At 58.7% G+C, this 57,105-nt stretch carries 57 protein-coding genes and 1 pseudogene (2 of these 58 cut by a window edge); 41 read left to right on the top strand and 17 right to left on the bottom strand.

All coding sequences use genetic code 11. From position 1 onward, the window contains the following. The 11 genes from RLW41_RS08140 to RLW41_RS08090 form a co-directional block, all read left to right on the top strand. Positions 1-104: the 3' end of a formate--tetrahydrofolate ligase gene (locus RLW41_RS08140; protein ID WP_414464164.1), read on the top strand. It extends 1,573 nt beyond the left edge of the window; only the last 104 of its 1,677 coding nucleotides appear in the window; its start codon lies beyond the left edge, outside the window; its stop codon occupies positions 102-104. A 138-nt stretch (positions 105-242) separates the two neighbouring features. Continuing rightward, the gene (locus RLW41_RS08135; protein ID WP_414464163.1) at positions 243-1,433 is read left to right on the top strand and encodes an MFS transporter; all 1,191 of its coding nucleotides are present in this window, start codon (positions 243-245) and stop codon (positions 1,431-1,433) included. A gap of 199 nt (positions 1,434-1,632) precedes the next feature. Further along, positions 1,633-3,027, top strand: coding sequence for a circularly permuted type 2 ATP-grasp protein (locus RLW41_RS08130; protein WP_414464579.1), 1,395 nt, complete (start codon positions 1,633-1,635; stop codon positions 3,025-3,027). Positions 3,028-3,034: 7 nt separating this feature from the next. Further along, positions 3,035-3,982: an alpha-E domain-containing protein gene (locus RLW41_RS08125; RefSeq protein WP_013949975.1), complete on the top strand. Its 948-nt coding sequence runs from the start codon at positions 3,035-3,037 to the stop codon at positions 3,980-3,982. 10 nt (positions 3,983-3,992) lie between these two features. Next, on the top strand, positions 3,993-4,805 hold the full coding sequence (locus RLW41_RS08120) for a transglutaminase family protein (protein ID WP_414464162.1): 813 nt from the start codon (positions 3,993-3,995) through the stop codon (positions 4,803-4,805). A gap of 28 nt (positions 4,806-4,833) precedes the next feature. Beyond that, a complete protein-coding gene (locus tag RLW41_RS08115) occupies positions 4,834-5,568 on the top strand; it encodes a proteasome-type protease (protein WP_013949973.1) in 735 nt (244 codons plus the stop codon). A gap of 212 nt (positions 5,569-5,780) precedes the next feature. Continuing rightward, complete coding sequence (locus tag RLW41_RS08110) at positions 5,781-6,824, top strand: class 1 fructose-bisphosphatase (protein WP_409561364.1); 1,044 nt, start codon at positions 5,781-5,783, stop codon at positions 6,822-6,824. Between the two features lie 32 nt (positions 6,825-6,856). Next, entirely contained in the window at positions 6,857-7,732 is an 876-nt protein-coding gene (locus tag RLW41_RS08105) for a phosphoribulokinase (RefSeq protein WP_409561363.1), read from the top strand. Positions 7,733-7,756: 24 nt separating this feature from the next. Further along, a complete protein-coding gene (gene rpe / locus RLW41_RS08100) occupies positions 7,757-8,431 on the top strand; it encodes a ribulose-phosphate 3-epimerase (RefSeq protein ID WP_409561362.1) in 675 nt (224 codons plus the stop codon). Positions 8,432-8,482: 51 nt separating this feature from the next. Further along, the gene (gene hrpB, locus RLW41_RS08095; RefSeq protein WP_414464161.1) at positions 8,483-10,951 is read left to right on the top strand and encodes an ATP-dependent helicase HrpB; all 2,469 of its coding nucleotides are present in this window, start codon (positions 8,483-8,485) and stop codon (positions 10,949-10,951) included. A 242-nt stretch (positions 10,952-11,193) separates the two neighbouring features. Then, on the top strand, positions 11,194-11,865 hold the full coding sequence (locus tag RLW41_RS08090) for a response regulator transcription factor (protein ID WP_414464160.1): 672 nt from the start codon (positions 11,194-11,196) through the stop codon (positions 11,863-11,865). Positions 11,866-11,887: 22 nt separating this feature from the next. On the opposite strand, the gene RLW41_RS08085 is transcribed toward RLW41_RS08090, so the two are convergent. From RLW41_RS08085 to RLW41_RS08035, 11 genes are all read right to left on the bottom strand, one after another. Next, positions 11,888-13,255: an ATP-binding protein gene (locus RLW41_RS08085; protein WP_414464159.1), complete on the bottom strand. Its 1,368-nt coding sequence runs from the start codon at positions 13,253-13,255 to the stop codon at positions 11,888-11,890. Then, a complete protein-coding gene (locus RLW41_RS08080) occupies positions 13,252-14,424 on the bottom strand; it encodes an FIST N-terminal domain-containing protein (RefSeq protein ID WP_414464158.1) in 1,173 nt (390 codons plus the stop codon). The genes RLW41_RS08085 and RLW41_RS08080 overlap by 4 nt, the downstream gene beginning before the upstream one ends. Before the next feature lie 199 nt (positions 14,425-14,623). Next, positions 14,624-15,931: a type III glutamate--ammonia ligase gene (gene glnT, locus RLW41_RS08075; protein WP_409561358.1), complete on the bottom strand. Its 1,308-nt coding sequence runs from the start codon at positions 15,929-15,931 to the stop codon at positions 14,624-14,626. A 69-nt stretch (positions 15,932-16,000) separates the two neighbouring features. After that, a complete protein-coding gene (locus RLW41_RS08070) occupies positions 16,001-17,338 on the bottom strand; it encodes an FMN-binding glutamate synthase family protein (RefSeq protein ID WP_409561357.1) in 1,338 nt (445 codons plus the stop codon). Further along, complete coding sequence (locus RLW41_RS08065; protein ID WP_013949963.1) at positions 17,338-18,024, bottom strand: GXGXG domain-containing protein; 687 nt, start codon at positions 18,022-18,024, stop codon at positions 17,338-17,340. Before RLW41_RS08065 ends, RLW41_RS08070 begins: the two co-directional genes overlap by 1 nt. A 23-nt stretch (positions 18,025-18,047) precedes the next feature. Beyond that, positions 18,048-18,944, bottom strand: a complete 897-nt coding sequence (locus tag RLW41_RS08060; RefSeq protein ID WP_409561356.1) for a class II glutamine amidotransferase — start codon at positions 18,942-18,944, stop codon at positions 18,048-18,050. 130 nt (positions 18,945-19,074) lie between these two features. Further along, complete coding sequence (locus RLW41_RS08055) at positions 19,075-19,728, bottom strand: helix-turn-helix domain-containing protein (RefSeq protein WP_409561355.1); 654 nt, start codon at positions 19,726-19,728, stop codon at positions 19,075-19,077. A 147-nt stretch (positions 19,729-19,875) separates the two neighbouring features. Then, positions 19,876-20,406, bottom strand: a complete 531-nt coding sequence (locus RLW41_RS08050; protein ID WP_414464157.1) for a sarcosine oxidase subunit gamma — start codon at positions 20,404-20,406, stop codon at positions 19,876-19,878. Continuing rightward, complete coding sequence (locus tag RLW41_RS08045; protein WP_414464156.1) at positions 20,399-23,383, bottom strand: sarcosine oxidase subunit alpha family protein; 2,985 nt, start codon at positions 23,381-23,383, stop codon at positions 20,399-20,401. Before RLW41_RS08045 ends, RLW41_RS08050 begins: the two co-directional genes overlap by 8 nt. After that, positions 23,380-23,676, bottom strand: coding sequence for a sarcosine oxidase subunit delta (locus tag RLW41_RS08040; protein WP_414464155.1), 297 nt, complete (start codon positions 23,674-23,676; stop codon positions 23,380-23,382). The genes RLW41_RS08045 and RLW41_RS08040 overlap by 4 nt, the downstream gene beginning before the upstream one ends. A gap of 12 nt (positions 23,677-23,688) precedes the next feature. Then, positions 23,689-24,951, bottom strand: coding sequence for a sarcosine oxidase subunit beta family protein (locus tag RLW41_RS08035; protein ID WP_414464154.1), 1,263 nt, complete (start codon positions 24,949-24,951; stop codon positions 23,689-23,691). 121 nt (positions 24,952-25,072) lie between these two features. Between RLW41_RS08035 and RLW41_RS08030 the strand changes: the two genes are divergently transcribed. From RLW41_RS08030 to RLW41_RS08020, 3 genes are all read left to right on the top strand, one after another. After that, positions 25,073-26,041, top strand: coding sequence for a LysR family transcriptional regulator (locus RLW41_RS08030; RefSeq protein ID WP_414464153.1), 969 nt, complete (start codon positions 25,073-25,075; stop codon positions 26,039-26,041). Between the two features lie 156 nt (positions 26,042-26,197). Beyond that, a complete protein-coding gene (locus RLW41_RS08025) occupies positions 26,198-27,430 on the top strand; it encodes a CBS domain-containing protein (protein ID WP_414464152.1) in 1,233 nt (410 codons plus the stop codon). A gap of 71 nt (positions 27,431-27,501) precedes the next feature. Next, complete coding sequence (locus RLW41_RS08020; RefSeq protein WP_409561348.1) at positions 27,502-28,236, top strand: lysozyme; 735 nt, start codon at positions 27,502-27,504, stop codon at positions 28,234-28,236. A gap of 20 nt (positions 28,237-28,256) precedes the next feature. Here RLW41_RS08020 and RLW41_RS08015 read toward each other — a convergent pair whose 3' ends face one another. From RLW41_RS08015 to flgF, 3 genes are all read right to left on the bottom strand, one after another. Beyond that, positions 28,257-28,859 carry a hypothetical protein gene (locus RLW41_RS08015; protein ID WP_414464151.1) on the bottom strand — a complete coding sequence of 201 codons (603 nt, stop codon included), beginning with the start codon at positions 28,857-28,859 and terminating at the stop codon, positions 28,257-28,259. 52 nt (positions 28,860-28,911) lie between these two features. Continuing rightward, positions 28,912-30,234, bottom strand: a complete 1,323-nt coding sequence (locus tag RLW41_RS08010) for a FliI/YscN family ATPase (protein WP_414464578.1) — start codon at positions 30,232-30,234, stop codon at positions 28,912-28,914. A gap of 67 nt (positions 30,235-30,301) precedes the next feature. Further along, on the bottom strand, positions 30,302-31,024 hold the full coding sequence (gene flgF / locus RLW41_RS08005) for a flagellar basal-body rod protein FlgF (RefSeq protein ID WP_414464150.1): 723 nt from the start codon (positions 31,022-31,024) through the stop codon (positions 30,302-30,304). Between the two features lie 165 nt (positions 31,025-31,189). Here flgF and motA point away from each other — a divergent pair, with 165 nt between their 5' ends. The 22 genes from motA (at position 31,190) to RLW41_RS07895 (ending at position 50,213) form a co-directional block, all read left to right on the top strand. Next, positions 31,190-32,074 carry a flagellar motor stator protein MotA gene (motA, locus tag RLW41_RS08000; protein WP_414464149.1) on the top strand — a complete coding sequence of 295 codons (885 nt, stop codon included), beginning with the start codon at positions 31,190-31,192 and terminating at the stop codon, positions 32,072-32,074. 75 nt (positions 32,075-32,149) lie between these two features. Continuing rightward, positions 32,150-33,130 (top strand): FliM/FliN family flagellar motor switch protein, encoded by a 981-nt coding sequence (locus RLW41_RS07995; protein ID WP_414464148.1) that lies wholly within the window; start codon positions 32,150-32,152, stop codon positions 33,128-33,130. An 81-nt stretch (positions 33,131-33,211) separates the two neighbouring features. Then, the gene (fliN, locus tag RLW41_RS07990) at positions 33,212-33,634 is read left to right on the top strand and encodes a flagellar motor switch protein FliN (protein ID WP_409561342.1); all 423 of its coding nucleotides are present in this window, start codon (positions 33,212-33,214) and stop codon (positions 33,632-33,634) included. Positions 33,635-33,668: 34 nt separating this feature from the next. Then, positions 33,669-34,655 (top strand): FliG C-terminal domain-containing protein, encoded by a 987-nt coding sequence (locus tag RLW41_RS07985; RefSeq protein WP_414464147.1) that lies wholly within the window; start codon positions 33,669-33,671, stop codon positions 34,653-34,655. A gap of 24 nt (positions 34,656-34,679) precedes the next feature. Continuing rightward, positions 34,680-35,765 (top strand): flagellar biosynthesis protein FlhB, encoded by a 1,086-nt coding sequence (locus tag RLW41_RS07980; protein ID WP_409561340.1) that lies wholly within the window; start codon positions 34,680-34,682, stop codon positions 35,763-35,765. 14 nt (positions 35,766-35,779) lie between these two features. Continuing rightward, positions 35,780-36,199, top strand: coding sequence for a hypothetical protein (locus RLW41_RS07975; protein ID WP_414464146.1), 420 nt, complete (start codon positions 35,780-35,782; stop codon positions 36,197-36,199). 95 nt (positions 36,200-36,294) lie between these two features. Then, positions 36,295-36,672: a flagellar basal body protein gene (locus RLW41_RS07970; protein WP_409561339.1), complete on the top strand. Its 378-nt coding sequence runs from the start codon at positions 36,295-36,297 to the stop codon at positions 36,670-36,672. A gap of 3 nt (positions 36,673-36,675) precedes the next feature. Next, positions 36,676-37,092 carry a flagellar basal body rod protein FlgC gene (flgC, locus tag RLW41_RS07965; protein WP_013949943.1) on the top strand — a complete coding sequence of 139 codons (417 nt, stop codon included), beginning with the start codon at positions 36,676-36,678 and terminating at the stop codon, positions 37,090-37,092. Beyond that, complete coding sequence (locus RLW41_RS07960) at positions 37,092-37,412, top strand: flagellar hook-basal body complex protein FliE (protein ID WP_414464145.1); 321 nt, start codon at positions 37,092-37,094, stop codon at positions 37,410-37,412. The genes flgC and RLW41_RS07960 overlap by 1 nt, the downstream gene beginning before the upstream one ends. Before the next feature lie 12 nt (positions 37,413-37,424). Next, a complete protein-coding gene (flgG, locus tag RLW41_RS07955; protein WP_409561337.1) occupies positions 37,425-38,207 on the top strand; it encodes a flagellar basal-body rod protein FlgG in 783 nt (260 codons plus the stop codon). Beyond that, complete coding sequence (gene flgA, locus RLW41_RS07950; RefSeq protein ID WP_414464144.1) at positions 38,207-38,692, top strand: flagellar basal body P-ring formation chaperone FlgA; 486 nt, start codon at positions 38,207-38,209, stop codon at positions 38,690-38,692. The genes flgG and flgA overlap by 1 nt, the downstream gene beginning before the upstream one ends. Beyond that, positions 38,689-39,795 carry a flagellar basal body P-ring protein FlgI gene (locus tag RLW41_RS07945; RefSeq protein WP_409561335.1) on the top strand — a complete coding sequence of 369 codons (1,107 nt, stop codon included), beginning with the start codon at positions 38,689-38,691 and terminating at the stop codon, positions 39,793-39,795. The genes flgA and RLW41_RS07945 overlap by 4 nt, the downstream gene beginning before the upstream one ends. Beyond that, on the top strand, positions 39,792-40,511 hold the full coding sequence (locus tag RLW41_RS07940; protein WP_414464143.1) for a MotE family protein: 720 nt from the start codon (positions 39,792-39,794) through the stop codon (positions 40,509-40,511). Before RLW41_RS07945 ends, RLW41_RS07940 begins: the two co-directional genes overlap by 4 nt. Then, on the top strand, positions 40,498-41,235 hold the full coding sequence (gene flgH, locus RLW41_RS07935) for a flagellar basal body L-ring protein FlgH (RefSeq protein WP_409561333.1): 738 nt from the start codon (positions 40,498-40,500) through the stop codon (positions 41,233-41,235). The genes RLW41_RS07940 and flgH overlap by 14 nt, the downstream gene beginning before the upstream one ends. 25 nt (positions 41,236-41,260) lie before the next feature. After that, positions 41,261-41,761 (top strand): flagellar basal body-associated FliL family protein, encoded by a 501-nt coding sequence (locus RLW41_RS07930; RefSeq protein WP_414464142.1) that lies wholly within the window; start codon positions 41,261-41,263, stop codon positions 41,759-41,761. Next, positions 41,758-42,498, top strand: coding sequence for a flagellar type III secretion system pore protein FliP (gene fliP, locus RLW41_RS07925; protein ID WP_409561331.1), 741 nt, complete (start codon positions 41,758-41,760; stop codon positions 42,496-42,498). The genes RLW41_RS07930 and fliP overlap by 4 nt, the downstream gene beginning before the upstream one ends. Positions 42,499-42,712: 214 nt before the next feature. Beyond that, positions 42,713-43,666 (top strand): flagellin, encoded by a 954-nt coding sequence (locus RLW41_RS07920; RefSeq protein ID WP_409561330.1) that lies wholly within the window; start codon positions 42,713-42,715, stop codon positions 43,664-43,666. A 176-nt stretch (positions 43,667-43,842) separates the two neighbouring features. Next, positions 43,843-45,528 (top strand): flagellar basal-body MS-ring/collar protein FliF, encoded by a 1,686-nt coding sequence (fliF, locus tag RLW41_RS07915; protein WP_409561329.1) that lies wholly within the window; start codon positions 43,843-43,845, stop codon positions 45,526-45,528. Next, entirely contained in the window at positions 45,525-46,115 is a 591-nt protein-coding gene (locus RLW41_RS07910) for a hypothetical protein (RefSeq protein ID WP_414464141.1), read from the top strand. The genes fliF and RLW41_RS07910 overlap by 4 nt, the downstream gene beginning before the upstream one ends. Further along, a complete protein-coding gene (locus RLW41_RS07905) occupies positions 46,112-47,410 on the top strand; it encodes a MotB family protein (protein WP_409561327.1) in 1,299 nt (432 codons plus the stop codon). Before RLW41_RS07910 ends, RLW41_RS07905 begins: the two co-directional genes overlap by 4 nt. Beyond that, a complete protein-coding gene (locus RLW41_RS07900) occupies positions 47,407-48,684 on the top strand; it encodes a hypothetical protein (protein ID WP_414464140.1) in 1,278 nt (425 codons plus the stop codon). Before RLW41_RS07905 ends, RLW41_RS07900 begins: the two co-directional genes overlap by 4 nt. Then, positions 48,681-50,213, top strand: a complete 1,533-nt coding sequence (locus RLW41_RS07895) for a flagellar hook-length control protein FliK (RefSeq protein ID WP_414464139.1) — start codon at positions 48,681-48,683, stop codon at positions 50,211-50,213. Before RLW41_RS07900 ends, RLW41_RS07895 begins: the two co-directional genes overlap by 4 nt. Positions 50,214-50,530: 317 nt before the next feature. Here the strand turns inward: RLW41_RS07895 and RLW41_RS07890 are convergent, their stop codons facing one another. The 3 genes from RLW41_RS07890 to RLW41_RS07880 all read right to left on the bottom strand — a co-directional run bounded on the left by RLW41_RS07890 (position 50,531) and on the right by RLW41_RS07880 (position 51,831). Then, a complete protein-coding gene (locus tag RLW41_RS07890) occupies positions 50,531-50,776 on the bottom strand; it encodes a hypothetical protein (RefSeq protein ID WP_414464138.1) in 246 nt (81 codons plus the stop codon). Positions 50,777-50,891: 115 nt separating this feature from the next. Then, complete coding sequence (locus RLW41_RS07885) at positions 50,892-51,329, bottom strand: molecular chaperone DnaJ (RefSeq protein ID WP_414464137.1); 438 nt, start codon at positions 51,327-51,329, stop codon at positions 50,892-50,894. Between the two features lie 85 nt (positions 51,330-51,414). Beyond that, the gene (locus tag RLW41_RS07880) at positions 51,415-51,831 is read right to left on the bottom strand and encodes a PilZ domain-containing protein (protein ID WP_414464136.1); all 417 of its coding nucleotides are present in this window, start codon (positions 51,829-51,831) and stop codon (positions 51,415-51,417) included. 378 nt (positions 51,832-52,209) lie between these two features. Between RLW41_RS07880 and RLW41_RS07875 the strand changes: the two are divergent. The 5 genes and pseudogenes from RLW41_RS07875 to flaF form a co-directional block, all read left to right on the top strand. Further along, positions 52,210-52,863, top strand: a pseudogene (locus RLW41_RS07875) (response regulator transcription factor); the annotation flags it as partial. 121 nt (positions 52,864-52,984) lie between these two features. Then, on the top strand, positions 52,985-54,256 hold the full coding sequence (locus RLW41_RS07870; RefSeq protein WP_409561321.1) for a flagellar hook protein FlgE: 1,272 nt from the start codon (positions 52,985-52,987) through the stop codon (positions 54,254-54,256). 30 nt (positions 54,257-54,286) lie between these two features. After that, a complete protein-coding gene (gene flgK / locus RLW41_RS07865; protein ID WP_409561320.1) occupies positions 54,287-55,747 on the top strand; it encodes a flagellar hook-associated protein FlgK in 1,461 nt (486 codons plus the stop codon). A 5-nt stretch (positions 55,748-55,752) separates the two neighbouring features. Further along, on the top strand, positions 55,753-56,811 hold the full coding sequence (locus tag RLW41_RS07860; protein WP_409561319.1) for a flagellar hook-associated family protein: 1,059 nt from the start codon (positions 55,753-55,755) through the stop codon (positions 56,809-56,811). A 36-nt stretch (positions 56,812-56,847) separates the two neighbouring features. Next, a protein-coding gene (flaF, locus tag RLW41_RS07855) for a flagellar biosynthesis regulator FlaF (protein ID WP_409561318.1) crosses the window boundary here: on the top strand, positions 56,848-57,105 show its 5' portion. 87 nt of this gene lie beyond the right edge of the window; only the first 258 of its 345 coding nucleotides appear in the window; the start codon lies at positions 56,848-56,850; its stop codon lies beyond the right edge, outside the window.

Below are 57,105 nucleotides of genomic sequence, written 5' to 3'. Positions count from 1 at the left end.
TCGTCGTTACCGGCGAGATCATGACAATGCCGGGTCTGCCGAAGGTGCCGGCAGCCGACTCGATCCGCCTCGACGACAAGGGCCAGATCCAGGGTCTGTTCTAATCCAAGAAATTCGGCAGGTTCCGCGCAGCGGAGTCGCCCATTTCTGATACATATCAGCCATACGGGGCAGGTCGTACCGCGATCTGCCCCGCTTCTGTTAGGAAGTCCGCACTTTTCGATCCATACAATCGATCCCGAATGCGCCTTCTCGCCATCCTGGCCACCAGTTGTTTCGTCAGCTCGATGTCGATGCGGATCATTGATCCCGTCGTGCCCGATATTGCCCGCGATCTCGCCATTGATACGGCGTCGGTGGCGATGCTGGCGTCTCTCTATGCCTTTCCCTATGCTCTAGCCCAGCCAGTCCTCGGCGCTTTTGGGGATGCCTTCGGCAAGGCTCGCATTATTAAGATCGCGCTTGCCGTGCTCGCCTTGTGCCTCGCGGCCTCGGCGCTCGCTCCGACATTCGCGTCGCTTTCCGTGGCCCGGCTCGTAGGCGGCGCGGCTGCTGGCGGCATTATTCCTTTGGCGTTTGCCATCGTCGGCGATCGCTTTCCGATGTCCGAACGCCAAATTGCGCTCTCGCGTGTTCTGACGGCGATCATAGCGGGACAGTTAACGGGCTCGATCGGCTCGGGCCTCATCGCTTCGATGTTTGGATGGCGTGTCGCCACCGCTGGCGCGACGTCGCTGGCGCTGATTGCGTTCGTCGTCACGCTTTGGCAATTGCGTCCGGCTCCCGGCGTTCAGCGCCAGGCCCCGAGCCTCAAGGAATTTATCGACGGCTATCGCGCTGTCTTTGCAAATCCACGCTCGGTTGTCTGCTTCGCTGCAGTCTTCGCCGAGGGCATCGTGATTTTCGGACTGTTTCCATACGTCGCAATTCTTCTCGAAGAGCGCGGCGCAGGCGGCCTGAAAGAAGCCGGCTTCGTGCTTGCTGGCTTCGGTTTTGGCGGTTTTGTCTACACCGCCCTCGTCCGCCTGATGCTCGGACGGCTTGGATTTTACAAGCTTATCCTCGCGGGTGGCATCGTTTCGGGGATTGGTCTAGCGCTTCTGTCTTTGGGAACGTCGTGGCCGCGCGAGATGGCGACGTTCCTGATCGTCGGCGTCGGCTTCTATATGATCCATAACTCGCTGCAGACGCAGGCGACGGAACTAGCCCCCCATAACAGGGGATCGGCCGTCGCCATGCATGCATTCTTCATGTTTTTGGGGCAAGCCTTCGGACCGGTCGTTTATGGCATCGGCTTGACGGGGTTGGGATCAACGTGGGTTTTGCTAATGGCCGGCGTATCGATGGGATTTCTTGGCGTCACCACTGCCTGGGGATTAAAGGCCCGCTCAGCGGTCGCCATTCCCGAGGTCGCTGGTCACGCAGGAACCTGATTGCTCTACGCCGGACCTCCCTGCCGCAATTTTATGCGGGACTTGGCCGAAGGTGCATATTTCGGAAGCAAATAGATGCTGATGTGAATAGACAGATGCAGCAATTCCGGGCTTCGCGTAAATTGGCCTGGGCTTTGCGATGCCGATCCGAAAAGACTCGTTAAACGGGAGGGTGGACTTGGGCGCGCCATTCGACGAAATGAACGGCTTCGGCGGCGAGGTGCGGCCACCGTATAAAGCATTCGCTGAATGGCTCGGTGTCCAACACCTCGATACACTCCGACAAAAATCCGCTGAAGCCGAGGTTTTGTTCCGGCGCTCGGGCATCACGTTTGCGGTCTACGGTGCAGAAGAAGCCGGCGAGCGTCTGATCCCCTTCGATATTCTGCCGCGCATCATTGCCGCCGACGAGTGGCGGCGCCTCGAACTTGGGATCGAACAGCGCGTTCGCGCGCTCAACGCCTTCCTGTACGATATCTATCACCGCCAGGAGATCCTGAAGGCCGGTAAGATCCCGGAGGAACTCGTCGTCCAGAATTCCGCCTTCCTGCCGGAGATGATCGGCGTAGATCCGCCGCGCGGAATCTATAGCCACATTATCGGCGTCGATCTCGTCCGCACCGGCGAAAACGAGTTCATGGTTCTCGAAGACAATACACGCACCCCGTCCGGCGTCTCGTACATGCTCGAGAACCGTGAGACGATGATGCATCTCTTTCCCGACCTCTTCAGCCGCAACCGCGTGCGACCCGTCGACAATTATGCCGATGCGCTCCTAAAGACGCTCGAAAGCGTTGCTCCGGGCAATCTCGACGCCGAGCCGACGATCGCCCTCTTGACGCCGGGCGTTTACAACAGCGCCTATTTCGAACACTCGTTCCTCGCCGATCAGATGGGCGTCGAGCTCGTCGAAAGCTCCGATCTCGTTGTCATTGACGGCCTCTTGCGCATGAAAACGACCGAGGGATTGAAGCGCGTCGACGTGCTCTATCGCCGTGTCGACGATGACTTCCTCGATCCGCTCGTTTTCGAACCGACGTCGCTTCTGGGCGTGCCGGGCATCTTCGATGTCTACCGGTCGGGCCGGGTGACGATTGTCAACGCGCCGGGCGCCGGCATCGCCGACGACAAGGCGATCTACAGCTACATTCCGGCGATCATCGAGTTTTATACGGGCAAGGCCCCGATCCTGCCCAACGTCGAGACGTATAGCTGCCGCGAGCCCGACAGCCTGAAATACGTTCTGGATCACCTCGCCGAACTCGTCGTCAAAGAAGTCCACGGTTCCGGCGGATACGGGATGCTCGTCGGTCCGAAATCGACGACCGAGCAGATCGAGGCATTTCGCGCTAAGCTTATTGCCAATCCCAAAAACTATATCGCCCAGCCGACGCTTTCGCTATCGACTTGCCCGACACTCGCCGATACCAGCGTGGCGCCTCGGCATCTCGATCTGCGCCCCTTTGTGCTCATCGGCGATCAGGTGCGCTTGATGCCCGGAGGGCTGACGCGCGTAGCCATGAAGAAAGGCTCGCTCGTCGTCAATTCAAGTCAGGGCGGCGGCACGAAGGACACTTGGGTGCTGCAGGAATAGCTTCGGAATGCTTGGACGTACCGCAAACGACCTTTATTGGCTGTCGCGCTATATCGAGCGCGCAGAAAACATGGCGCGCCTCCTTGAGGTTGGCTACCGCATCGTGCTGCTACCGCGCGAGGGTGAAGGCTTTCACGAGGAATGGCGATCGACGCTAGAGAGCGCCGGATGCCTGCAAGGCTATGTGCAGCGTCACGGTGAGCTGATCTCGCAGAACGTGATTGACTACATGCTCTTCGACACGTCGAATCCGTCGAGCATTGCGTCGTGTCTCGCCGCCGCGCGCCGCAACGGCCGCGCCCAACGCACGGCCCTGACGCGGGAAATGTGGGAAAGCCTGAACAGTGCGTGGCTGGAGTTTTCCGCCATTCGCCCGGTGGCGATCACATCGAATTCGCTTCCTGAACTTCTCGATTGGGTGCGTTCACGCTCCGCGCTCTATCGCGGCGCCATGTTGAACACGATTTTGCGCAACGACACATTCTATTTCAGTCAGGTCGGCACCTTCATCGAGCGCGCCGACAGCACCGCGCGCATTCTCGATGTGAAATACTATCATCTCCTGCCGTCGAGCGAGATGGTCGGCAGCGAAAAGGACAACTATCAGTGGGCGGCGCTTCTTCGCTCCGTCTCGGCGCATCGTAGCTATCGCTGGGTTTTCAAGGACCACTATCGGCCGCTCAAGATTGCCGATTTCATGATCCTCAATCGGCAGATGCCGCGGTCGCTGCGCTCGTGCTACGATGAGTTGACGTTGGCGCTCCGCGATCTCGCGGTGTTCTATGGCGCCCGTCACGATTGTCAGACGACGGCGGAATCCACCCGCGACCTTCTGTTGGAGGCCGACATTCGCAACATCTTCCAATCGGGCCTGCACGAGTTCGTGCAGGACTTCATTGCCCGCAACAATAAGCTCGGTAACGAGATCTCCGCCGCCTACCACTTCAGCGATTGAGGCTCCGACGATGCGTATTTCGATTGGGCATGTTTCGCGTTACGTCTACAGCGAGCCGACGAAGTATTCCGTTCTCGCGCTCCGTCTCACGCCTCCGTCGTTTCAAGGCCAGCGTGTCATCGAATGGCGCATCAGCGCTCCCGGCGTCGATGCGGTGAAGCCGTTCCGCGATGGCTTCGGCAATATGGTGCATCTCGCGAGTTGCACCGAAGAGCATTCCGAATCGCTGATTATCGCCAAGGGCGTCGTGGATACCGAAGACCGCGCCGGAATCGTGCGCGGACTGATGGACCCGGCCCCCCTCCGCGTCTACCGCCGCTTCACCCCCAAGACGATGGCGGCCGAGGATATCATAGCGCTCCAGCGGGATGCCGGAGCCAAGGCCGACATTCGCGGCATGCACAACCTGATGCATGGCGTCCGCGACGCCATCGACTACAAGATCGGTTCCACCGGTGCGCATACGACCGCTGCCGAAGCGCTGGCGGAAGGCAAAGGCGTTTGCCAGGACCACGCTCATATCTTCATCGCCGCGGCGCGGTCGATAGGCATTCCGGCCCGCTATGTCAGCGGCTACCTGCTGACGGGGGGTGATGAACCCGCCGATGCCAACCACGCCTGGGCCGAAGTCTGGCTTGAGGGCTTAGGCTGGGTCGGCTTCGACCCGGCGAATGGCGTCTGCCCGACCGAAAAATATGTACGCCTGGCAACCGGCCTCGATGCGACTTTTGCGGCTCCAATTCGTGGTTCTCGCCGAGGGGTTGCAAACGAAGAGCTTGACGTCATCGTCGAAGTTCAGCAGCAGAGCAGCCAGCAACAATAGCGGCCCTGCCGACTTCGGAGACGATTGCATGACATACGCGGTAGCATTCCGCCTGGAGCGCGGCCTCGTGTTTGCAGCCGACACGCGGACCAACGCTGGCGTCGACAACATCGCGCAGTACAAAAAGCTTCAGCTCTGGCGGCAGCCGGGCGAGCGCGTGTTCGTGCTTCTGAGCGCTGGCAATCTCGCGGCGACTCAGGCGGTTGTCAGCTTGATCAACGAACATCTCTCGCAAGAGACCGACGATGAGGTGACGACCCTCTTCACGGCGCCGAACATGTACCGCGCCGCCCGCGTGGTCGGAGACGCTGTGCGCGAGGCGCGCAGTATCGACGGAGCTGCGCTTGAAGCCAGCAAGCTTGGCTTCAACACCAATTTCATTTTCGGCGGCCAGATCAAGGGCGAGCGCCCGCGCCTGTTCCAGATCTATCCGGAAGGCAACTTCATCGAGGCGACCGATGACACGCCATTCTTCCAGATCGGTGAGCATAAGTACGGCAAGCCAATCCTCGACCGCGTCGCGCGCTCCGACATGCGCCTCGGTGAGGCGGCCAAGCTGATGCTGCTGTCGTTTGACTCGACCTTACGCTCCAACTTGTCGGTCGGCATGCCGATCGATCTTGTCATCTACGAACGAGATACCTTCGACGTGACGCGCGAAAAGCGGATCAGCGCCGACGACGAATATTTCCGCAATCTATCGAACGCCTGGTCGGACGCGTTGCGGCAAGCCTTTTCCAAGATCGAAGAGTTCGACGTCTGAACCAGCGGATAATTTGCGCATTTGATTAACAGTTGAGGGCGCCATCCGCGCCTACAACTCGGCGCGCCGAGAAATCTATGCTGCACCCCAGCAAAAGTGCGGCAGCGCGCGCCTATGCACGGGTTTGAAGAAAGTGCTGTCTCGATTCTCAATGCCACTTACGGTTAGATTAAGCGCTGGTCATCAGGGCAGGCGGGCGCTGGAAGGGCATAATGGGTCTCCCGACGCTTAGTGAATATCTTTCGAACTGGACGCTGGAAGGCCGTACGCGCGGCCAGGTTTCGGAAACCGTGCTCGCCATCGCCGATGCCAGCATCCGTCTTTCGGAACTGATTGGCCGCGGCGCGCTCGATCATCGGTTGGGTCGGGTCGTCGCGCGCGCTGGCGAGCGTGACGAGCAGAAAGAAATAGATATCCTCGCCAATGATCTGATGGTCCAAGCTTTGGGCGCGGTTCCTGTCGCGGCTTTAGCCTCCGAAGAAGCAGAACTTCCGATCACGCTGCAAAAGAATGCGCCGCTGCTCGTCGCGACCGATCCTCTCGACGGCTCATCAAACGTCGAAGCCAACGTCTCGGTCGGTACGATCTTCTCGATCCTGCCGCGCCATCCGTCGGCGGAGGGTGAGGCGGCGTTCTTGCGCCCCGGCTCGCACCAGCTGGCCGCCGGGTTCTTCGTGTATGGTCCCCAGACGGTGTTGGCGCTCACAGTCGGGCACGGCACGCAGATCTTCGCGCTCGATCGGGCGACACAGGTTTACCATCTGACAACGCGCAACGTTTCTATTCCTTCCGAGGCGCAGGAATATGCGATCAATGCTTCCAACGCGCGCCACTGGGACGATCCAATCCGCATTTACATCCACGACTGTGAAAATGGCGCCAATGGTCCGCGCGGCCGCGATTTCAACATGCGCTGGACGGGCTCGCCAGTTGCGGACGTTTTCCGTATCCTGACGCGCGGCGGCATTTACCTCTATCCGGGAGATCGCCGAAAAGGCTTCCATCAGGGCCGCATTCGCCTGATGTATGAAGCCAATCCGCTGGCATGGATCGTGGAGCAGGCGGGTGGGCGCGCGACGACGGGACGAGAACGCGTCCTTGACGTTATTCCGGCGGCTCTGCATCAAAAGACGCCGCTGATCTGCGGTTCACGAGATGAGGTGGACCGAGTGATGCGCATCTATAGTGGTCAGGAGTTCAAGGGAGATCATTCGCCGCTCTTCGGCCGCCGAGGCCTGTTCAGAGCTTCACCCTAATTCCATGAACAGAGGCGCATCGAGTCCCATCCATGTCCATTAAGCATCCGATCATATCCGTCACCGGTTCCTCCGGCGCCGGAACGACGTCGGTTAAGCAAACCTTCGACTACATTTTTCATCGTGAGAAGGTAAAGGCGGCGTTCGTCCAGGGGGACGCCTTTCATCGCTACGACCGTTGCGGCATGGAAAAAGCGATGAAGGCCGCAGCAAAGCGCGGCAATCATAATTTCAGCCACTTCGGCATCGAGGCAAACCTTATCGAAGACCTCGAGAAGTTGTTTCGCACTTATGCGGAAAGCGGAAAGGGGCTTTATCGCCACTATGTCCACGACGACGACGAGGCGAACACGTATGGGACACCGATTGGTACGTTCACGCGATGGGAAGATATCGAGCCTGGCACCGATCTTCTTTTGTATGAAGGACTACATGGCGCCGTCGTTACGCCCGAACATGATGTTGCGCGACACGCGGATCTCAAGATTGGCGTTGTCCCGGTCATAAATCTTGAATGGATTCAAAAAATTCGACGCGATCGGACTGAGCGCGGATACACGACTGAAGAAGTGACGCAATCCATTTTGCGGCGGATGCCCGACTACGTTCAATACATTTGCCCCCAGTTCGCAGAGACGGATATCAACTTCCAGCGCATACCGACCGTCGATACATCAAATCCCTTCGTCGCGCGCTGGATTCCGACCAACGATGAATCGATGGTCGTTATTCGTTTCAAGGAACCGCGTGGAATCGATTTCGCGTACCTGCTGTCCATGATCCACGATAGCTTCATGTCGCGCGCCAATTCCATCGTGATCCCCGGTAGTAAGCTTGATCTCGCGATGCAGTTGATCTTGACGCCGCTTATTCTTCAGCTCGTCGAGCGGCGCCGTCGCGTCATTTGAACGAACTCCTTCGAAAGGTAGCCTGTGTCACGCCCCCTCCTGATTGCCCCGTCCATTCTGTCGGCCGATTTCAGCAAGCTTGGCGACGAGATTCGGACCATAGATGCCGCCGGCGCCGATTGGATTCACTGCGATGTGATGGACGGTCATTTCGTGCCGAACATCACGTATGGCGCGCCTGTCATCAAAGCGGTGCGCGGAACATCGAAAAAGGTTTTCGACGTCCATCTGATGATCGCGCCGGTCGATCCGTATCTGGCTGATTTCGCAGCCGCTGGCGCCGACATCATCACCGTTCACGCCGAAGCCGGTCCGCATCTCGACCGGTCTCTCCAGGCCATTCGCGCGCTCGGCAAGAAGGCCGGTGTTTCGCTTAATCCGTCGACGCCCGAAAGCGTCATCGAATACGTCCTCGATCGCCTCGATCTGATTTTGCTGATGAGTGTCAATCCGGGCTTCGGTGGTCAGTCGTTCATTCCTGCCGTTGTCGAGAAGATCCGGCGCGTGAAAGCCCTCATCGGCGATCGTCCGATTGATATCGAGGTTGACGGTGGCGTTACGCCGGAAACCGCGCCGCTCGTCGCCAAAGCCGGTGCCAATGTGCTCGTCGCTGGCTCGGCTGTGTTCAAGGGCGGCACCGAAGCCAGCTATCGCGCCAACATTGAGGCGATCCGAAAAGCTGCTGCGTCGGCGGTTTAGCGACTGCCAACCGGCTTGATTTGTCGCCGCGCTGGCGTATGTCCACCGCCTATGACTGATCGCTCTTTCGCCGAACCCCTGCCGATTGATGCCGTGCTCGGTGACGTGCGCGCGGCGCTTCGCACGCATGGCGTAGCCGTGCTCGTTGCCGCACCCGGCGCGGGCAAGACGACGCGCGTACCGCTCGCATTGCTTGATGAGCCATGGCGCGCGGGCGGAAAGATCCTGGTGCTCGAACCTCGGCGGATCGCCGCGCGGGCCGCTGCTGAGCGCATGGCGGCGACAGTCGGCAGCCGTCTCGGTGAAGATGTCGGGCTACGTGCCCGCCTCAATTCCAGGACAGGTCCGCGTGTCGCTGTTGAAGTGATCACGGAAGGCGTCTTTACGCGCATGATCCTCGATGATCCAGAGCTGAAGGGCGTAGCCGCCGTCTTGTTCGATGAGTTTCACGAGCGCTCACTCGACGCCGACCTCGGGCTGGCGTTGGTACTAGACGCGCGTGCGGCGCTCAGGCCCGATCTCAAGATCGTTGTGATGTCGGCGACGCTTGAAACGCGATCTGTCGCGAAGCTGCTGGGCGAAGCGCCGATCATCGAAAGCGAAGGGCGTGCGTTCCCCGTCGAGACGCGATACCTCGGTCGAAGCCCCGCGCGACTTGAGGACGACGTCGTTGGTGCCGTGCGCCGCGCGGTTTCGAGCGAGCTGGGGTCGATATTGGTATTTCTTCCCGGACAAGGCGAAATCGCGCGCGTCGCGGAGCGTTTGGCGGATCAGGCGTTGCCGTCGAACATTGATGTCGTTCCGCTCTATGGCGGCTTGGACCCGGCGACGCAGGACCGCGCTATTTCTCCGGCGAAGCCTGGTCGTCGCAAGATCGTGTTGGCGACGTCGATCGCCGAAACGTCGATAACGATCGACGGTGTCCGCGTCGTCATCGACAGCGGTGTCGCCCGCGTTCCCCGCTACGAGCCGGACGTCGGCATAACGCGGCTTGAGACCGTTCGCGTCTCGCGCGCCTCAGCCGATCAGCGTCGCGGGCGGGCTGGACGAACGGAACCGGGCGTGTGCTATCGGCTGTGGGACGAACCTGAGACGCAAGGTCTTGTGCCCTTTGCCGATCCGGAAATTCGCGCCGCCGATCTTTCGAGTTTACTGCTCGATTGCGCCGAATGGGGTGCGAACGACCCGCGTACGCTCTCTTGGCTCGATCCTCCTGCCGAGGGTCCGCTCGCTGCGGCCCGCGCCGGTCTGGAAGCCATTGGCGCGCTTGATCCCGATGGACGCATCAGCAGCGAAGGCCGGCGGCTGCGCATGCTTCCTTTGCCGCCGCGCTTGGCGCGTATGATCATGAAAGGCGGTGAGCTTGGCAACGCGAGCCTCGCTGCCGAGATCGCCGCAATCCTTGTCGAACGCGGCATCGGCGGCAACGACATCGATCTTGCGCAGCGCCTTGAAAATTTCCGCCGCGACCGTTCGCAGCGAGCAGAAGGCATGCGTGCGCTCGCGCGTCAGTGGGCGCGCACGGCTTCAACAGACCTACTTGAAAGTCGCGTGCAATCGCCTGCCGCTCTGCTGGCGCTTGCTTATCCCGAACGTATCGCCAAAAGCCGCGGCAAACGCGGCAACTTTCTGCTTGCAAACGGCCGAGCCGGTCAGATCGACGAGCACCAGCACTTGGCGTCAGCGCAATATGTTGTCGTCGCCGAGATGCAGGGCCGTGCAGCCGCGACACGCATCATGCTGGCGCTTGCGACCGACGAGGCCGAAATCGAAGCGATCGCTTCGGATGCGATCGAATCTCGCGACGAGATCTATTTCGACAAAGACGCGCGTGCGGTTCGGGCTCGTCGGGCCCGGCGCCTTGGCGCTATCGTTCTGAAAAGCGAAACGCGTCCGGTCAAAGACGGCGATGACGTTATGGCCGTGCTTGCTCGCGGCCTTGCCGATATCGGTGTTGCGGCACTTCCCTGGACGAAAGCGCAGCTTCAGCTCCGCAATCGCGTCTCGTTTCTCCGCCGCAACGATGAAACCTGGCCGGACTTGTCTGATGCCGCTCTCGCGTCGACCATCGACGATTGGCTGTCGCCGTTCCTGCTCGGCAAAACGCGAACGACGGACGTTGACGCCGAGACGCTGGAGACGGCGCTCAATGCGCTGCTGCCGCGGCAAATGCGCGTCCGCCTCGATGATGAAGCGCCGACGCATTTCACCGCACCCACCGGCAACCGCCATCCGCTCGACTACGAATCGGATGATGCCCCGGCGCTGCACATTCGCGTGCAGGAGCTTTTCGGCCTCAAGGAGCATCCTGCCATCGCGCGTGGACGTTTGCCGCTCACGCTTCATTTGCTGTCGCCGGCACACCGTCCGATTCAGATTACACGCGACCTTCCGGGCTTCTGGGCGGGCTCATGGCGTGCGGTCAGGGCGGATATGCGCGGGCAATATCCCAAGCACGTCTGGCCCGAGGACCCTGCAACGGCTCTGGCGACGGCTCGCGCCAAGCCGCGTAAGGGATGACACTACAAGTTTACCTTCGCTGAAAACGACAGGTGCTGGCGCCGTGATTAGAGCGTAGTTAATCTGCGTCCTAACTATTGCTCGTGCCATGTCGGAGACGGGTACGACCAAAGTCCTGTTTGTTGCTCAATACCTTCAGGAGTTAAAGACAATTCTGCGTTCGTTTGCCGCAGGATAGCGGCTCTCGGACCCCAACATTGAACCTTCGCAAGAAGGCTTCGATGGCATTCTGGAGGTAAAACTTGTCTGTGCCGGCGCACATATTGATCGTTGACGATCATCCCCTCTTTGTCGAAGCCCTTCAAAGAGCGATCACGAGCGCATTTCCCGATACCACCACCAATTCTGCAATCTCGATTGAGGCGGCGAAAATCCAGCTCGACAGCGGCATCCCGTTCGACGTCGTGCTGCTTGATCTCGCCCTGCCCGGCATTCGTGGCTTCGATGGCCTGCTTGAACTCAGGACGCTGTATCCCCGTCTTCCGATTGTTGTCGTTTCTGCCCTTGAAGATCCTCGCATCGTCCAAGACGTGATGCGCTACGGCGCGGCAGGCTTCATTTCGAAGTCGGCAGACCGTGGAGAGATCGCAGCAGCCATCAAAGACGTTCTTGAGGGCTCGCTAACGCTGCCAAAAGGCTATCGGCCGCCGGAGATGCCGACGTCCGAAACGCGCGACGATGTCGTGCGGCGGTTGCGAACGCTCACCCCGAAGCAGCTGAGCGTTCTCAAGATGCTGCGCCAGGGGTTGCTGAACAAGCAGATCGCCCACGAGCTTCAAATCGAGGAAACGACGGTAAAGGCTCACGTCTCGGAAATCTTGCGCAAGCTCAATGTATCCTCGCGCACGCAGGCCGTGATCGAAGCCCAGAAAATCGATTTCAGCATCATTCTTGGCGATGCGAATGGCGGATAGCCTAGCGCATCCGGCAAATCGTCTAGCCGAGCAGGTGCTTCATCAACGCCCGTAATTCGCCCGGACGAACAGGCTTTAGAAGCAATTCGCAGCGCGAGCGTAACGCCGCCTCCGCTGCGTCCTGCGTGCGATCCGCTGTGATCAAAATAGCGGGAATGTCCACCGCGAGACGGTTGCGAATGCTGCGCACGATATCGATGCCAAAATGACCTTCCTTCAGGTGATAGTCCGCCAGCACGATAGCCGGAGAAAAATCCGGGTCGGAAAGAATTTCGCTAACATCCTCAAGATCTCTCGCCGGGCGCACATCGGCCCCCCAACGCGTCAGCAGCGACTGCATGGCCGTCAGCACGTCGAGATCGTCGTCGACGATGATGACCTGCCGCGAGACCAAGGAATCCGTTTCGTCCCTGACGGCATCGGTGAGGGGCAGCGGTCTCTTCGGGGTCGATGCGGATGGCGCATAGACCGAGAATCGCGAGCCATGACCTACGCGCGATTGTAATTCCAGGCGGTGCCCAAGGGCATCGACCATGCGCCGTACGATCGCAAGCCCCAACCCAAAGCCCGTGCCGCCCGAGCGCTCCGATGCGGTGCCGCGCTGGAATTCCTCGAAGATGCGATACTGCTCCTGCTGTGGTATGCCGGGACCAGTATCCCACACTTCGATCACGACCTCGTTGCCGCGCGGACGGGCCGCCAGAAGAACACTGCCATGTTCGGTGTAGTGTGCGGCGTTCGCGAGAAGATTCTGCACGATCCGGCGAAGCATGAGAGGATCGGAGCGGACGGCCAGATCCGTCGGCCGCCAGCGGAAACGCAGACCCTTGCGCCGCGTCACGGGCTCAAGGCTGTTGGCGACCTGTTCGAAGATCGCTTCGAGAACGACAGTCTGAATATTCGGCACGAAGACGCCAGCCTCGAGTTTCGAGATATCGAGGATACTGGTCAAAAGTTCCTCGATGCTGACGAGCGCGTGCGAGATGTTTTGAGCGAGGCGCTTGTTGTCCGCCTCGTGCTGCGCATCGGTCAGCTCAGAGAGCGTCAACCGCGCCGCGTGCAGCGGTTGCAGCAAGTCGTGCCCGACGGCTGTGAAAAAGCGGGTCTTGAAGGTATTGGCGCGCTCGGCCTCGTCGCGCGCTTGGCTCAGCTCGATGTTGGTGTGCGCCAGCTTCGTCAGTGCAAGGTTGAGTTCTTCGGTCCTGCGTCTGATCTGCGCTTCCTGATTGATCGCCGTCTGAAACAGCGAAAACGAACTCGCCTGCTGATCCATCGAATGCTCAACGCGCTTCATCAGCGCCGCATTAATCTTACGAAGCTTGTCGACGGCGCGACGAAGGTCGGATTGCCGCGTCGGCAACTTCTCTGCCGGATCCTCTTCGTCGTTCATGGCGGTTCAATTCTACCGTGCGGCTTTGAGAACGCTATGCCCGTCAAAGTTTGATTGAGGTGCATGGCGTTGAACTGCTCGCCATAAGTCTGGAAGCCAGCAAGTCCATATCGGTCATAAATCTCCTCGACTTTGTGGCGGAGTTGCCCGGTTTCGGCATCGATCCGTCTCAAGAAGCAGTCGAACCCGAGAACAAAATCGATGCCGCCTAACGCGGCATCAACTTGTTTGAACGTTTCCAACGTCGACTGAACCATATCACGCGGCCGCCCGACGGTGAAAACCAGACCTTCGTCGATTGCACAAAGGAACGATAAGCTGCCATCCGGGTTCATGTTCCGAATTGCGCGACCGTAATACTCTCCCCCCACTTTTACGACGAGCGGATAAGTCGCGAAACTCAATGGACCGAGATCGTCAAGTGATACGCCAATGGCAGATGCGTACTCACTGGCCGCAGGTTCGGCATTGAGATCGTAGACAATGCGGTGTTCGCTGTCCGCGGCCGTAACTACAAGCTTGATCGGAGTCGGTTCGAAGTTCTGCGTCTTGAAAACGCGAAATGGTGTGGATGTTTCGATCACGAATAGAATGGCGCCGCCCCGGATGAGCTTGCCGCGATGAATGAGGGCGGTACGCTGAAACGCCAATCCGTCGCCGGCAGAGCCGCCCAAGAGTTCCATGTCCTCGAGTGACCAGTGCAGCGCCGCCGTCAGCGGTTCTTCTCGATCGGACAATCCGTCGACGAGTACGAGCGCAAAGATGTTTTCTTTCGCCGCGCGCGAGACGCCGGTGATCATTTGCACCCGTAAGCGCCGCGCAATTTCAGAAGCGCGTTCCACGCCGCCTTTGTCGATGTCCGGGATAACTTCGCTCATCACTCGAAAGCCCTTCTCAGGGAACGCGATGAAGACGATCCCGCCTTGCGTCATGCCGAGCGGGCCGACTTCACCGGCCGTGCTGCAACCCGAAACGGTGACATCCGGGAAATTCTGCTGCAGCGCCTTGAGGAGAACCTCTGGGTCATGCTTGATCGAAAAGAAAACGATGATGTGTTGAAAGACACCATCTGCAAGTTCGGCGCGTGCGGCTGAAACGGCTTCCTCGGTGGAAAGTGTGCTCGCCACCACGCGAACACCACATGCGGCACGAGTGGTTTTTGTCGACATTTGACTCGGCTTCCTCGGTCGCATCGCGACGCGAGCCGCTTAACCAATGAATATGGGCCGGAATTTGCCACAGCCGCGCGGGTCGGACAATGTCCGTCTGGACAACGCCACTCTCGTGAAGCATGGCTTACGCCGAAAAAAAGCCCCGGCCGAAATAGCCGGGGCTTAGCTTTTGCGGCAAGACTTAAGAAACGCTGTTTTAGCAGTCCAGTGTATGTGCGCGTTCCCAATCCGTGAAGTGGGAGGCATAGGAATTCCAATTGTCGGTCTTGAGCTTGATGTAGGCCGCAGCAAACTCGTCGCCGAGAGCGCTCTTGAGCGACGTGTCCTTGTCGAACGCACGGATTGCGTCCAGTAGGTTCAACGGCAGACGCGGTGCATCCGTTACCGTATGGCCAAGCTGGTACATGTCGATGTCGAGGCGTTTGCCCGGATCCGCCTTGCTGCGGATGCCATCGAGACCTGCAGCGATGATGACGGCTTGAAGCAGATAGGGGTTTGCCGCGCCGTCCGGTAGCCGCAACTCGAAACGACCCTTACCCGGAACGCGAACCATGTGCGTGCGATTGTTGCCCGTCCAGGTCACCGAGTTCGGCGACCACGTTGCGCCCGAGAGCGTCCGCGGCGCGTTGATACGCTTGTACGAGTTGACCGTCGGGTTCGTGATCGCTGCGAGCGCTTCGGCGTGTTTCATGATGCCGCCAAGGAAGTGGTAGCCCTGCTGCGAGAGCCCCATTTCGTCGGCCGCGTCGTAAAACATGTTCGTCTTGCCGTCCTTGTCCCACACTGAGATGTGAGCGTGGCAGCCATTGCCGGTTAGGCCGGCAAAAGGCTTCGGCATGAAGGTTGCGCGCAGGCCGTGCTTTTCAGCGATCGAGCGCGTCATGAACTTGAAGAACGAGTGGCGATCGGCCGTCACCAGCGCATCGTCGAAGTTCCAGTTCATTTCGAACTGGCCATTGGCGTCTTCGTGGTCGTTCTGATAGGGACCCCAGCCCAGTTCGAGCATGCTATCACAGATCTCTGCGATGATGTCGTAGCGGCGCATCAGGGCCTGCTGATCGTAGCAGGGCTTCGAGGCGTTATCCTTGTCGTCGGAAATCTCAGTGCCTTCAGGCGAGATCAGGAAGAATTCGCATTCGACGCCGGTCTTGACGTAAAGCCCAAGCTCAGCCGCCTCTGCCATCAGCTTCTTCAGTACGACGCGCGGAGCCTGGGGAACGTGCTTGTCTTCCATCACGCAGTCTGCCGCAACCCAAGCTACGTCTTTGCGCCAAGGCAGCTGGATGACCGACGATGCATCCGGCATGCCGAACAGATCGGGATGAGCCGGCGTCATATCCAGCCAAGTCGCAAAGCCCGCGAAGCCCGCGCCGTCTTTTTGCATATCGGCGATCGCCGCAGCTGGAACCAGCTTTGCGCGCTGGGCTCCGAAAAGGTCCGTGTATGAAATCATGAAGTAACGGATGCCACGCTCTTTGGCGAGCTGGGCAAGATCCTGAGCCATACTGTCTGTCCTCAACGCTTGCGTTTCATTTTTATGAGTGCTTTCCCGACCGGCGAAAAAAGGGGCGGCTTAAAAGCCGCCCGCTCCGGTCACCCCGGGGATCCACGATGTTCCGGCAAGCGGCACACGTGCCATCGCCGCAGCTTCGATCGTCAAGGCGCAGAGATCTTCTGGCTCGAGATTGTGAATGTTGTTGTGGCCGGCGGCGCGCGCGATGGTTTGCACTTCGAGCGTCATGACCTTCAGATAGTTGGCGAGCCGACGGCCGGCACGAACCGGATCGAGACGCTTCGACAGTTCTGGATCCTGCGTCGTGATGCCGGCAGGGTCACGTCCTTCATGCCAGTCGTCGTAGCAGCCGGCGCGCGAGCCGAGCTTCTCGTATTCCGCTTCGAGCGCCGGATCGTTGTCGCCGAGAGCGGCCAACGCCGCGATACCGATCGAAACTGCGTCGGCACCCAAAGCAAGAGCTTTGGCGACGTCGGCGCCGTTGCGAATGCCACCGGAAACGATCAGCTGCACTTTGCGATGCATGCCGAGATCCTGCAGCGACTGCACCGCCGGACGGATGCAAGCCAGCGTCGGGAGGCCGACATGTTCGATGAACACTTCCTGCGTGGCCGCCGTGCCGCCCTGCATGCCGTCAAGAACGATAACGTCGGCGCCTGCTTTGACCGCGAGGGCCACGTCGTAATAGGGACGCGTGCCGCCGACCTTCACGTAAATTGGCTTTTCCCAGTTCGTGATCTCGCGCAGCTCAAGGATCTTGATTTCGAGATCGTCGGGACCAGTCCAGTCGGGATGACGGCAGGCCGAGCGCTGGTCGATGCCCTTCGGTAGATTGCGCATTTCTGCGACGCGATCCGAGATTTTCTGACCGAGCAGCATGCCGCCGCCGCCGGGCTTCGCGCCCTGGCCGACAACGATCTCGATCGCGTCTGCTTTGCGCAGATCATCTGGATTCATGCCGTAACGTGACGGCAAATACTGATAGACGAGCGTTTTCGACTGGCCGCGTTCTTCCGGCGTCATGCCGCCATCGCCGGTCGTCGTCGAAGTGCCAGCAATCGAAGCACCGCGTCCGAGCGCTTCTTTCGCATTCGCCGACAGCGCGCCGAAACTCATGCCTGCAATCGTGATCGGGATCTTAAGCTCGATCGGCTTTTTGGCGAACCGCGTGCCGAGCGTTACCGTCGTGGTGCACTTTTCACGATAGCCCTCAAGCGGGTATCGCGACATCGAAGCTCCTAGAAACAGGAGATCGTCGAAGTGCGGGACACGGCGTTTCGCACCACCACCGCGGATATCGTAAATACCCGTAGCTGAAGCGCGTCGGATTTCCGACAGCGTGTAATCGTCAAAGGTCGCCGAGGGGCGCGGCGTTGTAAGCGGGATCTTCGGCGACATCAGTAAGCATCCGCGTTGTCGATGTTGAAGTTATAGAGCTTGCGTGCGGAACCGTACCGCCGAAACTCGCTGGTCTTCGCGTCCGTGATTCCGGCCCCTTCGAGAAGCTTCGAGAGCGCTTCGTGATGCTCGGGCCGCATTTCCTTTTCAATGCAGTCTGCGCCGAGGCTCTTCACTTTTCCGCGCACGAACAGCTTCGCCTCGTAGATCGAATCGCCGAGCGCGTCGCCCGCGTCGCCGAGCACGACCAGATGCCCAGACTGCGCCATGAATGCCGACATATGACCGATATTGCCTTTAACGACGATATCGATGCCTTTCATCGAAATGCCGCACCGTGACGATGCATTGCCTTCGATGACGAGCAGGCCGCCATGGCCAGTCGCGCCCGCGTACTGGCTGGCATCGCCTTTAATGACGACTTTGCCCGACATCATGTTTTCGGCAACGCCAGGCCCGGCAGAGCCGTGCACCGTGACGGTCGCTTTCTTGTTCATGCCGGCGCAGTAATAACCGACGCTACCAAGCACATCGACTTTGATCGGCGCGTCGAGACCCACGGCGATCGCGTGACCGCCGCGCGGATTGAGCACTTCCCACTGGGCTTCGTTGGAGCCGTCTTTTTGCCGGTGCAGCTCTTCGTTAAGTTCGCGCAACGGACTCTTGGCGAGATCGAACGTACGCATGAGTTCCCCAATTAACTGCTGCATCAGCGTTGCCAGAAATAAACGGTTGCGGGTTCAGGCTCCCAGACTTTAGCCTTATCGATTCCAGGCAGACCAGCGAGCGCGCGATATTCCGAGCCGAACGCGACATAGTCGTCGGTTTCAGCCATGACGGCCGGCTTGCAGGCGATCGGATCACGAACGACGCCGAAGCCTTCCTTGGTGCCGACAACGAAATTGAAGAAACCGTCGAGATCGTCGAGGCTCTTTTCCAACGCCTCACCGAGGTTCATGCCCTGCTTCATGCGCCAAGTGAGATACGACGCAGCAACTTCGGTGTCGTTTTCGGTGTTGAACGTCATGCCGTCGCGGACGAGTTCGCGCCTAAGGCTCGCGTGGTTCGACAGCGAACCGTTGTGCACGAGGCATTCGTCGGCACCCGTCGAGAACGGATGCGCGCCAAGCGTCGTCACCGCCGACTCCGTCGCCATGCGCGTGTGGCCGATAGCATGCGTGCCGGACATATGCGCGAGATCGAAACGCTTCGCGACCTCCGTCGGATAGCCGACTTCCTTATAGATTTCGATGTTTTCGCCCGTCGCCATGGTCCGGATCGAAGGGAACTCGGCGGCGAGCAGGGCTTTGATGTCGTCAAGCTTGTCCGACGGAATGCTCAGGACAGCGTGGGTGTCCTTTACCGTGAGTTTGGCGTCTACCTTCTTGTCTTTCGCCAAAGCGGCCTGGAGCTTTGCGAAGTCGCTCTTGGCATTTGCCGATTGCAAGGTGACCTTCGTGCGACCGTCTTCAGCCGCCCCGTAAACTGCAAAACCTGCCGAATCCGGACCGCGCTCGCACATCGTCGAGAGCATCTTCGAGAGAAGCTCTCCGAGCTGCGGCTCCATTTCTGGTTTTTTCAAAAATAATCCGACGATGCCGCACATAGCTGCCTCCTGACTGGGCCGCGAAGGAATGGCTCAGACAGTAATCGTGCGGCGACAATCTGTCAACTCAGAAGAAAGAAGATTTCTTTAAAGGAATGTCGAAAATTTATGACCGTACCGGTCGTCGGCATTATGGCCGTGGATAGATGATGATCGACAGGTAGGTCATAGGCGACTCGATAAGGCGCGCAGGACCGTGAGGCGCCGCGCTGTCGAAGAGAATGGCATCGCCCGGAGCCAAGTGATAGCTGCGATCAGCATGCGCGTATTCGACTTCGCCGGAGAGCATAAAAATGAACTCGACCCCCTCATGCTGGAAGCCGGTATAGGCGGCCGCATCGTCCGAAAGCGTGATCAGATAGGGTTCGATGACGACCGGGCCGTCAAGCGAATGGCCAAGAAGCTGATACTGATGACCCACCTTTGTGCCGCGACGTCGAATGACGACACCTTCACCTGATTTGACGTAGGAACAGTCGCGGCGCTGTTCGAACGACGCGAACAGGACCGTCAACGGCACATTCAGCGCTGAGGCCAGCATCTGCAACGTGCTGAGCGACGGAGAGATCTGGCCGTTCTCGATTTTGGAAAGCATTCCCGGCGAGATTTGCGATGCTGCGGCAAGTTCGGCAACGGTCAGCCCTGCGTGCTTCCGATGGTGGCGAACCTGATGTCCGATGGCCTGCTCAAGCGTATGTTCGGCAGCGCCTGGTGCATTCGAACCCGTTGCCAGAGGCTCGGCTTCGGCGAGTTCGACAGAGTTTTTGCGTGACTTTTCTGACATGAAGACTTTCCGCCGACGACGGCGGCTGAAAATGACTTAATATCGAAACAGGTTCGCACGTCGCGAAAGATTATTCCACCACGGGAAAAAAAAATGTCCAATGCCTGAAGGACGCAGGCCACAGAGTTGCGGAAAATCTATGTCAGATCAAATCCGGTCAAGCCAGTTGCGGAAATCCTTTGCATAGGTCCGCGCGCAGGCGAATTCATATCCCCTGCCGTCCGGCAATCGCCACACGGTCACGCCGAGGTGCGAGACGTGGGTGATCGCAACGTCCCCTGGCTTAAACGAAGTATCTTCGAAGTCGATGCCCATGCTCTGAACGAGCGTGTCGGATGGACGGGCACTGTCCATCCCGAAGATCGTTCGGCTATCGCTGACATCAACGACCGACGCAAACCCATTGAATGTTTTCGCATGTTGGGCCGTCGGATCGCCACTTCCTGACAATTGCTCAATCAGCAGCCATTGCTCGGGACCGGCCCAGACAATCGTTATACCACGCGCTTCGAGCACTCGGGGCGTTGACGGAAACTCGACGCCAAAAGCGGCGCGGGCAGCATCGTTCAGCCCCGCCAGCATGCCGCGTCTGGCGGCGATGTGCGTGACGGCAATGTCCGAACGTTCAACGATCGAGGAATGCTGTTTCGCCCTAAGGCCGTTCGCAAGATCAGACACGCAAACGTGCTCCTTCTACATCGTAGAATGCGGCCGGAACCACCTGGACGAGGGTGCTTTCACCCCGCACCGGATCGACAGCCTTGAGAATTTCGCCCATGCGAGCTTCGGCACGCGCAAGAAGCCCCAACCCGACCCAATGCCCGAGCATCGGCGAATATGCGACAGAGGTCATATAACCCTGATCGTTTTGCGCAGTCGGCTGATCGTCTTTGCCGATGAAATGCGCGCCCCCCCGCAATCGCACGGCAGTGTCTACAGGCTTGAACCCGATCAGGCGCGGGCGATCCGGATCGACCAATCCTGGTCGCTGTGCCAAGACGCGGCCGATAAAGTCTTTCTTGGTTGACGCCATCTTGCCGAGGCCGAGATCCGCAGCCGTCGTTGTGCCGTTGAGTTCCGAGCCGCCGACGTGGCCCTTTTCGATGCGCATGACGCCAAGCGCTTCGGTGCCGTATGGAATGGCGCCGAATTCCTCGCCTTCCGACATGAGCTTGCGCATGAGAAGATCGCCGTGCCGCGCCGGAACTGCGATTTCGTAGGCAAGCTCGCCTGAGAACGAGAGACGATAGATGCGCGCCTTGATGCCGCCGAGCGCAGTAATTTCGGCACACGCCATATATGGGAAGGCCGCATTCGAAATGTCGAACGGTGCATCGACGATCTTGGCGAGCAGGTCACGGGCCCGTGGTCCAGCCACAGAATATTGCGCCCATTGATCGCTGACTGGGAACAGCTGCACGTCAAGGTGCGGCCAGTGCCACTGCCGGCAAAGTTCGAGATGCTGCAGAACCTTGATGGCGTTGGCCGTCGTTGTCGTGATGAAATAGCGATCATCGGCAAAGCGTGCAGCGGTGCCATCGTCCATCGCCACGCCGTCTTCGCGCAGCATCATGCCATAGCGCGCTTTGCCGACGGCCAGCGTGCTCATCATGTTGATGTAGACGCGGTCCAGAAATTTTCCGGCGTCGGTTCCGTGAACCTCGATTTTACCGAGCGTCGACACGTCGCACACGCCGACGCCGCCCCGGACCGTTTTTACTTCGCGATTGACCGTTTCAAGCCAGTCACGTTCGCTGGGCTTGGGAAAATACTGCGCGCGAAGCCACATGCCGGTTTCGACGAAAACCGCACCACGCTCCTTCGCCCAGTCGTGCGACGGCGTGAGCCGCGTGGGCTTGAAATGCTTGCCACGATGCTCGCCGGCAAAAACACCGAGTGAGACCGGCGAATACGGGGGGCGAGCAGATGTCGCTCCCGTTGCCGGGATCGATTTGTTCGTCAGCTCTGCCATCATGGCGAGGCCATTAACATTCGACGTCTTGCCCTGGTCGGTCGCCATGCCAAGCGTCGTGTAGCGCTTGAGGTGCTCAACTGAGCGGAAGCCTTCGCGCTCGGCAAGGCGGATATCCGCAGCCGTCACGTCATTCTGCTGATCGACGAACGCCTTTTGCTTGGCCGCTTCGACATGCCAGAAGGCCGAGACTTCCGTCAGTTCATCGTCCGTCCCGGGAACGGGAGCGACAGTGGCCGCGAAGCCGCACGCAGCGGCAGCGTCTGCGCCTGCCCGCGCACCGTCGTTAAGGCACGACGATGTCGAGAAAGAACCATTGGCCGCGCCGGCAACGGTCATCCATTTCGGCAGCGCTCCTGGAACGAAAGCAGCTAAATTCTCCTGCCATTGGGAGCGTCCGCCAAGGTGCGTCGTCACCTGAACATTGGGATTGAATCCGCCCGACGCCGCAATCAGATCGCAAGGGATCGTTTGCGACGTCCCGTAAGCTGCAACGATCCGTGCGCCGGTGACGCGCTGTCCGCCGGTAGCGTCAGCGACCGCGGCACCTTCGAAGATGCGGACACCATGCTTGCGCGCCTTCGACTTGATTTCAGGCGGCAATATGGGGCGCGTGTCGACAAGTGCTGCAACGGTGATGCCGGCGCGAATGAGATCGTCGATTGTGTTGGCCGCATCGTCGTTGTTCGAGAATACGACGGCCGTCTGGCCCGGCGCCACGCCGAAGCGATTGATGTAGCTTCGCACGGCGCTTGCGAGCATCACGCCCGGCCGATCGTTGTTGCCGAACACGATCGGCCGCTCGGTCGAGCCTTGCGCAACGATCGTCTGCTTGGCGACGATATGCCAAAGGCGCTGCCTCGGCTCGCCCGTTGCGGGAACGGCGACATGATCCGCCACCCGCTCGACAGCACCAAACGTGCCGGAATCGTAAGCACCGAAAATCGTCGTTCTCGGCATTAAGCGAACTCTGGACGAAGCCGCAAGCTCGGCGACGACGGCATTCACCCATTCGACACCGCTTTTGCCATCGATGCCTCGCACATCAGAGAGAAGGCGGCCGCCCAATGCAAAGTTTTCGTCGACGACGATGACCTTCGCTCCAGCGCGCGCCGCAGAAAGCGCGGCCATCAATCCCGCTGGACCCGAGCCGATGACGAGCACGTCGCAGAACGCGTTCGCCTTGTCGTAGATGTCGGGATCGGGCTCATTTGCGGCAGATCCCAGACCCGCCGCGCGCCGGATGATCGGCTCATAGAGCTTTTCCCAGAACGCTGCCGGCCACATGAAGGTCTTATAGTAGAAGCCCGCCGAGAAAACGGGCGACAGAAGCCCGTTGATCGAAAGCAAGTCGAACGACAGTGACGGAAAGCGGTTCTGGCTTTTCGCTTCGAGGCCATCGTAAAGCTCGGCAACGGTCGCGCGCGTATTCGGCTCGCGACGCGCACCGGAGCGTAGCTCGACAAGTGCATTGGGTTCTTCCGAGCCCGCAGTCAGGATACCGCGCGGGCGATGATATTTAAACGACCGTCCGACCAGCCGAATGCCATTGGCGAGCAACGCCGACGCCAGCGTATCGCCCGCATATCCCGTGTAGGGAACACCGTCGAAGGTGAAGTCAAGCGCCTTGGCCCGGTCGACGAGGCCTAGCCCCGACACACGGAATGTTTGCGATTGCGTCATGGTATGGTGCTCGCAGAATTCTGACGTTCGAGAGCGACGTCCTGAGCCGGCTTTACATCGGAAATTTCGTGTGTGCGCGTATCGCGCGTGACGACCAGCCACGCATGGCATCCGGCAGCGTGATACCAGAGTTCTTGCGTCGGTCCGGCAACGTTCCGGCGTTCGTAAGCGAAAGCATAAAATGCGTCGGCAGCATCGGGCGCTGCCGGATCTGGGCGGACGACGCTCGCGTCACCGAGATAGGAGAATTCATCGTTGCCGCGTTCGCCGCAAAAGGGACATTTGATGCGCATGGTGGCTCGCCTTCAGTGCAGGTTGGGCTGATTGCCCATGCCCTTCTCGTCGATCATGTGGCCGGTGCGGAAGCGATCGAGGCGATAGGCTTTCGCAACCTCATGCGGTTCGTCGCGTGCTAAGAGATGCGCGAAGCACAGTCCAGATGCCGGCGTCGCCTTGAAGCCGCCGTAGCACCATCCGCCATTGAAATAGAGGCCTTCGATGGGCGTCCGATCGATGATCGGCGAGCCGTCCATGCTCATGTCCATGATGCCGCCCCACGAACGCAGGAGACGTACGCGTCCGATCCGCGGCATCAGCGCCATCCCGCCTTCGAGCACATCCTCGACGACCGGAAGGTTACCCCGCTGCGCATAAGAATTATAACCGTCGATATCGCCGCCGAAGACCAGGCCGCCCTTGTCCGATTGGCTGATATAGAAATGCCCTGCGCCGAACGTAACGACGCCGTCGATGAACGGCTTGATGCCTTCCGAGACGAAGGCTTGCAGCACGTGGCTTTCGATCGGCAGCACCATTCCCGCAAGACCGGCTACGCGCGATGAATTGCCGGCCACTGCTAAGCCGACCTTGTTCGCGCCGATAAATCCGCGCGTCGTCTCGACGCCGCCGATCTTGCCGTTCTCGATCCTAAATCCCGTGACTTCCGCATTTTCGATGATGTCAACCCCGAGACGATCCGCACCCCGAGCGTATCCCCATGCGACCGCGTCATGGCGCACCGTGCCGCCGCGCCGCTGAATGAGACCGCCTTTAATCGGAAAGCGCGCGTTGTCGTAGTTGAGCCAGGGATACATCGCGCGAACGGCATCGAGATCCAAAAGTTCGGAGTCCACGCCGTGCAGGCGCATGGCATTGCCGCGCCGCGCATAAGCATCGCGCTGGGCATCCGAATGGTAGAGGTTGAGGACGCCACGCTGCGAAACCATGGCGTTATAATTGAGATCCTGCTCGAGCCCTTCCCAGAGCTTCATGCTGGTCTCGTAGAAGGGAATGTTGCCTGGCAGCAGATAGTTCGAGCGGACGATCGTCGTGTTGCGGCCGACGTTGCCGCCGCCGATCCAGCCCTTTTCGATGACGGCGACGTTGGCGTTGCCATACCTCTTCGCGAGGTAATATGCAGTGGCGAGGCCATGGCCGCCGCCGCCGACGATGACGATGTCATAGGAAGGCTTCGGGGTGGCCTTGCGCCATGCCGGCTTCCAGCCGGTCTGGCCGCGCAGCGCCTCCGCAAGGACGGAAAAAATCGAGTACCGATCTGAGCTGAACATGGCCGTATCTGCGGTTTGTCTCGACGATCCCGGCGCTAGGAAGATGCGCCGTATCAACTTGTTTTCTTATAAATCAGTCGCCGATTGACGTTAATATAAGAAAATCTTATTCTGCCGGGCCATGGCTACGCGCTCGAACAGACTGCCCTTTGATCTTCACGCTCTTGAAGCATTTCTGGGCGTTTGTGATGCCCGCTCGATGGCGCTTGCCGCAAAGAAGCTTTCGCTGACGCAGCCGGCCGTATCTCAGGCGGTCGCCGACCTTGAAGCGCGCATGGGCGTGAAGCTCTTCGACCGCAGCGTCCGGCCCTTAGCGCTGACGCCGGCCGGTGAGATCATGCGACAGCGGGCGTCGGCGCTGGTGTCGGAAGCACGTCAGCTCGCAACCGTTATTCGCCACACGGCGAAGGGCCGGCTGGCCCTCATTCGCGCCGGCCTCGTGGATAGTCTGTCGCGGGCGCTGACCGGCCCGATCGCCTCGTTTCTGGTCAACCACGCGGATCAGGTCTCGGTGCAGTCCGGCCTGACCGCCACGCATGCCGGTGCGCTGCTGACACGCAATCTCGACCTTTTCATTGGCGTGGATGACATGAGCGACATCGAGGGCTTCGATCGTCACGAACTCGTGACCGAGCCGTATATATTGGTGCTGCCGGCGCGGCATAAAATCCCGCGGACGGTCACAGATCTGGCGGCGCTCGCCGGCAAGCTCCCCTTTATTCGTTATAGCGCTCGGTCCAAGACCGGCATCGACATCGAGCGCTATCTCCGCCGTCTCAATATTGATTTTCCACAGGGGCTGGAATTCGATACGCCCTTCGGTGTGAGCGATATGGTAGCCCGCGGCAAGGGCTTCGCGATTTCGACGCCGATCTGTATCGCCGAAGCGGCCCTTGAAAATCGCGATATTCGAGCTGCCGCCCTGCCGGGCCCCCAGCTTAAGAGAACGTTAACGCTGGTCAGTCGCCGGCTGGAGCTCGGCACCTTGCCGCGCGATCTGACAAAGGCCTGTAAATCGTCGCTTGAAACATCGACGCTGTCGGCTCTGCGACGCTCGCTGCCGTGGCTTTCCAGTGAGCTTCTGACATAACGCTGTTGCGCTGCAACGTCAGCCGACCGCCCATGCCGCAGCGCAATTGCGCCAAGCTCAAGGCTGCATCTCAGACCTTACGTCGCGTTGGCGGCCATCGTGACTCGGGATACCTAGAAACGCATATTTGAATCGAGATTGGATCATAGTTGAACGATGACGCTGCAGGCGATCATCATCCGAGCAGACGGTGCTCTCGCTGAAACGGAAGACGTCCGCAGGAGGGCATTTGCACAGGTCTTTTCCGAGGCCGGATTTGATTGGTCGTGCGATCGTGAAGGGTTCGCGCTGACCGCAAAACTCGGCAGTGGTGAGGCCCGCATGGCTCATTACGTGCGCGCTTTCCTCCGCGGAAAGCCTGAGACCGAGGATTTCACCCTCCTCATTCAGGCGATGCATCGGCGCGCCTCCAAGGTCTTCGGAGAAATGCTGTCGTCGATGGTCGTCGAGCCGCGCCCAGGCATCCGTGATCTGATCATTGCTGCGCGCGGCGACGGTCTGCGCCTGGTTCTCGTCTCTCTTCTCGAGCCTCGCGATACCGAGCGGCTATTGAAGACTTTGTTCGGTGATCGTGGCCGACAGCTGTTCGACGTTGTTGTCTCAGGGGACAAGAGCGGCAAGGGCGAATGCGCCCGGCTTTACGCCGAGGTCCGCTCCAGTCTCGGCTGCGATCCCAAGCACAGTCTCGTGATCGAGGGCGGTCGTCGCGGCGCTCAGGCTGCAAAGGCCTCAGACTTTCCGGTCATCACGACGCGAAGCGCGTTTTGCCGTGAGAGCCCGGCCTTCAGCGAGGACTCGGTTCTCATTGACAATCTGACGAGCCTGCTGACGGGGCGCGATCGCAGCCCTCACGATCCGCTGACGTCTGAGGATCGGGCGGACCTTCTCGAGGCTATATATCGGTTGCACGCAAGCAATTGCAGCGGCCTTACAGGATTGGATTGGAGCGACGAGATGAAGGTCTCGGACATTCTGAAATCGAAGGGATCAGCGATCAAGACGATCGAGGCAAACGCCACGATGCGCGCGCTCGCCCACAGTTTCAGGAAAGAGCAAGTCGGTGCGATGTTGGTCCTGGACGACAAGGGCGGCTTGCAGGGCATCATCTCGGAACGAGATCTCGCCCGCGGCATCGACGAGTTCGGCATCGACCTGCCGCAAATGCGCGTAGCCAATTTGATGACCCGTTCGGTCGTAACCTGCGCGCCTGACGATCGCGTTGCTGCCGTTGCCAATGTCATGACGCAACGGCGCATTCGGCATTTGCCCGTCGTTGTTGATGGCAAGGTCGTCGGCCTAATCAGCATCGGTGACGTGCTGAAGCATCGTCTGGACGAAGTACAACTCGAAGCCAGCGTACTGCGAGACGTTGCGCGTTCGCGTCGCTAGCGAACGCTTGTTTTGCCCGCTCGCGTCGTGACACCAGCTTGCCGCAAGCTCGGCGTGGCAAGCATCCCCGTATGGTCGATCCCAGCTATCTTGATGCCATAAAGCAGTTCGAAGGCTATACCGCGGAAGCCCGGTGGGATTACGCGCAGAATTCGAATGGCTACGGCACACGCGCACGCTTTGCCGGCGAAGTCATCGACAAGGCTGAAGCCGATCGCCGCTTCTCGTCTGAAGTGCAAAAAGCCGCGGAATTCGTCGATAAGTTCGCGCCCAATCTCGACGAGGGCAGCAAGGCCGCTCTGACATCGCTGACATACAACGCCGGAACGGCTTGGTCGAAGAGCGGACTTGGAGAAGCCGTTGCCAGCGGCGATCTCGATAAAGCGCGGTCACTCTTCCTGCAATACAACAAGGCAGGCGGCAACGTCGTGGATGGTCTGGTGCAGCGGCGCCTCCAGGAGGTCGCATGGTTTGGCCAGGGAAATCCGGCCGCCCAAGGTGCGAGCGCCGGGATTGCCGCCATGGCCGCGGCCGCAAGCGCTTCGGCGATTGCAAGTTCATCAGCCGCCGTCCCATCGTCGGGATCAGTGACGGCAAGCAACCCCTCGCGGTCCATCTTGCGCATGGCTTCTACCGATGTCAGCGTACCGCAGCTGTCGCCCATCGGTAGCGATCAAGTGATGCTATCGCTTCTGTCCCACATGGCCGATCCGCCGTCCGGCCGCAATCACGATGATAACGACAAGCGGTCGAACAATTCGGACCGCAAATTTGTCGAGCCCGAACCCCAGTTGCGCACGGGTTGAGACCTTGAAGGCTGAAGCGGCTACCGCGCCAAACCGGCCGCAAGCAAAATTGCCAAGGCGAGACCGGCGACGCCTGCCAATCCGATCCGAATAAGAACGGTGCCATTTGTGCCTGTCTCAGGCCTACTCCGCCGCCCCTTGCGACGGGTGGTTTCTTCGGTTTCGGTTTGCGCGCGTACGGCCGCGGAAAAGAACGCGCTTTGCATCGCCATTCGCAATTCAGGCGAAGCCGCAGCCAGTAGCACCTGCTGATTAATCGCATCGGTCGGGAGGAGGCGTTGCTCGGTCGGCACGTCCGGCCTGAATACGACGTCAGCTTCGGCATATTGCGCCGCGACCCTCGCTCCTGCTGCCGTGTCGCCGGCAGGCTGCTGTGTCGGCGCCTGCGTTCGGAACCCGTCCGCTGAGGTCGCCAGCCGGGCGTCGAGCTGCTCGTCGAGTAATGTCAGCAGGACTGAAGAAACCGCCTTCTCGTTATGCGAAATTGGCACGGGAGTAGCGGTCGGCTGCTTGTCCGTTGGCTGCTGTCCGGATTTGTCGCGATTTTGAAGCAGCTGCCTCTCTGCCTGCAGAAGGACTTCGTTCGCGACCAAGCGGCCGATATTTTCAGTTGAACTTACCATTCTCGCCGCGCTCCGAGGTCAGAACGTTGTTTGGCCGGCAGCGAACAAAACTTTAGCGCGATGCGGTGTGCTGCCGTTGCCCGCCCTGGAGAACCTGAGAAAGATACGTATAGACGTCATCGACAGGATCTTCGTCGAGAGATTGTTTCATAGCATCGTAAACGCGCGGCACGATTTCCATGGCTTTGTCGAGGGTCAAATCGCTACCCGCCTTATAGCCGCCGATCGCGCGAAGATCTCTGGTGTCTTCGTAGCGCGAAATCACTTCGATCAATTGCGTCACAAATTGCGTCTGGTTCTTTGTCCTGATCTTCGGCGCGAGGCGCGAAAGTGAGGCGAGCGGATCGAGCGCGGGCAGCCTGCCCTGGCTCGCGATGCTGCGATCGAGGACGATGTGCCCGTCTAGGATGCCGCGCGTCGCGTCGGCGATCGGATCGTTATGGTCATCGCCGTCCACGAGAACGGACAAAATGGCTGTGATCGTTCCGGCGCCGGCTTCGCCCGGTCCGGCCCGTTCGAGTAACCTCGGCAGATTGCTGAAGACGCTCGGCGGGTAACCGCGCGCAACGGGCGGCTCATCGGCGGCCAGCGCCAGTTCACGCATGGCATGCGCGTATCGTGTCAGCGAGTCGATGATGAGCAGCACGGTCTTGCCGCGGTCGCGGTAGTATTCGGCGATGCACATGGCGGCGCTGGGCGCGAGGCGACGCATCATCGGGCTTTCGTCGGACGTCGCGACGACTGAGACCACCTGTGAGCGCGTCGTGCCGAGCGTATCGTCAAGAAAATCGCGGACTTCGCGGCTTCGTTCGCCGACGAGCGCTAGGACTGTGACGTCGCTCGAAGGTGCGCGGCTCAACATCGCAAGCAGTGTCGACTTGCCGACGCCAGAGCCTGCAAAGATGCCGATGCGCTGCCCGGCGCAGATGGGCGTGAAAAGGTCGATGGCTTTGACGCCCGTCGTCAGCGGCGTTCCTAACCTATTCCGACGCAACGGCGATGGTGGCGAACCTTGAACCGCATAAGCACGCTCCCCGCGAACGAGCGGACCGGCGTCATCGATGGGCTCGCCCAACGCATTGACCGTGCGGCCAAGCCAGGATTCATCCGGTGACAGCGACAGCTGCCCGGACATCGTCGTAACGCGCGCGCCGAGTTCGATTCGATGGTCGGCGATAAACGGCGTGACGTTGATTGTCTGGCTTTCGATCGTCGCAACTTCGGCGAGGATTGTGCCGCCGATGCCGGAAATCGATACGCAATCCCCGAGCGACACGAATTTCGAAAGGCCCGCAACGACGAGATACGTCGTGCTGATACGAACCACGCGGCCGGAAACGCGATGCGCAGGCGATCGCGCGGCAGCGGTTGCCATCAGAAGGTCCAAGCGATCGAATGCCGTTGCAGCGCTCGCGCTCACCGATGATGCTCCTGGCGCTTCATCACGAGCCCGCAATCGTCTTCAGGGCATCCGTCAGCGACGTTTCGGTATCGCTCAGCATGGTGCTGACACCCTGGAAATTCCGCTGCAGGGTGATGAGGTGCGTCATCTCGAGAATAGGATTGACGTTTGATTTCTCGACGTAGCCTTGCAACACGCCGTTATGCAGGAAATCGAGTTCAGCAACCGGCTGGATATCGGAAGTAACGGCGACACCTTCGGCGCGCGTCAGCCGGGCGCCCGGCGGCATCGTATAAAGGCCAAGCGCCCCAAGATTGTTGCCCGCCTGCTCAATCGTGCCGGCCTTGTTGATCGTCGGCGGCGGGTCATCAGGATTGAGCTGAACCGGAACACCACCCGCATCGAGGACTGGATAGCCCTCAAGTGTTGTCAAAACGCCTTCCTTATTCATCTGCATACGGCCGTCGCGCGTATAGACAACTCCGCTCGGTGTCTGGATGGCAAGCCACGAGTCGCCACGGATGGCGACGTCAAGGGGATTGCCGGTCTGCGTGATTTCGCCTGTCTTGGTCGATATGTGATTTTCGCCTTTCGAGACGAAGCTCACAGAGTCCTTGCCTGGCTGCGAGACAAGCTCCTCGAAAGAGACCTCTTCGCCGCGATAGCCGACGGTATTCACGTTGGCGACATTATTTGCCAGCGTGTCGAGGCGCCGCTGCAGCGACAACTGGGCAGAAAGAGCGACGTAGATATTGGATTGCATGCCGTGAATCGATTCTGTCAGGACCAGCTTTGGGGAAAGGCTAGCCTCAAGAACTTGTGGCGGGCTGACTCAAAGGACGTGCGCGCCCCGATACGGAGGGACAAGTCCCACGCAAGCCAAAGCGCCCCTTATGGCTACGGTTAGAATCCGCTCCGGGAAGCTCACGTGACCATTATCGTCGGCCTGTTTATCACTCTCGCCTGTATGCTAGGCGGCTTCGCGGCCATGGGCGGCCACGTGCTGGTCATCTGGCAGCCCTGGGAATACGTCATCATCATGGGTGCGGCGCTAGGCACGTTCGTGGTCGCCAATCCTATGAAAGTCATCAAGGATGCCGGGAAGGCGACGATTGAGGCCTTCAAGAGCAGCACGCCGACCAAAGACGAGAACATTGAGGTTCTCGCCCTGCTCTTCTTCATGATGCGCGAGCTGCGCGATAAATCGCGCGCCGAAATGGAAATGATTATCGATGCGCCGAACGAGTCTGAAGTTTTCAAACGTGCGCCGACGGTGCTTGCCAACGAAGAATTGACGACTTTCATCTGCGATTATTTTCGTCTCATCATCATGGGCAACGCGCGTACGCACGAAATCGAAGCCCTGATGGATGAAGAGATCGAGACGGTACGTCACGACAAGATGAAGGCCTATCACGCGCTCGTCGCAGTCGGCGATGGCTTGCCGGCGCTCGGCATCGTCGCGGCCGTCCTGGGTGTCGTGAAGGCGATGGGCGCAATCGACCAGTCTCCGGAAATTCTCGGACACCTCATTGCGTCCGCTCTGGTCGGCACGTTCGCCGGCATCTTCTTTTCGTATGCGGTCGTCGGACCGCTGGCGACGAAGGTGAAGATCATTCGCGATAAGAAGTTGCGGTCTTACGTCATCGTCAAGCAGTCGCTCCTAGCGTTCATGAACGGAGCCATGCCCCAGGTCGCGATCGAGCACGGTCGTAAGGCGATCTCCGCGTACGAACGTCCGACGATCAACGAGGTCGAGACCGCGACGATGGGCGGTGGCGCAACGTCAGGCCAGGACAGAAAGGCGGCGTAATGAACACGCGACTGCTCCGCATTCTGATCGGCCGGTCGCCTGTCTGCGTCGAAACGCAAATTTGGGGCGGCCATCATGTCGGATGACGCGCTGTTGGAAGCGACGCTATCGCTGCGGGAATCTGAAAAATCACTGGAACGGGCGCTTTCGGCCGGCCAAAACCGGCCGGATCGTCTTCCCGGCCTGCAAATGATTTTTGGCCAGTTGCCGCGCATCATGGCTGAGGAAGTCGGCAGTCTTTCGCACATTCCGTTGCGCGTTCGCCTCATCGAGCTTTTTGCTTCGACGATCGATGATACGTGCACGCTTCCGGCTGGCGCATTCGCGGGCGTGGTTCGAGCCGAGAGATGGCGGAGTTGGTTATATTTCATCGCCGATCCGGCCATCAGCCTGCTTTTCGTCGAGGCCGCGACGGGCAGCGAAAGCATCCCGCGCACCGGCCTCCCGAAGCGCAAGCCGACACGCACAGACGCCAACGTTTTGCGCGTTCTATTTCGTCGCGTCTCGCGGGCACTGACGAATGCCTTTTCCATTCTTGCCGACGTCGATTTCGATGTCGGCGACATCGTCGAAAAGATTGAGCTCGAACCCAACCTCGGCCCGTCATCGCCAGTCATCGCGGCGCGGCTTGCGCTGGAGTATGACGGCCACGAAGGTCAGGTGACAGTCGTCATCCCGCAGGCCGCACTCGAAACCATTCGCGATTTGCTCGTGACGGCTGTCCCCGGAGAAGTGGCCAGCCCGGCGTCGAGCCGACCGGACACGGACGACGATCCAGTGTGGTCGAGGCAACTTGCCGAAGAGATCGCCCGCGCCTTCATTGGGCTCAATGGCGTGCTCGAAGAGCGTACGATCGCGATCGGAGAAGTCGAAAAGTTCAAAGTCGGCTCCGTCATCGAGCTTCAACTCTCATCCATGTCTCGCGTCCGCCTCGACGCCGACGAAAGTCCGCTGTTCTGGTGCGAGCTTGGCAAGCGCGATAACGGCTTGATCCTCCGCGTCGATCAAGAATTCGATCATGAAAGAGAGGCGGTTGATGAATTCTATGGCCTCTGATCCGTCGACCCCTCAAGGCTCCGGCATGTTTCAACTCATAAAATCAGCTCCGGAAGTGCTAGCGCAAGGAAATCATCTGCCATGATGTCGAGTGATATCGACCAATCGGACAATGCACCCGACGGGGTAGAAGCCGCCTTCGAGCAGCCGATGTCCGGTGCTGCCGAATTCGGTGTCGGGCAAATCGCCGGTATCGCCGAGCCCGCGCAGGCGGAGGCAGATCCATCGACAGCGTCGGATTTTGGCAATAACAGCGCCATGATCATGGGGCTGCCGGTCATGATGAAGGTGGTGCTCGGTTCGGCGAAAATGCCGGTGGCGACCCTTGCGAAGCTCACAAAAGGATCCGTCGTCAAACTAGACAAGATGGTCGGCGACCCCGTCGATATTCTGGTCAATGGCCGGCTGATCGCGCGCGGCGAGGTGGTCGTTTTGAACGAAGGAACATCGCGGTTCGGCGTGGTGCTGACGCAGGTCGGCGCGATTCCAGGCGTAGCGAAATAATAGTATCTGATGCTCGATGCGAGACCCGTCATCAATGCAAACCGGAAACTCGCGAGCCCTGTCGGGACCTGAAAAGGTCGGCGTTCTTCTTCTTGCACTCGGCAAGCAGCGCGCCAGTGGTCTGCTGAAGAAGTTCAATCCCGAAGAGCTGAATATTCTCGTCCGCTCGGCTGAAATCATGCCGACCATCACCGCTGCCGAACTCGAAGGCATCGTTGAGGAATTCGAGAACCAGTTCGGGCAAGGTGCACCGTTTCTCGGACGCGCCGAGGATGTCCGACGCCTGGTCACGGATGTCATCTCCGAAAACAGGTCGTCCGGTGATGCAAGCGACCAGTTCATCGCACGACAAGACGTCTGGGCTCAGCTGGCGGCGCTCCCCGATGACATCATCGCTGGACACTTCCAGAATCAATCTCCGCAAGTTGCCGCCTACTATCTCGATCGCCTCGGCAGCGAACGCGCGTCTGCGCTTTTGAAATCGTTCCCCGTCGGCAAGCGCAATGACTTGCTGAACCGCATCCTGGGCATGGGCCAGATCTCGCCGCAAGTCGTCGAGGCGCTGGAGAGCGGCTTGCATGATGAGCTGTTCGACGTCGATCGCCGCTCGTCGGACAAATACGTCTCGCTGGCCGGCATCCTCAACAATATGGATAAAGAGGAGTCGATCCAAGCGCTTGAATATCTGGCAAGCGTCAAGCCCAAAGACGCGGAAGCCATCCGCAAGATGCTCTTCAAGTTCGAAGATCTGCTGCGGCTTCCTGCACGTGCGCTCACAGTTCTTATGGATGGCATTCCAGTCGAGCGGACGGTCCTTGCGCTACAGGGGACCGACGCAGAGCTGCAGACCAAAGTTCTCTCCGCCCTGGCGCCGCGCGCGCGCCGTATGGCGGAAGCGGAATTGCAAAGCCCGGCAAACGTACCTCCCCGCGATATCGTCGACGCGCGCCGGACGATTGTCGATTCGGTTCTGCGTCTCGCCGGCGATGGTTTGATCGATATCTCCGGAGCGGCCGCCTAGATCGGCCAATGAGGGAACGAGCCCGTGGCCGAAGAACAGGATAAAGACAGTCGTACAGAAGAAGCGACTGACAAACGGCTGAACGATGCGCGCGGCGACGGCAACGTTCCCATGTCGCGGGAAGCCACGAACTTTACCTACTTGCTTGGTGCGCTTCTCGTCATCGCCGTGCTCGGCCAGACGTTCATTATTCACTTCACTGATCTGTTGCGCGGGTTGCTTGCTAATGCCGGCTCGATTCGCATCGAGAACGGGGGCGATCTCGGTTTGCTTTTCGACGTCGTCGGAAAAACAGCCGCGACGATCACCGCTCCGATCATTTTGACATTCACGGCGGCAGGCGTGATCGCGTCCGTGGCTCAGAATACGCCGGCACTAATATTTAAGCGCGTGATGCCGGACATTTCCCGATTGTCGCCGGCAAAAGGCTTCAAGCGCCTGTTTAGCGCCTCCGGTTTTGTCGAGTTTCTGAAGCTCTCGCTGCGATTGTCCGTCGTCACGATCATAACCAGCGCCATCCTGATGTATCTGTGGCATGACTTCACGAATTCGATCTGGCACGATCCGGCGGCTATATTGGAATTATCGCAACAGAGCATCGTTATCCTCCTGATCGCTCTTGCGCTGATGTCGTTTGCGCTTCTGATCTTCGATTATCCCGTCGCTCAAATTCTTTGGCGGCGATCCCTGCGAATGGCGCCGCAACAGGTCAAAGACGAGCGCAAACAGGCGGAGGGTGATCCACATATCAAGGCAAAACGCCTGTCCATCGCTCGTTCACGCCTGCGACAGCGAATGATGTCGTCCGTCCCGCGCGCAACTCTTGTCATCGCGAATCCAACGCATTTCGCCGTCGCGCTTCGTTACGTGCGTTCAGAAGGCGGTGCGCCGCGAGTCGTTGCGAAGGGACAAGATCTTATTGCCTTGTCAATTCGTCGGATCGCTGAAGAAAATGACATTCCAGTCATAGAAGACAAGGCTCTCGCAAGGTCCCTGTATGCAAAAGTGGAAGTGGATCAAATGATCCCCGTCGAATTCTACAAAGCGGTTGCACAAATTCTTCTTCGCCTCCAGGCCAGGAAGAATGGAGCGGGCACCATTCGCGCCTAAGGGAAAAGCAGTCGATGATTCCAATACGCATCGATCATTCGCAGGTTCGTGAGAAGATTCTCGGTGACAGCATTCGGAGCGTGGCGACCGATCTCCGATTGATCGACCTGCCGGATCTCGTCAGTTATTTGAAGACTGGGCAGATCGCGAGCGTGGGTTCGCTCGTTCAATCGTCGATCGAGTTATCGTTCAAGCCTGAAACGCTGAGCTTCGGCCACGCTGGCGACGTCTATCTGGAATGGGGCGTCCTGCCGCGCGTCTGTCTCGATATGGAATTCCACCATCAGTCCGTTCACGTCTATTTTCGCCTGATGCTGGAGGCCAAAGAGGCCGCCGTCGAAATTACGTACATAGCGTTTGAAGGTGATACCGTCGGCCCGAGCCAAAATACAATCAGGCTTCATGAGGCCCTGGGCGAAGCCCGTCTCAATTGACGTTCGCATTTTGGCACGTCGCACGTTTCGAGCTCTGTCCAGTCTTACGCAAGCGAGCGCGTGCACAAAGATAACGAGCTATCCAGGATTTGATCATGCAGCCGATGCAACTCTTCAATCTCGCATTCCGTCAGAACGAGTGGCTTGCGCAGCGCCAATCGGTCATTTCATCGAACATCGCCAATGCCAATACGCCCGGCTACAAAGCCAAGGACGTCGAAAGCTTCGATGCCGCAATGCGCACCTCCGTGCCGATGGCCGCAACGAGCCCGCAGCATTTCTCCTCGCCCGAATTCGACGCCATCAGCAATCAGGACAACGGCGACGGTCAGGCGGAGGTTCTGGTTTCCGGCAATGACGTCAATATGGAACAGGAGTTCCTGAAATCTAACGACGTCATGCGCAGCTACTCGCTCAACACCCAGATCATGAAAACATTCGATCGCATGCTGCAATCTGTGACGAAAGGCTAAACGATGAATGATCCGCTCATAGCCGCAACGAGAGCCGCGTCGAACGGTCTCTTCGCGCAATCGACGCGCATGCGTGTCGTGTCGGAGAACATCGCCAACGCCGACTCGACCGGCAAGACGGCTGGCGCCGATCCCTATCAGCGCAAGACTGTTAACTTCGAATCGGTCGCCGACGAAGCGAGCGGTACCGACCTCGTACAGGTGGAAGATGTTTCGCGCGATCAGGCTCCGTTCCGTACCGAATATATGCCCGGCCATCCCGCAGCCGACGCCAAGGGCTACGTAAAGATGCCCAACGTCGACATGATGACCGAGCTCGCCGACATGCGCGAAGCCTCGCGCTCCTATACCGCCAACACTCAAGTCATCAAGCAGGTTCGCGAAATCGTCTCGATGACCATTGATCTTCTGAGGTCCTAATGAGCCTGAACGTTGCAATGCTGTCGCCCGATATCAGCCGCGTTACGGGCTCGAAGCCAATAGCAGGAACGACGCCGACAACGGCGACTCAGGCTGTTCCCGAAAACGACTTCGCCCAGACCATGGCGTCGATGGCCGCTGATGCGATTTCGACCGTCAAGACGGGTGAGACGACCGCGATTGCGGGCATGCAGGGCAAGGCACCGCTGCAGCAAGTGGTGCAAGCCGTAATGCAGGCAGACCAGGCGCTTCGGACCGTCGTTGCAGTTCGCGACAAGGTCGTTGCGGCATACCAAGAAATCAGCCGGATGCAGATCTGAGGGATATAAGCTATGCGAGCACTTTCGATTGCAGCGACCGGCATGTCTGCCCAGCAGACGAACGTTGAGGTGATCGCCAACAACGTCGCCAATATCAACACGACGGGCTTCAAACGCTCGCGTGCGGAGTTTGCGGATTTGCTTTACCAAAGCGACCGCCCCGCAGGCACGCTTGCCCGTGACGACGACACTATTATCCCGGAAGGCAACACGCTCGGATTGGGCGTCCGCACGGTCGCCATTCGCAATCTCTCTGCGCAGGGTCCGCTTGCGTCGACCAACAACCATTACGATCTCGCGTTGAGCGGTCGTGGCTACTTCCAGGTCCAAGGCGAGAACAACGAAATCCTGTATACGCGTGACGGCGCGTTCAACCGTAGCAACACCGGCCAGCTCATCACGCTCGACGGCAACCTGGTCATTCCAAATATCACCGTGCCGCAAAATGCGACCGACATCACCGTCAACGCGGTTGGCCAGGTGTATGCGACTGTCGGCGGAACGCAGCAGCTCCTCGGGCAATTCGCGATCGCCAATTTCGCGAACGAAACCGGCCTCGCGCCACTCGGCGGCAATCTCTTTCAGGAAACGGAAGCGTCCGGTGCGCCAGTTCTCGGCACCCCGGGTGACACGGGCTTCGGTACGATCCAGCAGGGTTACCTCGAAAGCTCGAACGTCGATCCCGTCAAAGAAATCACCGAGCTGATCACCGCGCAGCGCGCCTATGAAATGAATTCCAAAGTCATTTCGGCTGCCGACGATATGTATAACGTGATAACGAAGGACATTCGGTGATGTCCGTTTGGCGCAAAACACAAAAGACAGTTCAGCTCGGACTTACGCTGCTCGCCGCGTGCGCATTTGCGTCCAACGCGCGCGCGGAGGATCCCGGCCGAACCATATTTGTGCCGCGCGCCGTCATTTATCCCGGCGACCGGATAACGGATACGAATCTTATCGAGCGTCAGCTGATCGTCGACCCCGGCAATCCGCCTGTCTTTGGAGAGCGCGAAGAGGATCTGCTGGGCCGGATCGCACGGCGCACGTTGCTGCCAGGCGAACTCATCCCCGAGATGGCGATCCGCGCCGAAGATCTCGTGAAGCAAGGCCGCACCTACAAGCTCGTCTACAATTCGAAATACGTCTCGATCGTCGGCGTCGGTGTTCCGTTGCAGTCGGGTGCGGCCGGCGAAATTATCAATGTCCGCAATCCCGAGTCGGGCGTCATCATCAAGGCGCGTATCGAACCTGATCAGACCTTGGCGGTGAATGACCAATGAGATTGGTGATTGTCGCGCTGGTTTATTTTCTTGCCGCGACGGCCTGTGCCGGTGCTACGCGGATCAAGGATATCACTGATCTCAAAGGCATCCGCGCCAACCAGCTCGTCGGATATGGTCTGGTCGTCGGCTTGAATGGAACCGGCGATACGCTCCGTAACTCGCCCTTCACGCAGCAATCCGTGCAGGCCATGCTCGATCGCATGGGAGTGAATATTCGCGGCTCGCAATACGAACCGCGGACGAGGAACGTCGCGGCGGTTATGGTAACAGCTGAGCTTCCGCCGTTCGCCTCGAAGGGATCACGCTTCGACGTGACGGTCTCGTCGATTGGCGATGCCAAATCTCTGGCTGGCGGCGCACTGGTTCTAACCTCGCTTGCCGGCGCCGATCAAAAAATCTACGCTGCTGCGCAGGGCCCGATCACCATTTCGGGATATCTGGCGAAGGGCGCCGCGGAATCGATCACGTCCGGCATTCCGACGCGCGGCCGTATTCCCAACGGTGCGATTGTTGAGCAAGACGCCCCCGGCGCATTTGATGAAAGCATGCCGCTCGAGTTCGAGTTGCGCAATCCGGACTTCACGACTGCCGTGCGCGTCATGGACGTTATCAACGATTTCGCAAAAGAACGTTTCGGCATGCCGATCGCACGCGCCCGCGACTGGCAGAGCGTGATGATACGCAAACCGCGGAATATCCTGTCGTCGCGTCTGGTGGCCGAACTCGGTGAACTTGAAGTCGATCCCGATCAGACCGCGCGCGTCGTAATCGACGAACGAACCGGAACTATCGTAATCGGCAGCGAAGTGAAGATTTCGACCGTCGCCGTCGCGCACGGAAATATAACTGTTCGCGTCACCGAAACACCGCAAGTGTCCCAGCCGCTACCGTTCTCGCAAGGTGGACAGACCGTCGTCGTTCCCAATACGCAGGTTGACGTCAATGAAGCGGGCGGCACGGTCGCAACGCTCCAGGGGGCTAATCTGCGTGAGCTGGTAAGCGCACTGAATAAGATGGGGCTGAAGCCCATCGGGATCATCGCAATTCTGCAGGCCATGAAGACGGCAGGCGCATTGCAAGCTGAACTGGTGGTGCAATGAGATCTCTGATCGCTCGCAAACTTCTCGAACGCGGCGGCGTGGCGTGGTTGGCTGGCGGTTTGCTTGTCATAGCCACCGCAATCCCGGTAGTGGCCGAAAGCATCCACAATCCGCTGGTTGGTCCGCCCGTCGATCTCAGGGAGCGCGCATTCGAGCTTCGCCAGAATGCGGAGCAAACGCCTCCGATCGCTTATTCATTCCGCATCGCGGTAGACGACACCAAGCCGGAAGGCGCTCAGAAATCCGAAGCCGCAGATGTGGACGCACTGCCGCTCCCGCCGACGACCAAACAGCAGTTGAGCCCCGCGCAGCAGTATTGCTCGAATATTCTCGATGCGACGTCGGCCGCCCAAATCGCACAGCAGACGCGTGGTCTTCAAAAGGCGCAGAAGGAAATTAACGCCCGGATCGCGCTTCTCAATGCGAAGGCCGAGGTCCTGAAAAGCTGGATGAAGCTGCGCGAGGATTTCGTCGCGCACGCTACAGACGCGCTCGTTGAAATCTACAGCCGGATGAAACCGGACGCCGCCGCGGGACAGCTCGCGGCGATGGACGAGATGACATCCGCAGCAATCATTTCGAAGCTGGCACCGAAAGTTTCGAGCCCCATTCTAGCTGAGATGGAAGTCGCGAAGGCGGCGCGTCTCTCCGCTGTTATCGCCGGTGCCGGCGAACTCGCAATTCAGCCGGAGCACAAGGCCAATGCCCAGCAATAGATTTCGATGGGTGGCTCCAGCGACTGCGTCGCTGTCGTTACTGCTAGGCGCGTGTGCCATAGACCAATTGCGTGAGGTCTCGCAGGCACCTGCAATGTCCCCGATGGGAAGCGGCTTGGCTCCCGGTCAGGCGGCGCACGTCAATCTTCCCGTGACACCTGTTGCCTATCATTCGGGTAACTCCACCTGGCAGGATTCCGGCGCCGACCTCTTTCGCGATGCACGCGCCCTCAAGGTCGGCGACGTCGTCACTGTCAAAATCCAGATCAACGATAAGGCGTCGCTGGATAACAATTTGAATCGTTCACGTGATTCGAGCGTTGGGCTGAAATCATCGGCAGATTTCAATTTTGGCTTCGGCGCACCGGGACCGACCGGATCGGGCAGCCTCGATGGCAATCTCGATCGCACCACAGCGACGGACTCGAAAGGCTCCATCGACCGCTCTGAAAACATCAATCTTCTTGTCGGCGCCGTCGTCAGTCAGGTGTTGCCGAACGGCAATCTCGTCGTCAGCGGTTCGCAGGAAGTGCGGGTCAACTTCGAATTACGCGTCCTGAATGTGCAGGGCGTCATTCGGCCACGAGACATCGCGACCGACAATACGATCTCCTACGAGAAAATTGCTGAAGCGCGAATTTCATATGGCGGCCGCGGCCGTGTCATGGAAATTCAGCAGCCCGCCTACGGCCAGCAGATTCTCGATAATCTTTCGCCCTTCTAAGGCTCGGGTCGGCGGAGAGAGCCAGGTGGCAAAAGATAAGCGAAAAAAGGACGAGTCGAACGCGGGTGGTGGCATCGGCGGCTTCGTGATAGCGGCACTTATCGCGATCGTTCTCGGCGCCGGCGGCGGCGGCGCTTACGGCTACCTTCTAATGCCCGACGTTGCGCCTCAGAATTCTGGGCCAACCGATAGAGCGCCGCCGCCGGCCGGACCAACCGCTGGGCGGTTCCCGGGCGACGCCATAGAGCTGGCCATACCGTCGGTCATTACGGATTTGAATTCGGAGCCTGCTGTCCGCGCCAGGCTCGATGTCTCCATTATCGTCGTCCACGGCACGCCCCAAACGACGACGTTGCTCGGCGAGGTCCGCGAAGACGTGATCGCCTACCTGAAGGGCCTTTCACTTGCCGACATCCAGGGCGTGCGTGGCTTCCAGAACTTGCGAGAGCAACTTGATGATCGCGCACGTGTCCGCGGCCGAGGCGCCATTCTGGGCCTTCTGATAGGTGGATTGGTGCTCGAATGATCAAGAAAATTCTGTGCGCGCTGATCCTTTTGGCAGCGTCTTCGAGCGTGGCTGCCGCGCAGGCAATCGATCTCCAGACGCTTTTTCCCGCGGGAGACGCCAGCGTTTCCGGCCGCATCGTTCAGCTTCTTGTCGTGATGACCGTCCTGTCGGTCGCGCCCGGCTTGCTGATGATGGTGACATCGTTCGCGAGATTCCTGATTGCCTTCTCATTCCTCCGCGCCGGTCTTGGGCTGCAAACGACGCCGAACAATATGATTCTCGTCAGCCTCGCACTCTTCATGACGCTGTTCGTCATGGCCCCGACCTTCCAGGACGCCTGGGATAATGGCGTCAAACCAATGGTCGAGAACAAGATCAGCCAGCAGGATGGCTACGTGCGAACGACGGCGCCCTTCCGGACGTTCATGAAGGCGAATGTGCGCGACAAGGATCTCGCGCTGTTCGAACAGATGTCTGCAGAACGCTTCGGGGAGCAGAACAAGGCGGGTCCCGATGACCTGCGCGTGCTCATACCTGCGTTCATGGTCTCCGAGTTGCGCCGAGGGTTTGAGATCGGCTTTTTGGTGACGCTGCCGTTTCTCGTCATAGATCTGGTAGTGGCTACGATCATGACCGCAATGGGTATGATGATGATGCCGCCGACCGTCGTCGCGTTGCCGCTGAAGGTGCTGTTCTTCGTGCTGGTCGACGGATGGAGCTTGCTCGTCGGAGCACTTGTGAAATCATTCACTTAGCTCGATGACGTGCGTCATTAAGAATCCGCCTCCGAGCAAAATAATTAACATTCTAACCGTCAAAATTAACCATTAGGAAACGACTCTCGTCTATCAATCTTGCCGATGACAGGGTGGCAGCGAACACGCGCCATAGGCATGACGCCGATCTGTCAAGCCGGTAGATCCGGTATGTCCCCAGTAGCGTTTTGTGCTGAGTAAAAGGACAAGGGACATGGGCATGAGCAGTATCAATACCAACATTTCCGCAATGACTGCATTGCAGTCGCTGCGGCAGACTTCCAAAGATTTGCTGACGACGCAGAACGCGATTTCGACCGGCCTGAAGGTCGCGAGCGCTTCGGATAACGCAGCATATTGGTCGATTGCGACCACGATGAAGTCGGACAACTCGGCACTCTCGACCGTGCAGGACGCGCTCGGCCTTGGCAAGGGCACTGTTGACGTCGCCTACAACGCGATCAACCAGTCGATCGATCTCGTCGGCCAGATCAAAGACAAACTCGTTGCGGCCGCATCGCCGGGCGTTGACCGCACGAAGATTCAATCGGAAATCACGCAGCTCCAGGATCAGCTGAAGGGCATCGCTTCCTCAGCAAGCTTCTCGGGCGAGAACTGGGTTTCGGTCGATTCGTCGAGCTCTGGCTACAGCGCGACAAAGACGATCGTTTCGTCGTTCTCTCGTGCCTCGGACGGCAGTGTTTCTATCGGAACAATCAGCGTCGATACTTCGACGTCAATCCTGTTCGATAGCTCGACCGCTTCTGGCGCGGGCGGCATCCTCGACTCGCAGCGTTCGTCTACGGGCGCCGTTGTGACGACGGGTGGTACGTCGGTTATGAACATCGACATTAGCTCGCTGACCGACAGCCCGACCGATCAGGCGACCTTGAACGGCTACATCGCCGGCGTCGACGCTGCCTATCAGTCCATGACGACGGCAGCTACGAACCTTGGCTCGGCGCAGAAGCGTATCGATCTGCAGACCGACTTCGTATCGTCGCTGATGGACTCGATCACCACCGGTATCTCTCAGTTGGTGGACGCTGACATGAATCAGGAATCGACAAAGTTGCAGGCATTGCAGGTCAAGCAGCAGCTCGGTGTTCAGGCACTGAGCATCGCTAACCAGTCGAGCCAGAACATCCTGTCGCTCTTCCGCGGCTAATAAATAACGCCTGACGCCGAGCGGCGTCAGGCACCCATACAATCCGATCTGTTAGACGGGCCGCCACCCCTGACCTCTTCCGCCAGCGCGGATCAGGCCACGGAGGGCGGCCCGTCACCTTTGCACAAGGTTCCGTCCCTACCGTTGACCGGAAACTTTGCCGGCAAGGTCGAGAGATGGATTGGCGTCAATTAGAGAACCTTTATCGCAGTCTGCTGGGTCTCGGCCGCAGGCGCCTTATGGCGCTTGGCATCGCCGGCGCGCTCGTCTTCGGACTGATTACCATAGGCAGTTACTTCGCGTCGCGCTCAAGCTACGAGACGCTTTATGTCGGCCTGACGCCTCCTGACATCAGCCGCATGGGCACGGAGCTGACCGAGGCCGGCATCCCATTTGAAAGCAGCATGGACGGGACGAAATTGAGCGTTCCGGTCGGACAGACGGCACAAGCTCGCGCTTTGCTCGCGGAAAAGGGGCTGCCCGGCAGCCAAACAGCGGGTTATGAGCTGTTTGATAAGCTCGGTGCCCTCGGACTCACGTCGTTCATGCAAGAAGTCACGCGCGTGCGCGCCCTTGAGGGCGAGCTGTCGCGAACGATCCAATACTTGAAGGGTGTGAGAGCTGCGCGTGTTCACATCTTCATGCCGAATCAGAATGCGCTTCAGGTCAAGAAAGAAGCGCCGTCGGCGTCTGTCGTCATTCGCACGGATGTTGCGGGAGATGCCACTGCAGCGCCGGCCATCAAGCATCTGGTTGCCTCGGCGATCCCGGAAATGACGCCGAACGAAGTCCAGGTTATCGGCACCGATGGCTCGATTCTTGGAGGCTCTGGGAATGGTCTCGCCAGCGGCGACGCGCCGGTACAGATGCTCGAACTCGAGCACACGGTCTCAAAACAGATTCAGGATAGCGTTCGCCGCACGTTGTCGCCCTATCTCGGTCTGGACAACTTCGAAGTCAGTGCCATCGCCCGCTTGAATATCGATAAGCTGCAGACGAACGAGACGAAGTTCGATCCCGACAGCAAGGTCGAGCGATCAACGCGATACATCAAGGAAGCTCAGAGTTCGCAGGACAGCGCCGGCAAGAACAACGTCAGCGTCCAGGAAAACATTCCGAACGAACAAACGAGCCACAAAGACCAGAACAAACGCAATCAGGATCGCAAGGAGGAAACGACCAACTACGAGATCAGTTCGTCGACGGCCTCCTCGACGAGCGAAGGCTACAAGATCGCGAACATCTCGGTTGCCGTCGTCGTCAACAAAAAGCGACTGATGGATGCGATGGGTAAAGACGCAAAGCCCGAAGACGTCGATAAGCAGGTCGCTGAAATTGAGAAGATCGCCCTTTCCGCAGCCGGCATAGACACCAAGCGCGGTGATCGCATCAGTGTCGCTGCCGTCGATTTCGCGCCGTCTCCGTTTGAAGGAGACGGATCGTCGGGAACGGCATGGGCTTCGCTGTTGATGGGCCTGGCGGGAACCGGCATCCGATCGCTGACGATCCTGCTGGTTGCGGCAATTGTCGTGATGGCTGGCTTCCGGCCCGTGATGCGGACCCTGCTCTCAAGCGATAGGCCCGCGATTGAAAGCGCCGATAACGTTGCAATCGAGGCGCCGCTCGCTTCGATTACGGGCACGGGCGCAGCTCCCATCGACATGCCCGAAATGGCGTCGCCGTTGCTTGAACCGGGCGCCAATCCATTCGATGGCATGGGCGGCGGCTCGGGAGACTTTGGCAGCGGACTGGCGTTCGGACGCTCGCTGGCACTCGGTCCGGTCGAGAAGCTCAGCGCGATTATTGATCGCGATGAAGAGCAAGCGACTGCGATCATGAAGCATTGGGTTAAGAACGGATGACGGCTCGGCCTCACAGTTCGGCGTTCTCCCTGCTCAGGGATTTCGGTCGCGTCACCCCTGACGTCGAAGAGCCGGACCATGAAGCGCAGCTGAAAGCCGCGTTCGAGGATGGCCATCGGCAGGGCTACGCAGAAGGCCGTGCGGAAGCCGAGGCCGATGCAGAGCATCGTCTCGCCGAAGCCAAGATTCATCACGCGAACGAGCTCGCGCAGGAAAAAGACCGCTGGCAGCGCGATTTCGCTGAGCAGCTTGTTGCGCGTTTGGAAAGTGCGTCGGGTCTGATTGAGAAAAACATCGCTGAGCGGGTCGCGACGCTGCTGCGGCCCTGGCTCATCGGGCGTCTACAGGATCGCGCGTTGCAGGATCTCGAAAGGGCGATTTTGCGTGGCTTGGTGGAAGGCGCAAAGATCCACATTGAAGGCCCGGCCGAAATTATCCAGCATCTTAACGAACGGCTGCCGACGGCCGGATTTCAGATCGGATATTCGGAAAGTCCGAGTGCAGATGTTCGCGCTCACATAGAAAACACCGAAATCGAAGTCAACATTGCGGCGTGGATCGCCGAGCTTGAGGCGCTAGTACCATGAGCGACGGCCGCGAAGACGTATCATCGCAACCTCTCGTCATTGTTCGTCGCCGGCGCAATACGGAAGAACCGCATCACGGCGGCGTCTGGAAGATCGCATATGCCGATTTCATGACGGCCATGATGGCGTTTTTTCTCGTCATGTGGTTGATCAATGCAGCCGACAAAAAAACCATCGTGCAGGTCGCCGCCTACTTCAATCCGATGCGTTTGACCGATCGTTATGCGGCGCCGAAAGGCATTGAAGATCTCGTCGAGACGCAGTCGAAACACTCGGACGAGAAAAGTAAGCGCGGATTCGAAAAGCAGGTCGTCGACGACGCCTCGAAACGGCAGGCCGATCGCGACAGCAAAGAAAACAGCGGTGACGCCAAAGACGACGCCTCGCACGAATCGAGTGTCGGATCGGGGGGCAAGAGCGCAGAAGAGCTTCGCGAGATGGCGCTCTTCGACAATCCTGGCAACTTGCTTGAAAAACTCGCGGACGAGGCACGCGCAAGTCAGTCTACGACGGCGGCTAGCCCATCAGACGGCAATATTGACGATCCGTTCGATCGCATCAATCGTAAGGCCGGAAAGTCAGATGTCAGGTTGAAGCCTGCGCCCCAAGCCGCGCCGATCGTGCCGGAGCACCCGTCCAACGTGGCGCGCGCCCTGCCCGCAGAAAACGTAAAACCGGTTACGCAGGACCCAAAGCAGCAGCTCTCCGCGCGCGCATCGATGGATGATGTCGGCGATAAGCCGAAGCAGCAGGACACAATCACAAAGCAAACTCCTGCAACGTTGGATCAGGCAAAGAAAGAAGATAAGACGCACGACAAGGATCACGACAAAGATCAGGACGCGAAAGCCCTGCGGGATCAGATTGGCAAAGCCGTCGCGGACATTTCCCGCGAACTGCCGATGATCGACGTGAAAGCGACGCCCGAAGGATTACTCATCAGTCTGACGGACGATGCCAACTTCGGCATGTTTGAGGTCGGTTCGGCAAAGCCGCGCTCGGAACTAGTCCTTGTCATGGAGCAAATCGGTCGTGTCTTGAGCAGCAAGAAGGGGGATATCATCCTTCGCGGCCATACGGATTCGCGTCCGTACAAGAGCCGGGTCTATGACAACTGGCGCCTTTCCGCTGCTCGCGCCCAAATGGCCTATTACATGCTTCTGCGTGGCGGCGTCGACGAATCTCGCGTCGTCGCCATCGAAGGCCGTGCGGATCGCGACCCGAAAGTGCCGGACGACACTCTCGCGGCCGCCAACCGCCGCATCGATATCCTCATTAAAGAGAATAAGAAATGAAGCGGATCGCGCTGATTGCTGCAGCGTCGTTCGTTGTGCTCGCGGGCCTCGCCGCGGGCTCGTTGGCGTATTTCAAGCCCGCATTTTTTTTCGGTCAAAACGACGAGGTTATCGCGGCCGAGCACGGCGTTCCAATCTATTCAGAGGATGCGAGCGAAAAAGCTCAGGTTCGTCGCCATACGCTGCGTCTTCTGGAAGAGTTGGGCGCGGTTCAGGACAAGATCATTCGCGGCGATCGTGCTGCGCTTGCGGAGCAACAGCGTCTGCTGATCGACATCGCGCGCGAAGTAAAGAGTTTCAGCCCAGAGGCGTGGGACGATTACGTCAACGTCCGTACGAGTCTGCTCTATGTTCTGAGTGGTGGTGATGCGCGCGTCTTGCAACCACTGATCAAGCAGAATTCTTTGAGCGTCGCGGATCAGAATTTGGCTGCGGGCATCATGAGCTTTGCCGAGGGTCAGCCTAAAAAGGCGCGCGATCTTTTTGAAGATATAGATCCCCGTTCACTCGACGTCAGCCTCGTTGGGCCGTTCGCGCTGGCCAAGGCGTCGCTCTATCTTGAAGATGATCACGCAACCGCGATCCGCCTGCTCGATGATGCGCGTCTGGCGTGTCCCCATACCGCGATCGACGAGGCGTCGGCGCGGCGCGAAATTCCTGTATTACTCGATGCTGGCGATACGATCCGGGCGCTGATGCTGACGACAAGCTATGTGCAGGAATTCGGCAAGTCGATTTATGCCTGGAAGCTCTTTCGAGAATTTGCGGAAGCAGCCGCCAAGCACGGGGAATTCGATAATCAGGAAAGCATCGATCGCCTCGCTGCAACCTTCGATGACGACGACATGCAGCCAGCGTCCGAGCTGTTCATCGATCTTGCCGGTGAGGGTTTGCTACAGGGACGGCTAAAGCTTGCGAAGGCCGCTGCTGCTAAAGTTCTCGCAACACCGAACGCATCACCAGAGAATAAGGAACGTGCGCGCCTCTACATGGCCGCAGCCGAAGCGCCTTCGAACGATGCGGTAAATGCTATGAAGGCGCTGGATCAGATCACTGTCGATCGGCTTTCGGAGGACGACGCTGAGATCCGGGAAGTGGCGGGATTTATCGCCAAAACAGTAACCGGAACAGACGTCGCGCCGACTGCTGTCAGAAAGACCGCTCCGCAAGCTGTGGCGCAGGCTCCGGGTGAAAAGAATGCAATGACGGCGCTGAGTAAAGCCGACGAGATTTTAAAAGAAGCAGATTCAATGATTACTAGGAGTGGGAAATGACGGCAGCAGTTGGAAGCGCCGCATCTGGCGGAGCCGAAGCTCTCCTGCAATCCGTATCGGGAAAAGCATCGAACGGATATCGCGGTCACCTCAAGCAGACGGATGAGAACGATCCCAAGTCGGAAGGCGCGACCCAGAGCGCGCCGCACGATGATGGCGATGCTGCGACCCATGTCGATAAAACGCGAAAGACGTCGCAGCGAAAGCACGGCAAGGGAAAATCGGATGACGACGATAGCTCGTTCGAGGATGCTTTCGACAGCGTCGGCCAGGATCAAGCGAAAGACGCCGTCTCGAAATCAACCAACGGAGCAGGAACATCTCCGGATCTCATGTCGGCACACCTGACACCGGATCAAACGCCAGCGACGAATACCGATTCCGTGACAACCAACACCGATGCGTCTCAGGCTCCGGTCCGGTCAGCAGCGTTGATGCAGCAGAGAAGCATTCTCGCTCTCATGGATGCAAAAAACAGAATCTTCGGAAATTCCGGCGACCTAAAAACCGACGATGGGACTGTTAATGTCGCCGTCGACCACGACGCCATTCCGCAAGATACGAACGAGCTTGTGCCGGTTGCGATCAATCGACGGGAGACGCATTGGAACTTTAATTCCGACGCCATGACGAGCGTCGCGTCGCAGCTCTCGGCTATGAACACGGATAAGGCTGCTCCATCCGCGGCCGCCGTTCTGGCTCAGACAGTTGCTTCGGTCACCACGGCAAAGGAACAGAAGCCGGACGTCAACTTATCGGGCGACGCGTCGCAGTCCGTAGCGCAGCCGACAATCGCAGCGGCAAATACCGATCAGAATGCAAATGCATCGCTTAACAACGACAGCGGAAATAAGAGCGATACGCAATCGCAGTCGCATACGGAAATAGCTTCAGAGGCGGCCAAGAAGACGGAAAAGCCGGATGCTGCGTCGTCCCTCGACCAGATTTTTGCAACCAGCAAAACGTCCAACGCCAACGCGGCTAACGTCAGCAATCAGGTTCGCGACGGCGTAATCACGAGCTTGGCATCGACTGCGACCGACGCCAGCGCAGCAACATCATCCGTCGACGTGCCGACGCGGGCAACCACAACGCCCGTTCTGCGCACGCTCGATCTAACGTTGTCGCCGGCGGATCTTGGTTCGGTCAGGCTCCGTCTGAGTCTCAGTTCGAATTCATTGTCGATCGAAGCAGAAGCATCGAAGGCGTCGACAGCCAAGCTTCTCAACGACGATCGGCCAAATCTCGAACGCGGCTTAAAAGATGCAGGCTACGACATCTCAAGCATGAAGATTACGGATACTTCCGCCAGCAGCACCATGAATTCGAACGGATGGCAGACGAACGGCTCCCCGTCCCGTGATGGAGATCCATCGCGTTCGGGCTTCATGGGCCGGCAAGATGGCGAGATGCAAAGACGTGATGGATCGCCGTCCGATCAGGCCCAACGCCGCCCCAGAGAATCCACTCAGCAGCCGGCGCCGGCTGAAGTTGCCGGTGTCAGGTCCGGCAACGCAGTCTATATCTAGGACTCATTAAATGATGCAGCAGCAGGAATTGGCAGGAACTGGGCTACGTGGTCCATTTCCACTCGCGTCTGATGCCATCGAGGAAGAACTGGTCGATCGTTGTCCGGGTACGTATGCGCTTGGCTTCGTCGATCATCTTGGACGCTTCGCGATTACATACGTCGGAAGCGCCGGCGAGGACCTCAAATCAAAATTGAAAACCCATATCGGAACCGCAACACAATTCAAGTTCCGCCATTTCGCGGATGAGCGTCAGGCCTTCGAAAAAGAATGCGAGATATTTCACAAGTTCATGCCGAACGGAAACATCCTGCACCCTAGCCGACCGCGCGGAACAGATTGGATGTGTCCGAAATGTCGTCGTTAGCCTGGCTCGCCGATAGCAGACTGATGACGTCCGCAAGCGCCTGATGATAGCCGGCATGCCAGTAGGCGCATTCGTCGGTGTCGCGATCGAGATGGCGTTGCGTTTCGAGTATTTTTGACCAATTCCCGTCGAGCTGTGCACCCATGCCGGCCATACGCAACTGCAACATCTTAAGGTCGGCGCTCACGTCGTCCATCTTTAACCCCATCGCATTCTCTGCCGGTCGAGGGCCGGCTACGATGAGACATTACCCGACATTCGTGGGAACATCGCGAAAGAACAATCTCGCATTTTAGATAAGTTCGCGAGGCTCAGCGTTCACTCTTTTTCAACCGGGCAACGTAGCGATCCATGAGATCATTGGCGATCATCATGCGCTGTGTCGCAAGCTCCCTGAGCTCGGACTGCACACGATCCGGATGATTTCTAAGTGCAAATTCTCGCCGCAGTGTCGCGATGTCAGCTTCGGAAAAATTAGCGTCGAGTCCAAGCTCAATTAAAATTTTATTCGGATCGAGCAACGGATCTGCGCTGATGCTGCTTTGCTCATCGAAGGCGTAGGGGTGTTTCGGAGGGACTTGAGAATTTCCCACACCGCCGCGAGAAGCAGCAGCCAAGGCCCACGCGGCCTCTAAACCATCGATGGAAAGACGATTGGGGCGTGATATACCGGCTGGCCGATCGTCACGACCGAACAAGCTGTCAATGATCGATTCAAAATCGGACGGAAGGGGTTCCCGTGATGTCATCGGACCGCGGTTCGGAGCGAAATGCCGGATCGCGGAACGTTACGAAACGCAGCTTGCAGTACGCTGACGGGTCACGTCCCGCCAATCACGGCCGTCGAGTCGACTTTTGCAGCGTTACGGCTCTGCCGAAAAATTCCCGACCGAGATTTTCAAAGTCGAGTCGTTCATCGACGTTAGGAATCGGATAGAGAAACTCTAAGCCAAGGTGTTTGTCGCGTAGCCAAGTCACTGTGCCATCGAGCATCGTGCCATCGAAGAGCGTCAGCGCGATTCTGTCACCGACGTTCGGGACGATTCCGTCCCCGACGCTAATTTTTGCTCCGGATTCCGATAAGTCGACGAGGTCGCAGATGAGCCGGATACCGCGAAAGTTTAAAGCGACGTGCTGGCGAGCTATGTGCCGGATGCCGTCGCGCCGCTCGTCGTCGGCCTCGATGCTTTCCGGAACCAGGACCTCGGTCTGAAAGCTGCTCATGAACTTTTCAAACGTGGTCTTATTCATTTACGCACCCAAACTTTAAATCCGCGCGTCAGGACGCGCAAACACGCAGCATATAGCCATTAATTCGCAAGCGGATCTTTCTATTCCGGAGAAACGCCTGAATTAAGAAGTCTTTGGTTTACGCAATCGTTTGGAAATAAATTCAAATTTATCGATTTCCCAACGATCGGCAAAAAGGCGAGCGCGTTCCATCTTCCACCTTCGCAGCCTCAGTCACAGCGACGACTAGAAGAACAGATGCAGACGCAAGGAGCGGGCGCGGACTTATGATTTGGCGTGGCATTTCCGACCCACGCAATAATGAAATAATTGTTAATAAGTCACGTGAATCACTGTATTTCCTTCTGTGCCAATGATTTGCGGGGCTTGGGGGGCATCATGTTCGTTGTGCTTGACGACCGTTTGACGGTCGCGGGGGGATACGTTGCGTGCTTTGAACGCGAAGGAGTAGCGGCAACTTCAGTTGATCCAAACGAGTTCTCGGAGTGGTTCGAACTCATCAATGATGCCGATATCGCGGTTATCGAGGGCTTTTTGATTGGTGCCGTGGCAAACCGGCGCCAGATATCCGCAAGGATCAGAGCACGCAGCCGCGCGCCGCTCATGGGGCTGATCGAAGCGCGAGCGCTGAGTGAAACGCTCGAGCTTTTCTCGCTCGGGTTTGATGATGTCCTCGCGAAGCCCTTTCACGTCCGCGAAGTCTTGGCACGCAGCGGCGCCATTCGTCGCCGGATGCAGATCGTCGACGAATGTGTAGATGTTGGTGGCATCCGGATTTTCTTCGACGGTCGCGATCCGATCGTGAACGGAGAAGTGCTGCCCCTGCCGCGTCGTGAGCGGCGGATCCTCGAGTGTCTCGTGCTGAGCCGCAACACCCGCATTACGAAGACCCAGATCTTCAATCGCGTGTACGGCATCTTCAATGACGAAATTCATGAGAACGTCATCGAAAGCCACATTAGCCGCCTGCGCAAGCGGCTGAAGCAGAGACTTGGTCACGATCCGATCGATTCCCAGCGTTTCCTTGGCTACCGCTTGAAAGACCTTGCCAGCGATGATGCTGCACAGCCCGCGGAAGCAGCGCAAACCAGTCTCACGCAAGGCCCAGATGCTTCAATTGCGCCGAGCATCATTCGCGACGAGGAGAATGTCGATGGGTCTTTACGGAGTAATGACTACCAGCGTCTCGGGCATGTCTGTCCAGTCTGACCGTATGGGTACGGTTGCGGACAACATCGCAAATATCAACACCACTGGTTACAAAGGCGCATCAACGGAATTCGCAACGCTCATCGCGGAAGGCAGCGTCGCAGAGTACGTGCCGGGTTCCGTTTCGACCATCGCTCGTCGGGCGGTCTCCCAGCAGGGAGACTTCACCTACACCAAGTCGCCGACCGACCTCGCGGTCAGCGGCAACGGATTCTTTATGGTGGAAAGCGATTCTGGAACGCCCTTCTTGACGCGTGCAGGCAATTTCGTTCCGGACTCCAATGGCGATCTGGTGAACGCTGCAGGGTTCAAGCTGCTCGGCTACAACCTTTTGGACGGCAGCTCGAGTTCCGTCGTAAACAGTGCCGCCGGTCTTCAGGTTGTGAGCACGAGCAGCCTTGGCCTGAAGGCAACGCCTTCGACAAGCGGCAAGTTCGGCGTAAACCTCCCTGCTGACGCGGACATTACTGCCGCGGCCAACCTCCCGGCGGCGAACGCTGCGACGGCGGAATATGCCGGCAAGACCTCGATTGTCACTTACGATAACCTCGGTCATCAAGTGACGCTCGACGTCTATTCCGCAAAAACGGCCGACAACACCTGGCAGATAACCGTATACAATGCGGCCGGCGCGACCAACGGTGGCTTCCCCTACGCAGCGGGCTCGCAGTTGGCGACGACGAACGTGACGTTCGACGGCACGACAGGCGCGTTGACCTCGACAAGCCCGCAAGCGCTGAGCGTCAACATCCCCAATGGCTCAACATTTTCGCTCGATATCAGCAAGATGACCCAGCTGGCCGCGAGCTATTCGCCCCAGACCGGTGCCGAAGCACCGAGCGCGAATGGCAGTCCTCCGTCTGCTGTTGACCGTCTTGAGATCAGCGACGAAGGCATCGTGACGGCAGTCTACAAGGACGGTTCACGCGTCGACGCATTCAAGATTCCATTGGCGACCGTCGCGAGCCCGGACAATCTCACGGCGATCTCTGGAAACGTCTACGCCACGAACAAGGAGTCCGGAGATTTGCAGCTCGGCACCGCTAACGAGAGCGGTCGTGGCAAAATCATCTCGGGCGCATTGGAAAGCAGCACCGTCGATCTTGCTTCCGAGCTGACGACGATGGTCCAGGCTCAACGCAACTACACGGCAAACTCGAAAGTGTTTCAGACCGGCACCGAACTCCTGGACGTACTCGTCAACCTCGTTCGGTGACGGAAAACATAGGAAATAAAGGCCCAGCTGATGTCGCTTACGCAGAGCACGAGTAATGCGCTTTCAAGCATTTCGACGGTTTCCGAGCAGATTTCTGTCGTCTCACAGAACATCGCGCGCGTAAACAATACGGACGCAAGCAGAAAAGTCGCGAACGTCGTCAGCGGGCCGGGCGGCGGCGTCAGCATCGCGGGCGTGACGAGAACAGCCAACAAGCTGCTTCTCGACACGTACCTCGACGCAAACGCAAGCAGCCAAACGCAATCGGCCGTCAATTCGGCCTTGGATCAGTTGCAGAATACGGTGGGCGACACGGACTCTGATACGTCGCCCGCCGCCTTGATGTCGAAGCTCAACACGGCACTTCAGAACTATTCTGCTACTCCTCAGAATAGCGCGGTCGGGGCAACAGTCGTAACCGCCGCACAAGAGCTGGTGACGTCTCTCAACGAAGCTACACAGGCAGTCACTGACGTTAGAAATCAGGCCGATTCCGACATCGCGACATCGGTCGGCAACATCAACAGCCTTCTTTCGCAGTTCCAAACACTCAACCAGCAGGTTGTGTCGGCCTCGGGTAGCGGCAGGGACGTCACGGACGTCTTGGACGCGCGCGATGCAGTATTGAAGCAACTGTCGAATGAAATAGGAATTCGGACGGCCACGCGCGACAATGGCGATATGGCCATCTACACGGACAGCGGCGTCACTCTGTTCGACAAAACGGCGAGGTCGGTGACCTTTCAGCAATCTGCGAATCTGTCCGCGAACTCCGTCGGATCGCCGGTTTATGCTGATGGTGTGCCGATTGCAGGCACGCCGCACATGATGTCGATCAGCTCCGGCAAGCTTGCCGGTCTCGTTGAAGTCCGCGACAGCATCGCCCCGACGTATCAAAGCCAACTCGATGAAATGGCCCGCGGTCTGATCTCGACCTTTGCCGAAAGCGATCAATCTGGAAGTGGTTTGCCCGATGCAGCCGGATTGTTTACCGACGGCGGCTCCTCATCAGTGCCGACAAGTATCGTTCCAGGTCTAGCAGGCTCGATCAAGATCAACGCAAGCGTTGATCCGACCCAGGGCGGAAACGCCGAGCTCATTCGTGATGGCGGTATTGCCGGCGCGAGCTACACCTACAACAGCGACGGCGGCGCATCTTATACGGACCGCATCCAGCAGCTGATAACGAATCTCGGTTCCACCCAAGCCTTCGATTCCTCGACCCAGATTCATTCGACGGGCTCGATGCTCGATTTCGCCAAGTCGTCGGTCTCGTGGCTCGAAGCGCTACGTCAATCGTCAAGTAACGAGGCGGAATCGCGCCAAACGATTGCTGATCGCGCCGCCACCTCGTTGTCGCAGGCCACCGGTGTGAACCTCGACGAGGAAATGACCAATTTGCTCTCGCTAGAGCGAACGTTTCAAGCCTCGTCCCGTCTCATCAGCACCGTCGACAATATGATCTCGACGCTCTTACAGGCAGCGAGCTGACATTCATGATTTCCTCGTCATTCATCTCTTCCGCTTCGATCTCCAATGAAACGCTCAGATCGATAGCCAAGTACCAGCAGCAGCTCGTCGACGCCCAAAAAGAGCTTGCGACGGGCAGGCACGCAGACGTGGGGGTAACCCTGGGTGCGACGACAGGTGTTAGCATCTCGATGCGCCAGGACATGGATCAGATCCAGGCCATCCAAGGTTCAAACAATCTTGTGCTCAACCGTCTCAGCGCGTCGCAATCAGCGCTTGATACGCTGGCGAAGAGCACGTCCAATTTTCTCTCGAGTCTGATCACGGCGCAAACGGCCGCCACGTCCCAGGATACGTTGATCCAATCGGCGAAGGCCGGGATGCAAACGCTGCAGGATCAGCTCAACGCCTCGCTCGACGGCCAGTATCTGTTCGCGGGCATCAATTCCGACGTCCAGCCCATGGAAGACTTTTTTGGAACGCCGCCATCGGCTGGAGCGCAGGCGATCACCGCCGCCTTTACCGCCAAGTTCGGCATGAGTCCGGATGACCCCAACGTCTCCAGTATTTCGCCCAATGATATGAGCGACTTTCTCAACAATGAGTTCGCCAATCTGTTCTCGGATGCAAACTGGTCGAGCACCTGGTCGGCCGCATCGGATAAACCGGTGAGCAGCCGAATCTCTCGGAACCAAATCATCGATACGTCAGTGACAGCCGACAACGGCACATTCCGGTCGTTGGGCGAAGCTTTCGCAATGATTTCCGGCCTCGGCTTTGCAAACCTGAACAGCGGTACGCAGCAGGTGATCATCTCGAAGGCTCGCGACCTCACCGGAGACGTGACGGGCGGTCTCACGCAAGTTCAGTCGGCCCTGGGCGTCACGCAACAGCGCGTTACTGACGCCAACAGTCAGATCGACTCGCAAGTCGATTTTCTAACGAAGTCGATCGACAATTTGGAACAGATCGATCCAGCAGCAGTCACGACACAGTTGTCGCAGATTTCGACGGCGCTTCAGGCTGCGTATTCGCTGACGAGCCAGCTCAACAATCTCAGTATCCTCGATTACCTGAATAACTAACGACGGCATCCAAGGGCGGATTGCGGAAGGCGAAAGATGTATAAGTTCTCATATGAAGAAACATTGAGCGAGTCCGGAAATCGGCAGCGCGAGAACGAGCGCCTCGCCCTGGAGCAATCTGTGGCCCTGTTGAAGACGGCAGAGAAGGCGGGACCGCAGTCGCGCGAAGCCGTAGACGCGATCATCTTCTTAAACAGGCTTTGGAGCTTCTTTCTTGAAGATCTCGCGAAACCCGAAAATGGGTTGCCAGACGAGGTGCGAGCCAAGTTGATCTCAATAGGGATCTGGATGCTC

The sequence above is a fragment of the Hyphomicrobium sp. DY-1 genome (genome assembly GCF_047497105.1).
GTDB lineage: Bacteria > Pseudomonadota > Alphaproteobacteria > Rhizobiales > Hyphomicrobiaceae > Hyphomicrobium_B.
This window is presented reverse-complemented; position numbering and strand designations above follow the sequence as displayed.

Excerpts from the sequence above, each read along its gene's own strand:
- RLW41_RS08120 (WP_414464162.1), top strand. The coding sequence starts at position 3,993 with ATGCGTATTTCGATTGGGCATGTTTCGCGTTACGTCTACAGCGAGCCG.
- RLW41_RS07910 (WP_414464141.1), top strand. The coding sequence starts at position 45,525 with ATGACGGCTCGGCCTCACAGTTCGGCGTTCTCCCTGCTCAGGGATTTC.
- RLW41_RS07920 (WP_409561330.1), top strand. The coding sequence starts at position 42,713 with ATGGGCATGAGCAGTATCAATACCAACATTTCCGCAATGACTGCATTG.
- RLW41_RS07960 (WP_414464145.1), top strand. The coding sequence starts at position 37,092 with ATGAGCCTGAACGTTGCAATGCTGTCGCCCGATATCAGCCGCGTTACG.
- RLW41_RS07895 (WP_414464139.1), top strand. The coding sequence starts at position 48,681 with ATGACGGCAGCAGTTGGAAGCGCCGCATCTGGCGGAGCCGAAGCTCTC.
- RLW41_RS08020 (WP_409561348.1), top strand. The coding sequence starts at position 27,502 with ATGGTCGATCCCAGCTATCTTGATGCCATAAAGCAGTTCGAAGGCTAT.
- fliN (WP_409561342.1), top strand. The coding sequence starts at position 33,212 with ATGATGTCGAGTGATATCGACCAATCGGACAATGCACCCGACGGGGTA.
- glnT (WP_409561358.1), bottom strand. The coding sequence starts at position 15,931 with ATGGCTCAGGATCTTGCCCAGCTCGCCAAAGAGCGTGGCATCCGTTAC.
- RLW41_RS07900 (WP_414464140.1), top strand. The coding sequence starts at position 47,407 with ATGAAGCGGATCGCGCTGATTGCTGCAGCGTCGTTCGTTGTGCTCGCG.
- flgK (WP_409561320.1), top strand. The coding sequence starts at position 54,287 with ATGTCGCTTACGCAGAGCACGAGTAATGCGCTTTCAAGCATTTCGACG.
- RLW41_RS08030 (WP_414464153.1), top strand. The coding sequence starts at position 25,073 with ATGGCTACGCGCTCGAACAGACTGCCCTTTGATCTTCACGCTCTTGAA.
- RLW41_RS08060 (WP_409561356.1), bottom strand. The coding sequence starts at position 18,944 with ATGTGCGGCATCGTCGGATTATTTTTGAAAAAACCAGAAATGGAGCCG.
- RLW41_RS07975 (WP_414464146.1), top strand. The coding sequence starts at position 35,780 with ATGATTCCAATACGCATCGATCATTCGCAGGTTCGTGAGAAGATTCTC.
- RLW41_RS08080 (WP_414464158.1), bottom strand. The coding sequence starts at position 14,424 with ATGTCGACAAAAACCACTCGTGCCGCATGTGGTGTTCGCGTGGTGGCG.
- RLW41_RS08055 (WP_409561355.1), bottom strand. The coding sequence starts at position 19,728 with ATGTCAGAAAAGTCACGCAAAAACTCTGTCGAACTCGCCGAAGCCGAG.
- RLW41_RS08085 (WP_414464159.1), bottom strand. The coding sequence starts at position 13,255 with ATGAACGACGAAGAGGATCCGGCAGAGAAGTTGCCGACGCGGCAATCC.
- RLW41_RS07940 (WP_414464143.1), top strand. The coding sequence starts at position 39,792 with ATGAGATCTCTGATCGCTCGCAAACTTCTCGAACGCGGCGGCGTGGCG.
- RLW41_RS08015 (WP_414464151.1), bottom strand. The coding sequence starts at position 28,859 with ATGGTAAGTTCAACTGAAAATATCGGCCGCTTGGTCGCGAACGAAGTC.
- RLW41_RS07905 (WP_409561327.1), top strand. The coding sequence starts at position 46,112 with ATGAGCGACGGCCGCGAAGACGTATCATCGCAACCTCTCGTCATTGTT.
- RLW41_RS08045 (WP_414464156.1), bottom strand. The coding sequence starts at position 23,383 with ATGACGCAATCGCAAACATTCCGTGTGTCGGGGCTAGGCCTCGTCGAC.
- fliP (WP_409561331.1), top strand. The coding sequence starts at position 41,758 with ATGATCAAGAAAATTCTGTGCGCGCTGATCCTTTTGGCAGCGTCTTCG.
- RLW41_RS08125 (WP_013949975.1), top strand. The coding sequence starts at position 3,035 with ATGCTTGGACGTACCGCAAACGACCTTTATTGGCTGTCGCGCTATATC.
- RLW41_RS08135 (WP_414464163.1), top strand. The coding sequence starts at position 243 with ATGCGCCTTCTCGCCATCCTGGCCACCAGTTGTTTCGTCAGCTCGATG.
- fliF (WP_409561329.1), top strand. The coding sequence starts at position 43,843 with ATGGATTGGCGTCAATTAGAGAACCTTTATCGCAGTCTGCTGGGTCTC.
- RLW41_RS08070 (WP_409561357.1), bottom strand. The coding sequence starts at position 17,338 with ATGTCGCCGAAGATCCCGCTTACAACGCCGCGCCCCTCGGCGACCTTT.
- RLW41_RS08065 (WP_013949963.1), bottom strand. The coding sequence starts at position 18,024 with ATGCGTACGTTCGATCTCGCCAAGAGTCCGTTGCGCGAACTTAACGAA.
- RLW41_RS07880 (WP_414464136.1), bottom strand. The coding sequence starts at position 51,831 with ATGAATAAGACCACGTTTGAAAAGTTCATGAGCAGCTTTCAGACCGAG.
- flgA (WP_414464144.1), top strand. The coding sequence starts at position 38,207 with ATGTCCGTTTGGCGCAAAACACAAAAGACAGTTCAGCTCGGACTTACG.
- RLW41_RS07985 (WP_414464147.1), top strand. The coding sequence starts at position 33,669 with ATGCAAACCGGAAACTCGCGAGCCCTGTCGGGACCTGAAAAGGTCGGC.
- RLW41_RS08035 (WP_414464154.1), bottom strand. The coding sequence starts at position 24,951 with ATGTTCAGCTCAGATCGGTACTCGATTTTTTCCGTCCTTGCGGAGGCG.
- RLW41_RS07995 (WP_414464148.1), top strand. The coding sequence starts at position 32,150 with ATGTCGGATGACGCGCTGTTGGAAGCGACGCTATCGCTGCGGGAATCT.
- flgH (WP_409561333.1), top strand. The coding sequence starts at position 40,498 with ATGCCCAGCAATAGATTTCGATGGGTGGCTCCAGCGACTGCGTCGCTG.
- RLW41_RS07970 (WP_409561339.1), top strand. The coding sequence starts at position 36,295 with ATGCAGCCGATGCAACTCTTCAATCTCGCATTCCGTCAGAACGAGTGG.
- flgF (WP_414464150.1), bottom strand. The coding sequence starts at position 31,024 with ATGCAATCCAATATCTACGTCGCTCTTTCTGCCCAGTTGTCGCTGCAG.
- RLW41_RS07945 (WP_409561335.1), top strand. The coding sequence starts at position 38,689 with ATGAGATTGGTGATTGTCGCGCTGGTTTATTTTCTTGCCGCGACGGCC.
- RLW41_RS07870 (WP_409561321.1), top strand. The coding sequence starts at position 52,985 with ATGGGTCTTTACGGAGTAATGACTACCAGCGTCTCGGGCATGTCTGTC.
- RLW41_RS08130 (WP_414464579.1), top strand. The coding sequence starts at position 1,633 with ATGAACGGCTTCGGCGGCGAGGTGCGGCCACCGTATAAAGCATTCGCT.
- RLW41_RS07885 (WP_414464137.1), bottom strand. The coding sequence starts at position 51,329 with ATGACATCACGGGAACCCCTTCCGTCCGATTTTGAATCGATCATTGAC.
- RLW41_RS08040 (WP_414464155.1), bottom strand. The coding sequence starts at position 23,676 with ATGCGCATCAAATGTCCCTTTTGCGGCGAACGCGGCAACGATGAATTC.
- flgC (WP_013949943.1), top strand. The coding sequence starts at position 36,676 with ATGAATGATCCGCTCATAGCCGCAACGAGAGCCGCGTCGAACGGTCTC.
- RLW41_RS07860 (WP_409561319.1), top strand. The coding sequence starts at position 55,753 with ATGATTTCCTCGTCATTCATCTCTTCCGCTTCGATCTCCAATGAAACG.
- RLW41_RS08110 (WP_409561364.1), top strand. The coding sequence starts at position 5,781 with ATGGGTCTCCCGACGCTTAGTGAATATCTTTCGAACTGGACGCTGGAA.
- hrpB (WP_414464161.1), top strand. The coding sequence starts at position 8,483 with ATGACTGATCGCTCTTTCGCCGAACCCCTGCCGATTGATGCCGTGCTC.
- RLW41_RS08010 (WP_414464578.1), bottom strand. The coding sequence starts at position 30,234 with ATGGCAACCGCTGCCGCGCGATCGCCTGCGCATCGCGTTTCCGGCCGC.
- RLW41_RS08105 (WP_409561363.1), top strand. The coding sequence starts at position 6,857 with ATGTCCATTAAGCATCCGATCATATCCGTCACCGGTTCCTCCGGCGCC.
- RLW41_RS07890 (WP_414464138.1), bottom strand. The coding sequence starts at position 50,776 with ATGGACGACGTGAGCGCCGACCTTAAGATGTTGCAGTTGCGTATGGCC.
- flgG (WP_409561337.1), top strand. The coding sequence starts at position 37,425 with ATGCGAGCACTTTCGATTGCAGCGACCGGCATGTCTGCCCAGCAGACG.
- RLW41_RS08025 (WP_414464152.1), top strand. The coding sequence starts at position 26,198 with ATGACGCTGCAGGCGATCATCATCCGAGCAGACGGTGCTCTCGCTGAA.
- RLW41_RS08115 (WP_013949973.1), top strand. The coding sequence starts at position 4,834 with ATGACATACGCGGTAGCATTCCGCCTGGAGCGCGGCCTCGTGTTTGCA.